The organism is Neobacillus sp. GCM10023253, from assembly GCF_042653105.1.
GTDB lineage: Bacteria > Bacillota > Bacilli > Bacillales > Cytobacillaceae > Neobacillus > Neobacillus citreus.
Genome location: NZ_JBHSHV010000028.1, coordinates 342,609 through 400,279, shown reverse-complemented (window position 1 = coordinate 400,279; position 57,671 = coordinate 342,609). Strand labels below are relative to the sequence as shown.

Below are 57,671 nucleotides of genomic sequence, written 5' to 3'. Positions count from 1 at the left end.
TGTAAGCGTTCGCTGCCTATTGCAAACGTGATGAATTTATAAAATAGAACTGATATAGGGGGAAATTATGATGAAAAGAATGTTTAGTGTATTTGTTCTTTTAATGGTTATGATGCTGGCAGCCTGTGGTGTTCCAAACCCTTCTTCTAAAGAAACAAGCAAAGAAAGTGGTTCGAAGGCAGAGCCTCAAACAGAGACGAAAGAAATTACGATTGCAGCCAATGGTGGAAAAATTGAAAAGTTAATCCGTGATGATTTGGCGCCAAAGTTTAAAGAAAAGTATGGCATTACGATTAATTTTGTAGCCGGATCTTCCAATGAAATTTTAACAAAAGTCCAGCTGCAAAAGGATAACCCGCAAATCGATATCGCCATGTATGATTCCCCTGTAGCGGTTCGTGCTGAGGAAGAAGGCTTGACTGAGGCCATTGCGAAGGAAAATATTAAAGATTTAGACAGTATCGATGAACGTTATTTAATTGATGAAAATAGTGTACCAGTCTTAGGTTACTCCGTTGCAGTCGGGTACAACACGGATATTTTTAAAGAAAAAGGATGGAAGGCAATCAGTTCCTGGAATGACCTAATCAGCTCTGATTATAAAGGGATGACAGCTTTCCCTGATGTCTCCAGCAACTCAGGGTTTACGATGTTTTTGAGTTTGGCAAAAGCAAATGGCGGCGGCATTGACAATATGCAGCCTGGAATGGATAAAGGGAAGGAATTAGCTGCCTATTCCGATACGTTCTATAAAAACTCAACACAGATTCAACCGGCTATGCAGCAGGGCGCGGCCGTGACGGTACAAGCCAGCTATACGATCGCAGGCTTACATGATGCCGGTGTTCCGGTCAAAATGGTGATCCCGAAAGAAGGGGCTCCATTGCAAGCAATCGTCGCGACGGTTGTAAAGAATTCTAAGAATAAAAAGGCTGCTGAAGATTTTATTAATTTCATGGTAACAGAGGATTCTCAGAAGAAGATTGCTGAAATCGCCTTCTATCCGGTCGTGAAAAATGTAAAACTACCTGATAACTACGATTCTATTATCGGCTTTAAGGATAGTGACCCTGTATATAAACCTGATTTCGCCGGCATCGCAAAAATCCAGCCGGAATGGACCGAAAAGTGGACGAAGGAAGTTACTCCTGAGCTTGGGAAAAAGGTGAAGAAGTAATTAGCATCAACGAACATAGGAGGGATTGAAGATGACTACTAGTGATGTGACGATTCGTGGTGTCAGTAAAAGATTTGGAACAAATGTCGTTTTGCAAAATATTGACTTGGATATCAAGCAAGGTGAGCTTCTTACCTTGCTTGGCCCCTCCGGCTGCGGGAAAACCACGACACTAAATGCCATTGCCGGGTTCCTCGATCCGGACGAGGGAGAACTATATATCAAAGGAAAAAAGATGAATGGCGTCCCTCCCTATAAACGGGACCTTGGGATGGTGTTTCAAACGTATTCTTTGTTTCCGCACATGACCGTGCACGAAAATCTTGTGTTTGGTCTTAAGCTGCGTAAGTTAAAAAAGGATGAAATGGATAGCAGAATTAAAAGAGCACTAGAATTGGTAAAATTGACAGGCTTAGAAAAGCGGTATCCACGGGAGTTATCAGGCGGACAGCGGCAACGGGTGGCGATTGCCCGTGCGTTGGTTGTGGAGCCGGAGTTATTGCTGTTGGATGAGCCGCTCAGTAACCTAGATGCCAAGCTGCGCCACGAGCTTCGGGCGGAAATTAAGCGTTTGCAAAAAGAAGTTGGCGTCACCACGATTTTTGTAACCCATGATCAGGATGAAGCGCTCTCCATGTCAGACCGAATCGTTGTCATGAACCAAGGGAAGATTGAGCAAATCGGCACCCCGACTGAAATCTACCAAAATCCCCAATCTGAATTTGTCTTCCAGTTTATCGGGAAGTCGAATCGGTTTGAAGGATTAGTGGTAGAGGCTGACGCTGACCATACCGATGTCGAAATTGAGGAAGGCTGGGTCATCAAAACGAAAAAAGATAATGTTATCGGCAAAGACCGAATATTCCATGCTCACGATGTCGTCAATCTGTATATTCGGCCCGAATTAATCTCGATAAAGTCGGCTGACCAAGGGTTGGGCGTGGCTGACACTGAACTTGTCCAGCAAAGGGCCATCATCAAGCAAATGAATTATCTCGGTTCGCAATGGGAAATTGAGGTATCCGTTAAGGGGCAGTACCATGTGCAAATTATCGGCCCGACGATTGAGAATTCCTGGTCGGTAGGGACGGAGGTGTTGGTGGAATGGAAAACCTCGGATATTCGCCTGACCAAAAGATGAGCACGGGCCTGCCACTGGCACCGAAAAGAAAAGTAAACGTCTTTCGAAAATACATGGCAGCCATGCTGCTCCTTGCACCACTGCTCTTATTTATCCTTGCATTCTTTGTCGTCCCAATGATTTATGTGTTTTATTTAAGCTTCATTGAAGTGGAGGGGCTCGATGTTTCCAATGCCAGTTACAGCATCGGCAACTATCTGACGTTTTTTACAGATCCCTATTTTTTAAGATCGCTTTGGATGACGATTAAGGTGAGCGTCTATGCGGTTATCATCGCGCTTATCCTTGGCTACCCTATTGCATTGACGATGGCGAAAAGCTCGGCGCGGGTGAGGGGCTACCTCACATTGCTTGTGGCATCGCCCTTATTGATCAGCGTGGTTGTCAGAAACTTCGGCTGGTACTTGCTGCTTGTGCCGAATGGGGTCATTGACCAATTTTTGATGGGGATTGGGATTACGGATTCTCCATTAAAGCTTTTATTTTCCGTTGAAGGGGTCGTCATCGGCTTAGCCAACTCGTTCCTGCCGTTCATGGTTCTGTCGATTGCTACAAGCCTGTATAATATTGACCCATCTTTAGAAAAAGCAAGTAGTATTATTGGCGCAAGTCCGTTAAGAACCTTTTTCACGGTGACGCTGCCGCTGAGCTTGCCAGGGGTTGTGGCCGGGATTGTCTTGGTTTTCAGCATGTCGATGAGCTCGTACGTAACGCCTGCGCTCATGGGAGGCGCGAACGTGCCGGTTCTTCCGATCGTGATTTATGAGCAAATCAATACGTTATTCCGGTGGACGTTCGGTTCGGCGATCTCTTATATCTTGCTTGGGGTTACGTTAATCTCTGTTACGATTTTTTCAAGGATTTTTGAAAGGAAGTTCAAGGAGGTGTTCCGATAATGAAGGGTGTTAGGATTACTGTTACTATAATTGGTTTGATTTTTCTACTGATTCCTCTCATTGTGACCATTGGAGCATCGTTTACCACAGCAGGTTATCCAACGTTTCCGCCAAAAGGATTTTCCCTACAATGGTATGAAAAAATATTAGACCGACCTGAGTACATGGATGCCTTTTTCAATAGTGTGAAATTTGCTTTCTTGGCAGCGTTCTTTTCGGTCCTGCTCGGTACCATTGCAGGTCTGGCATTAGCCAAGTATGATGTTCCGGGTAAAACCTTTATCGTTTCGCTGTTGACATCGCCTTTAACCATCCCGCATTTGGTGCTGGGGGCAGCATTGTTGATTTATTTCACGCCGATGCTGCTGGCAGGTAAGCCGACGGGCTTCCTGATCGCCCATATTGTCATTTGTGTGCCCTATGCGATACGCTTCGTCTTGACGGGGCTGAGCGGCTTTGATTATACGCTGGAGAGGGCGGGGGCTATGCTTGGCGCAAATCCGTTCGTGGTATTTTGGAAAATCACGCTGCCGATTATCCGGCCGGCGATTTTGTCCGGTGCGATGTTTGCCTTCCTGATTTCGTTTGACAACGTCACCGTCTCGCTGTTCATGGTATCAACCGATATGAGAACCCTGCCACTCGAATTGTTCTTCCATATGCAGGATTCCTATGATCCAATGGTCGCCTCCGTATCAAGTATCGTTATCTTCATATCTGTGATATTTATAGTAATATTTGAAAAAATCTATGGAGTCGGAAAACTGTTTGGCGGGTCGCATTAACTTCTTAGCAGAACCCTGGGCTGAAGCGCCTAGGGTTCTTTTTGTTCGGAGGGGCAGGGGCGATGCATGGGAACGTTCGAGACTACCTGAATAACAAACCCTACTCGGTTTTATAAAGACAAAAAAGAGCGGCTGAGTCGGGGTTGAAATATCTTTAATCCCCCATCATAAGGTCAATGAAGAGCAAAACGACCCAAGCCAGGGCGGAAAATGGCCTTCATAAAGTCTATGAAGACCAAAACGACTTGTCCAGGAGGCAAAATTTCCTTTCATCCGCCTTCTTAGGAAGTTTTTTCAATAGTCTCGGACGGTTCTTATCATCATTTTTGGGATTCCGGAAATATCCACGGAATCATGCACCGGATCTGGGCCGTGCACCAGGGCCCAGGAATGACACACGAGAACCGTCCCCATGCCTCACCACATGTCTCAAGCTTTTTAACGAAAATAGGCTATTCTTAACTGGACAATAAGATTATGGTTAAGTAGACTATTAAATAATCTATTTGGAGTCTGCTGGAAGTTTTTTTACTAGTTTTTACTCTCTGATTTCTTTTTTTCTTGAGGATGCTAGAAAACTGCGGCAATATCAGCCTCCTAATCTATTACCTATAAACAAAATAAAGTATGATCTGACAATTACATAGGTGCCTTTGGGCAGCCATGATTCGTATGAAACAAGGAAAATTGGATGAATGAGGAGGAATAAAAATGTTTAACTTTGAACCAAGCTTGGACCAATTTGCTAGGATTAAAGTCATCGGTGTCGGCGGCGGAGGGAACAATGCTGTGAACCGAATGATTGAGGATGGCGTTGGCGGTGTAGAATTTATTGCTGTCAATACGGATGCACAAGCACTCCACCAATCAAGAGCAGAGATTACGATGCAAATTGGATCATCCTTAACAAGAGGCTTAGGAGCGGGGGCCAATCCGGAAATCGGCAAAAGAGCAGTGGAAGAAAGCAAACAGCAGCTTGAAGAGGTGCTGGAAGGCGCAGACATGGTCTTCGTTACAGCCGGAATGGGCGGCGGGACAGGCACTGGGGCAGCGCCTGAAATTGCCAAGATCGCTCGAAAAATTGGTGCCCTGACTGTTGGAGTTGTCACGCGACCCTTCAAGTTCGAAGGACACAAGCGCTCTGTAAATGCTCTGAATGGAATTAACGCCATGAGAAATGCGGTGGACACGTTAATTATTATCCCAAACGACCGCTTGTTGGAAATCGTTGATAAAAGAACACCGATGATCGAAGCATTCCGTGAAGCGGATAACGTGCTTAGGCAGGGTGTTCAAGGGATTTCCGACTTAATCGCTGTTCCGGGTTTAATCAATCTTGATTTTGCCGACGTGAAAACGGTCATGTCCCATAAAGGCACTGCCCTCATGGGAATTGGTGTAGCTAAAGGGGATAATCGCGCTGCAGAAGCTGCCAAGAAGGCCTTAAATAGTCCGCTCTTGGAAACGTCTATCAATGGTGCACAAGGTGTGATCATGAACATTACCGGAGGAACCAATTTAAGTCTTTTTGAAGTTCAGGAGGCTGCCGATTTAGTTGCTTCTGCTTCTCATGAGGAATTAAATATGATTTTTGGATCGGTTATTAACGAAAGCCTGAAGGATGAAATAATCGTAACGGTCATTGCGACAGGATTCGATGAGCAAGCGCCTGAAGTTCAACAGCCTGCCCCTCAGCCAACAAGGACCTTTCAGCGGGAAGAGAGTTTTCACCGCACGCCAATAATACGAGAAGAGAGTTTTGGGCGCACTCCAATAAAACGCGAGGAGCCGGTTTACGAACAACAACAACAACCAGAACCAGAACGATACTATGAACAGCCAGAAGAGGAATCTCTGGATATTCCATCGTTCCTGCGCAGACGGAGAAATCGATAAATAGAGGATAAACAGGGGGACAGTTCTAGCGGCCGTAATGGCCAAAAGAACCGTCCCCTTTTTTTATTATTCGATTTTGAATTTTTCGATAATTTTCTTCTAAAATTTTATTATTCAAATTTAAGTAATTTATGGAAAACACCCGCTTTTTCCTTATGTTTTTCCTTGTGAAAGCACTATCATTCCCATAAAATATGCAAGTTTCTGAAATATTAAAATAATATACTAGACGAAAATAAAAAATTGTTTTAATATACTAATTGTTAACACATTTCTAACTATCATTTCCCGATACTAATATTCGGTTAATAATGTCAGAAAAATCAAAAAAGAGAAAAACAACAGAGGGGGAACCTAGAGATGAAAAAGAAATTTAGTAAGGTATTTATGGTATCAGCATTAGCTGCCGGAATCCTTGCCGGCTGTGGGACAGGAAACCAAAGCGCCAGTGGCGGCGGAGGCAATTCAGATGTCTTCAAGCTTGGCGTAAACATGGAGCTTTCCGGTAACGTTGCATCATACGGTGAATCCATGGCAAAAGGTGTTGAAATGGCCGTAGCGGAAATTAACAAAGCTGGCGGTGTTGAGGGCAAGAAAATCGAAGTGATTAAAAATGACAATAAATCAGAAGCGGCTGAAGCAACAAACGGAATTATTAAGCTGACAAGCCAAGATAAAGTAAATGCGGTAATCGGTGCAGCAACAAGCGGAAATACAGTGGCCCAAGCACAAATTGCCAATGATACGAAAACTGTTCTAATCGCACCAGGCGGAACCAGCCCGACTGTTACTGTAGATGAAAAAGGAAAAGTAAGAGAATTCGTTTTCCGTACATCTTTTATTGATCCATTCCAAGGCACAGTTGCTGCGAACTTTGCCGCAAATAATTTAAAAGTAAAAGATGCAGCCATTTTCTCAGATAGCTCAAGTGACTATGCAAAAGGATTATCCGATGCTTTCAAGAAAACATTTGAAAAAGCTGGCGGCAAAATCGTAGCAGAAGAGTCTTATGTAGGTAAGGATACTGACTTCCGTGCCACATTAACTCGTATTAAGGCGAAAAATCCATCCTTTATCTTTATCCCTGGATATTATGAAGAAGTTGGCTTAATTGTTAAGCAAGCACGCGAGCTTGGCATCACTGCTCCTTTAATGGGTGCTGACGGATGGGATTCACCAAAGTTAGTTGATTTAGCAGGTGCTGAAGCATTAAATAACACTTACCTAATCAACCACTATTCAACTGAAGATCCAGATCAAAAGGTTCAAGACTTTGTTAAAGCATTCAAAGACAAGAACAATGGCGATGCGCCTAACGCTTTCAATGCCCTTGGTTATGACACTGTTTATTTCTTAGCAGATGCCATTAAACGTGCAGGTAGCACAGACTCTGTCAAGATTCAAAAGGAATTAGCAAAAACGAAAGATTTATCACTTGTAACTGGAGTATTATCGATTGATAAAAATCATCACCCAATTAAATCTGCAACAGTGCTAGAATACAAAGATGGTAAACAAGTATTTAACTCGAAAATTAATCCTTAATATTTAGACCAGTAAAATGGAAGGATTATCCTTCCATTTTACTTTTGTAAAAAAAGGCTATGCTAAAAATAATTGTTAGTTTGTGAACTATTGATAAATAGAACAGACAAGTTTAACACAGCCTTAGAAAAAAGGAGAAAAAACGTATGGATTGGTTACAACAGCTGATAAATGGAATTTCACTCGGCAGCATCTATGCCTTAATCGCATTAGGATACACCATGGTGTATGGGATCATTAAATTAATTAACTTTGCACATGGCGATGTATTTATGGTTGGTGCCTTTATTGGATTCTATGCGATTAAGGGATGGCGATTAAGCTTCTTGCCTGCACTCATCATTTCGATGGTATTCTGTGCGGTATTTGGGGTATTAATTGAACGGATTGCCTATAAACGGCTTCGGAATGCTACGAGAATCGCTGCCTTGATTACAGCGATCGGAATGTCTTTGTTGATTGAATACGGAATGATCTATATCCGCGGCGCTCAGCCGGAAGCGTATCCTGCTGACGTATTGCCAAATAAGGCCATCAATTTCTTTGGTGTCCATATTAACAGCCAGTCTTTATTTATCCTATTAACATCGATTATTTTAATGATTATTTTACAATTTATTGTTCAACGCACGAAAATGGGAAAAGCGATGCGCGCTGTTTCTCTTGATATGGACGCCGCCCGCTTAATGGGAATAAGCGTTGACAAAACGATTTCCTTCACGTTTGCCATTGGTTCGGCATTAGCGGGAGCAGCAGGGGTCGTGTTTGGTGTTTATTATACAAAAATTGAACCGCTGATGGGTGTCATTCCTGGGTTAAAAGCGTTCGTTGCCGCCGTATTAGGGGGCATAGGCAGTATACCGGGAGCGATGGTTGGCGGGATTTTCCTCGGTGTCATTGAATCGATTGTCAGTGCAGCAGGATTTTCTTTATGGAGAGATGCAGCCGCCTTTGTCATTTTGATTCTCATCCTTATTTTCAGACCATCCGGCATCTTTGGGAAAAATACAAGAGAGAAAGTATAGGTGAAAAATAATGAAGAAATCAAAATCATTTTGGGCATTTCTGATTCTAGCGGCGGTTGTGTACGTAGTCGTCCAATTTTTCATCGGCTCAGGGTTCATAAATATTTATTATAGTAATTTGTTGATTACCATTGCCATTAATATTATTCTGGCAGTCAGTCTCCATTTGGTCATTGGCATCACTGGCCAGTTCTCCATCGGCCACGCTGGTTTCCTGGCAGTCGGCGCTTATGTTTCAGCGATTGTCACGATGAAATTAGAGCTGCCATTTATTCTTGCCGTTGTGCTTGGCGGGGTTATTGCCGCTTTGGCCGGTCTGATTGTCGGCATCCCGACTCTAAGGCTCCGTGGTGATTATTTGGCGATTGCCACTCTTGGTTTTGCAGAAATCATTCGAATTGCCTTATTTAATATTGACTATGTTGGCGGGGCCGCTGGTATGCAGGTATCGCATCTGACGACTTGGACCGTCACCTTTGTCTGTCTGGTCATTACGATTCTGGTGATTACGAACTTTACGAATTCTAGGCACGGACGGGCGTGTATTGCGGTTCGGGAAAATGAAATTGCTGCTGATGCGATGGGAATCAACACCACGTATTATAAAGTTCTTGCTTTTGCGATTGGATCATTTTTTGCAGGAATTGCCGGCGGGCTATTTTCACATAATTTCTATATCATCCAGCCGGGAAATTTCGGTTTCTTAAAATCATTTGATATCCTCATCTTCGTTGTCTTGGGCGGCCTCGGCAGCCTTACCGGGTCAGTGATTTCGGCTATTTTATTAACCGTTATATCAGCATTCTTGGCACAATATCCGGAAACACGGATGATTATCTATAGCTTAGTTTTGGTCATCGTGATGCTTTACCGTCCTCAAGGCTTGATGGGCACACGTGAAGTCACTGATTTATTCAAGTGGAAACCGGCTAAAGGAGGCAATTAAGATGGCGTTACTTGAAGTGAAAAATGCCGGCATTCAGTTTGGCGGATTAAAAGCCGTTTCTGGCTTTAATATGAGACTTAACCAAGGCGAACTGGTCGGATTAATTGGACCGAACGGAGCCGGAAAAACCACTAGCTTTAACTTGTTAACAGGTGTTTACGTTCCAACAGAAGGCGAGATTGTATTTAACGGAAAGCGGCTGAACGGACTGCCTCCCTACAAGGTGACGCAAAGCGGGATCAGCCGTACCTTCCAAAATATTCGCCTGTTTAGTGAATTATCCGTGTTAGACAATGTAAAGGTTGCCTATCATTCGTTAGCGAAAAACTCCATCTTGAGCTCCATTTTTCGTTTTCCCTCCCATTTTTCTGAGGAGAAAAACATGGAAGATAAAGCGCTCGAGTTTTTAAAAATTTTCAACTTGGAAAGATTTAAAGATGAAAAGGCGAAAAATTTACCGTATGGCCAGCAGCGGAGATTGGAAATCGCCCGGGCGTTAGCGGCCGGTCCGAAACTGTTGCTGCTGGATGAACCGGCAGCGGGGATGAACCCGCAGGAGACCCACGAATTAATGGAACTGATTGCCTTTATTCGTGAACAATTTGACCTGACGATTTTATTAATTGAACATGACATGCAGCTTGTCATGGGAATCTGTGAACGGATTTATGTCCTCGACCATGGCCAACTGATTGCAGAAGGTACTCCAGAAGTAATCCGGAGCCATCCGAAGGTCATCGAGGCTTATTTGGGAGAGGAGGTTTCTGACGAACATGCTTAAGGTCAATGATATTAATGTATTTTATGGAAACATTCAGGCGCTCAAAGGCATTTCATTAGAAGTGAAGGAAGGCGAAATTGTCACCTTAATTGGGGCTAACGGAGCGGGAAAAAGTACGCTTCTGAAAACCTTATCCGGACTGCAAAGGCCAAAATCAGGGACGATTGAATATTTAGGCGAGACGATCTCCACCAAAGCACCGCAAGCAATAGTTAAGTCTGGCATTTCCCACGTCCCAGAAGGACGGCGCGTGTTCTCCAATATGTCAGTAGAGGAAAATTTGGAGCTTGGCGCCTATACCAGAAAGGACGCAAGCGGGATTCGCAAGGATATGGAAAAAGTTTATGAATTGTTCCCGCGGCTGCTCGAACGCCGCAAGCAGCTATCCGGAACACTTTCCGGCGGGGAACAGCAAATGCTGGCAATGGGACGGGCCATCATGGCCAAGCCAAAGTTGCTGCTGCTGGACGAGCCTTCAATGGGCTTGGCGCCGCTGATCGTGAAACAAATATTTAACATTATTGAGCAGATCAACAAGGAAGGAACGACTGTCTTGCTCGTTGAACAAAACGCCAACATGGCCTTATCCGTTGCTGATCGGGCCTACGTCATCGAAACCGGACGCATCCAAATCTCAGGCACCGCCGCCGAACTCCAAGCAAGCGAAGAAATCAAAAAAGCCTACCTTGGCGGGCATTAGTGATTCATAGGGACGGTTCTCATGCATCAGTTGCATGAGGACCGTCCCTATGTTTTATGTTAAAATATTTTTTAACTAAAAATTAATACTGCTTTTTGGTCATTAACGGGTATTATTAAAAGGTAGCATTTAATTAGGAGGAAAATATATTTATGAGTGAGCACGTAATAGCTTTTATAATGGGAATCGTAGAAGGGTTAACAGAATATCTTCCCGTTTCATCAACAGGACATCTCATCTTAGCCGGTCATCTATTAGGGTTCGAGGGAGATCGGGCGAAAACATTTGAAGTTGTCATTCAATTAGGATCGATCCTAGCGATTGTCGTGTTATATTGGAGAAGGTTTTTTTCACTGTTAGACTTTAAGAGTTTAAATATAAAGGACAACAATAGAACGAAACTGAATCTTCTTCACGTATTTTTAGGAGTACTGCCGGCCGTGATTGTAGGCTTCGTCCTACACGATTTTATTAAAAATGTTCTGTTCTCTACAACAGTGGTTTTGGTAGCTTTAGTCGTCGGTGCCTTATTATTAATTTATGCGGACAAAAAGAACACGACGATTACAGCACACTCAATTGACCAATTATCTTATAAGCAAGCTCTATATATTGGACTGTTCCAATGCTTAGCTGTCTGGCCGGGATTTTCACGAGCCGGTTCCACCATTTCCGGAGGATTATTAGTGGGCGCCAGCCAAAAAACAGCTGCCGAATTTTCCTTCATTCTAGCATTGCCTATTATGATTGGCGCAACTGGATTAGATTTATTGAAAAATATGGATGCCGTACTTTCAGGCGACATCACCACCTTCGTCATCGGCTTTGTAACCGCCTTTGTAGTCGCATTGTTATCCTGTATTGCATTCCTAAAACTGCTCGACAAAGTCAGGCTTTCAGCATTCGCCTACTACCGCATCATCCTTGCAATCGTCTTTGCGTTTATCATCCTATAAAGTGAATCATGGGGACGGTTCTCATGCATCAGATGCATGAAGAACCGTCCCCATGTGTCTTTTGTTCTATTGAACAGTATGATTCTTTGTGCGATAGATAACTCGTATGGTACGGAATTAATTAATAAATAAAGAAGGAACGGTAAATCTAAAAAAAACTCCCCTATCATGCAGTAAGTTAAGAATTAATTAAGAATAATGAGCTACTATTAAGACAGTCTTTTTCAAGACCCCCCTTAAATATTATATCTGGAAGCCCTCGAGGATTGTTTTCGAATTGTCTTGAGGGCTACTTTTTTTGAAAAATCGATAGGTTTCCAAACAGTGACTTTTTAAATATGGAAAAAGCGGATGCCTTCTGCTACACGGTCGAGTGTCCGTCTGCGTCGGGCTATCCGCCTTAGTTGTTAACGACTTTTTTCAATAAAGTTTACGACATCTCCGACAGTTTGAAGCGTCGGCGCCACTTTATCACTAATTTCAATCGCAAATTCATCCTCAATTTCCATCGTCAGATCCACCATATCAAGCGAATCAGCTTCAAAGTCATCCTTGAATGATGCATCAAGTCTGACCTCCTCCATTTTAACCCCCAGTTGATCTGCAATAATCGGCTTTAACTTTTCAAATGTGGTCATTGCGGCATCTCCTTCCTCACGTTTCATACCCACCATTATAACAACCTAATTCGGAACGTAAAACATAAAAGTATTTCCAATATTCGGCGAACATTTCACCAAATAGAAGTCGTTTCTACTCTCAGTTAGGGCACTAAACAGTTCGGAGCAAGCTGCATTTATACGGGGGCATCTCATTAGAAGATTTGCTGTGAGTATAGCCCCTATGTAGAGGGATTTTGACTCATCGATTATAAATCCCGCTTAGGTTAAAAGAACCCATTATTGTTAAAACCGACAAAAAATTTAATGATGATGTCGAATGCTGTTAGTGGAAGTGATAAAACTCTGCTTTTGAAAGGGGGTGAAAGAATGTACTTTCGGCATTTTATTCTAATGGGTGTTATTTTAGGGGCGGCCGCTTTCTTGCCAAATAATGCATTGGCAAACGGAGCAGTCGGTCAACCGGAACAGCAAAACGCAGCAGCACAAACTCGCGTTTCAGCGAATGCTGAAAATCCAATAGCTTCGGAAAAAGAAGTGCCAGTTCCAACTGAAAATGTACATAAAAGTCAAGGTGAAGTGGTTCAAAAACCGGAGGCGAATCCTAGTACACAAAAATCCATACCTATCAAATCTGTTTCAGCGTCACCAAACAAGACGAATAGGGCAGTGCCCCCTTTAGATAAGGGTAAGAACGCAAGTAAATCTGCTGAACAGACTGCAAAGGTGAAGGACATAGGACAACCAGGGCCGGCCAAACCAAATGTCGACACGAACCAGGTTCAGGAGGTCCCTGAGTCAACGCACTCAAACCAAACAGCTCCTAAAGCCGAAATGGACAGCCAGCCTTCAGGTTTGATTGCTAAGTCAGAAACCATTACGGAAGAAAATGATTCCTCAGTATCAATAAAGACTAGCATTTCGCAGGAACCACTTATAGTTGAAGAAAGCAAGGCTCCATCTAACGATAGGAAGATTCCTTTTGAGGTCATAAATATCCTTCCGCAGCTTACGTCATCCCCAGGAGGGCAGTCTGATGTTCAGTTCAGTCCTGGGACAGGTGCGGTAGGTTATATAGCAAATTGGTTAGACTGGGATGAACATTTATCGCTGACCCTTGGCCTGAACTACACTTCTCGCCAAGCTAAGTACAGTCACCAATGGATTAATGCTCCACCTTCACCACCACCAGAAATAGCTCCTTTTTTTAAAACGTTAACTGCTAATTAAGCCACGGGTAACGAAAAATAAAGGAGCAAAATTAGAAAATGAAACATTACCTTAAAACATATAAACTCATAAAATCTTTCGTAGTAACTGGAGTATTGTCGTTTGGACTTATGTCAGGAGGCCAATTTACTGCAGCGGCAGGACTCGATAAAGCAAAAGTGGAGCCTGTTAAAGCTGTTCAAGCAGTTGGCTCCCAAAATGGACATGCCAATGAAAAAAAGGTTGAAACCCCTATAGTTCCTGCTGAGACGGAGATAGCTGTTCAGCCAGCAGAAGAAGTCGAAGCTGATGCTCAGCCAATAGAGAAAGTCAAAACTGAAGTAGAACATAAAGAAGAAGGAAGCATCGGAAAATCACAGGCAAGCATACATGCCAGTGAAACGGCAAAAATGCATGCTTCTGAAAACTCAGCAATCTATCAAACTACTTCCGAAAGCCAATTAGAAGAATCGACTACAACTGCTGAAACTGCAGGATATCTATTCGGATCGGATTCAGCTTCATCAGCGAATCCTGCAGGGGAAGATTTTTATATTGGGAAGTTAGGTTATGGGAGCACGGTGCAATTTGATGCAAACACGGGCGGTGCCATTTATTTCAGCAGTGCAAGAGCACAGAGTGCCAGCTATGTGTACGGTTATTGGTTTTTATCCGGTATGCAAACAGCGCCAGAAGGAATCTCCGCAAGCGATTGGGGTGCGCAGCAGGCAAAATTAGCTCTAGAAAGCTACGAAGCTATGAAGAGTGTATATGGCTCAAAGGTTAGACCCGTTATTTTTATTGATGTAGAATCGGCTTATACCGGTTTAAGTGACTATGACTATGCCAATAATCATGAGATTTATAACGCATTCGTCAATTATTTAAATCAATATGGACAAGGTGTAAAACCAGGAACCTATTCATCTCCAGGCAACTGGGACCGTACCATGGGGGACTTTTCGCCAAATACCCCAGGTGCTTATTGGGTTGCCTATTACCCAGGTGACATCCCATCCGATTTGACAACCAGCAATTCATACTGGGTCAACTTCCCAGGAACAACCGAAAAGGCCGAAATCTGGCAATACTATGGCGGCTATGATGACTATAATGTAGCTTGGAAATTGCCATAACGAAATATTCGGTTTCTATTTTCCATAGTAACCAAATAAAGAGTCTGTCCCAAAAAAGTATAACTTTTAGGGGCAGTCTTTTTTTGTGAGATGGCAATGTTCCTCTTTTTTTTTAAATACCCAAAGCATCGAGCATAAACAACATATCCCAATTTAATGTTCGCTCCTCCTAACACCTTCTGGATTTCCTCAAAGGTAATAGGGGGTTCCTTTGCGGAAGCCCCTCCAATTAGTGTTCTTTTTTCTTCTTTGAAAGAAGATTAAAGTCATTATTATTCTTCTGAATAAGACGGTTGGGTTTGCATCTGGGACTGCACTTGACTTATCAATGTTTGAATTTGTGCAACTTCACTTGATGCTTGTTTCAATGCTTCTAAGCAAAGAGTGGTGTTAGCAGCTGATTGTTCAATGGCTGAAGTGATCATATCTTTCACAATAGAAGAAGCCGCCTCTGCTTGTTTCAATTTATTAGTGTCGACTTGATTTGTCATTTGTATTTCCTCCTTTTATTTGTTTACAACACAAAATATAGAATGCTTCTAAAAAAATTATTTAATCCTTGTCCAAAACAAAATTAAATTACATATTTTACAGTAAACATTATAAGAGCATTGCTTAGGGGCGGTTTAGTTGAATAGTGATTATAAGGAAAAAAATGGTGAAATAATTTCATAATGGGGTGATGAAAATATAGTATTAAAAATTCAACATTTTCCATTGTGAAAATTCCCCCTAGGATAAATTTATTATCCTCCCCGTATCTTTTTATAAAAAATAATCGTTATATAAAGTAAAAGAGATTTATAAATGGAATGGGGGAGAAGGATGAAGGTTTTACTATTAGGAGGGACTCGTTTTTTAGGAAGAGCATTGGTAGAAGAGGGATTGAAAAGAGGCCATGAAATGACCTTATTTAATCGTGGGACCAATAAAGGTGCTTTTCCTGAAGTGGAGCAGCTCATCGGGGATCGGGACGGAGATGTGTCCCTTCTGAAAAACCGTAAGTGGGATGTTGTAATGGACACATGCGGGTTTGTTCCCCAGCAGATTCAAGAAATCGCAGCTGTACTTGGGGATAATATCGAACATTATACGTATATTTCAAGCATCTCTGTTTATAAAGATTGGATCCCGTTTAATCTTACCGAAGATTACCATCTGCAAACTTTGTCGCAGGATCAATTAAGAGCTGTTGAGGAGGGGAGCGCTTCTCCTTATGATCACTATGGCGCATTGAAGGTCCTATGTGAGGCGGAAGCGGAGAAGCATTGGCCGGGACGTGTGTTGCATATACGAGCTGGGCAGCTTGTCGGGCCGTTTGATTACACGGACCGGTTTCCGTACTGGATTCAGCGCGTGGCACAAGGCGGAAAAGTATTGGTACCGGGGCGTCCAGACCGTCTTGTTCAGTTAATTGATATAAAAGATATCGCCAAATGGGTGTTTGATATGGCGGAAAACAGAAAAGCTGGAACCTTTAATGTGACAGGCCCGAACGATAAATTGACGATGGAAGAGTTGCTGGAGACCTGTAAAGCTGTCGCCAACAATGAGTGCGAATGGGTATGGGCAGATGAGCAATTTTTGCTGGAGCGTAATGTGCAGCCATGGACGGAAATGCCGCTATGGGTTCCCGAGCACTTCCCATTAGAGGGAGAAACAGAACCGTGGAAAGGCTCTTTTTCCATTAGCGTCGACAAGGCGGTAAATGCTGGACTTACCTTTCGGTCATTAGAAGAGACGATTGTTGAGGTTTATAACTGGATGAAGGGACGACCAGATAACAAGCTTAAAGCCGGGATTTCGTGGGAAAGGGAAAAAGAACTTTTAGGGACTTGGTTTCAAAAAAGATAAATCAATCATGGGGAGGGGCTCCATACTTGAAGTATGAGAACCCTCCCCATTAGTTATCCTACGGCTTCCGACTTAGCGGTTTTAATGGAAAAGATTCCATTCCTCTTTGCCGTTTTGCTTTTATTTGCGATGTCATTTTTGAAATAGCTAATTACTTTGGCTGTTACCGCAATCGAAAGGATGGAGCATAGCCCTCTTACCAGCCCAACAGCGTAAATACTCGAAAGCACAACAACCGCATCAAATAGGAAATTTACTTTGCCAGGATTAAATTGAAATCTCTTTTGCAGATACAGTGCGAGGATATTAGCCCCTCCGAGGGAAGCTCCATTCATAAATAGGATGGTTAAACCAATTCCAATCATAAATCCGCCCAAGATTGAGCCTATCCAAATCGGAAGTGAAAAGTGTGGCAGCCATTGGTCCATTTCAGTCAATAACGTCAGGATGGAAACAGAAACAACGGTATTTAAGGTAAACTTCCATCCCATTCTAAAAACTGAAAAAATATAAAAAGGGATATTTACTAAAAAGAAAATCACAGCGAATGGAAGATTAAAAAGATACGCTACACTTAGCGAGAGTCCGGCTGTGCCTCCTGTGACAATATTGGCATGTTTTAAAAGGATAACCCCAATACTTGTTACCAAGCATCCTAGGAAAATATCTATTGGCTTCCTCATTTTTAAATCACCTAATCTCTTATCAATATTAATACGATTAATAACTATTTTAATAATAAAAGATAAAAGGACAATTTTACATATCAATAAGAAGGCGTTATTATTAAGTTACGTTCAATTTGAATTAAAATCTATTGTTTTATATTCATAATGAAAGGAGTGTTTTTGGTGGATCAAATAGACATTAAGTTATTGGAGCTTTTGCAAAAAAATTCCCGCATGACAATCAGCGACTTATCACTGGAGTTAGCGTTAAGTAGGCCGAGTATTTCGGAACGTCTTCACCGGATGCAAGAGAAAGGGGTTATCGAAGAATACAGTGCTAGAATCTCCCTTCCTGCAATTGGAAGAGACATACTGTTAATTATTCAAGTGGGCGGCGTTAAAGTATCCTTACAAGAATTTGAAGAATTCGTAAAAAAAGAAGAGGGAATTATCGAGTGCCATCGTGTGACCGGGGAAGTAAGCTATATTTTAAAAGCTGCTGTTTCAAACATGAATGGCATGAGGCAATTAATCGATAAATTAATTCCATTTGGAAACATCAATACTTCTACCGTATTGTCATCACCAGTTCCATATCGATACATTCTGCCAATCGAAGAATCTTCCTAGGCTTCCTTCCTACAGGGGAAGTTTGGGTGAAGAGAGTGTACTGTTTCTTCCAGTGGAGTAATTCATGGGGACGGCCCTTATGCATGTAAAAACCATGAGAGCCGTCCACGTATGTGGAAATTTATATTAACCATTCACCCTGAGCAATCTTTTCAACCTTTCCGCCAACAGAAACATTGATTACTCCGTTTTCCTCATCTGCTTTTAAAAACAATAAAGAGGGTCTGCCAATTTCATATCCTTGTTCGACTCTTATATCAATTTCGCTTGTTTGGAAAAATCGGTATTCAACCAGGTAGGCAGCCAGGCATCCATTTGCGCTGCCAGTGGCGGCATCCTCTGGCATCCCATAATAATCTCCAAAGTCACGAACATTTACCTGATTCTCTGGATGATACGTTTCAGAAGTAAATACCATAATCGCTTTTGCGTTCGTATTCTCAATCAGCTCATAGTACTTTTCTAAATTGACCCTTACTCTTTTGACAGCGTCCAGAGTTTTTAAAGGGACAAGAATGACAGGAAGCCCAGTGGAAACCTCTTGGATGGGGAATCGCTCATTAATGGCATCCTTCTCAATCTGTAAGACACCAGAAACCTGGTCGGGCTCCAATATTTTTCCGAAGGCAGGTTTATTTTGTTTCATCCAAATAAGACCTTCCTTTGCATCAAACGAGACGGGAATCTTGCCAGCCTTATAATTTAGCGTAAGTGTCTCTGCCGGTTCCTTTAATAGCTCATGCTGAATCACATAAGCAGTTCCCAGAGTCGGATGGCCAGCAAAAGGCACCTCTTCATTAGGGGTAAAGATGCGGACATCATAGCCTCCATCATTTACTTGGTCGGATAGAATAAAAGTAGACTCCGAATAATTCATTTCCTTCGCGATTTGCTGCATTTCCCGGCCAGATAGATTACCCGCATTTTTGAAAACAGCAAGCTGGTTCCCGGTATATTTCCCTTGCGAAAAAACATCAACAATCGAAAAATTAATTTTTCCCATTATAAATCTCCTATTCTTTGAATCATGGGGACGGTTCTCATGCATCATCCGCGAAATTTTTCCATAAACCTTTCCGGATGGTCAATCGATTTGAAACCGAATTGGCTATACAGGGTGTGGGCATCGTTTGTGACTAACATAAACCTGCGGACATTTTGCAAGTCTGGGTGGTTGGTGATAACCTCCATTAACCATTTGGACAAGCCTAATTTACGGTATTCAGGCACAATGAACACATCTGCAAGATACGCAAATATCGTTAAGTCTGAGACGACCCTTGCAAAACCAACCTGCTCCGCATCGCCTTTGCTGACATCCCCTTTATAAACACCAAAACATAATGCAGTATTGTCAATGGACTTTTTTATGATTTCTTTTGGCCGGCCCAATGCCCAGTATGATTCTTCGCTTAAAAACTTGTGGATAGTATCAAGGTCTAAATACTCTTTGTTCGTAGATATGGAAAAACCATTCTTTAGCCATGTATTCATTGGTAAACCTCCTTCATTTGTCAAAAAAGTAGAAACACATTGGAAAAAGATGCCTCTTTGATAGATTTTAACATAGGATGTCTATTTCAGTGAGATTACTGATTTGGGCAAATAACGAGGGCGTAAATAACATTTTATAGGTAATGCCTATTTTTGAGAGAACAAGTTTATAGGTCAATGACTAAAGAATATGATGATGTAGGTTTAAAAAGAAAGGAGTGCGCGTTATGTATCCTAATCCTATATCTATGTATAATACCAATCCATATAATCAGGAAATTCATGTGTATTCAACTCCATTTCCAGAGGATTATTATTACCAGATGAACCCTTATGAAAGACAATTTGGCCAATTTTTCCCACCAATGGGACCACCATCAGGAGCACCTGGCTTTTCACCACCATTTGCCCCGCCGGGTCAAGGCCCAGGAGCGGGACCACCGTTTGCCCCACCAGGTCAAGGTCCAGGAGCAGGACCTCCAACAGCCCCACCGGGTCAAGTCCCGCAAGTTGGACCGCCATCGTCACCACCGCCATCCTTTGTTCCCACACAGACACAACAGCAAGCTGAAGCATTTGCAGTTGATCCAGGGGGTATTAGAAGATGTTTATTCAGATACACCTATATATGGCTAAGAGGTTTTGAGCAATTTTGGTTCTATCCAATATTTGTCGGACGTAACTCAGTCGCAGGGTACCGCTGGACCGGGTTTAGATGGATGTATTCTGGAATAAGCCTCCGGCAAATTCAATCGTTTACTTGTGTTTAAACACATGGGGAAGGTTCTCATGCTTGTGAATTATGAGAACCTTCCCCGAGTGTGTTACATTACTCTTCTGTTAATGACGGTGCAACGTCTTGCACCCCTGTTGATTAAGCTGCGTGCCTGTGCTAATGTGATTGGGACAAAAACTGCTCGGTCCACGTTGTCTTCTACATCAAACAAGGCAAATGCTTCTCCGTCAACAATGAATACACAAATGAATTCCACCTCTAGATCATCAGATCTTGGACGGCTGGATACAATTTCACAAAGCTCAACGCCTGCATTCAATAATACTCTTGCTTCTCGGCGGGAAATTCGAATAAACACGAATTCTTCGAATTCAACACCATTTGCCTCCACTTCAATCTCCACTACAAGAAAAAAGCCATTTCTCCTGGTTTGTAGTATACAATTGGCACCAATTGAAACAACATCCCCCATACTCATATTCCTCCACCCCCTTTGTACTATTAAATTCCATAGCGAACGGAAGGTGTGGACAAAGTAAAATTAATTTTTTGTTTGTTATGCCAAATTTTCACCTTAAAAATGGCTTAGTGAAATGACTCCTAGCAAGTAAAGAATGACTGCAATATATGCAGGTAGTAAGTGGACAAAATCGGTATAGCTCCAAATACCCGTACCCGATAAATAGGAAAATTCCAAGGAAACCAATAATCCCCGCGATATTCACTGATTTCTTGCCCAATGCAGGCCAAGCCTTATGCCATGCCTCGCCGACTGCATATAAATGAATATGATAATTTAGCTTTTGGGGGAAAAGAAAAACAAATGCCCCAGTCTACTGAGCCATTTGCTTGTACAAAAAAAGAATGTAAAGTTTGAGGACCAATTTCATTTAAGGATAGCTTTTTCTACGGTTCATCTTGGAAGACAGGAACAATAAAGTATCGGCTCCTCCTACGCCAAATACCGTGATGGCCACGCATGCCATCCCCTCTACTACATACTATAACGTTCCGATGTTAATAAACAGTGTTATAGATGTTATCAAATTGTTAAACCTGCATTAAAAAAATATGAATAGATGTTGAACAGTTTAAGTTAAGTATAGGTGATGCGGATCAGGAAAATAATATGAAAAACTCAATAATGGAGGGCGGAAAATGGATCCCCAAGAAAACTTTAATAAAAAGAACCAGACTTCAGATAAAAGCGGTACCGAGCAGCCATTAATGTCAACGGGCACGACGGAGCCAGGCTTTGAGTGGGAAACAGGTAAACATGATTTTGCAGCTAAACCTAGAATCGGAAATGAGCCGATTGGTGAACAAGTTGACAATAATGGGGAGTAGTGAAGGACAAAATTGAGCTGCTGTAAGGTCAAAATGTCCTTTATACGCCGAACACGTAACCCCTTGATTCAATCTAAGGGGTTTTGTCTTTTTTTTATAAGAGGAGTAAGAACCATCGGAATAAAGTCCGAATAGCTATCAATATGAAAATCAGCCTCGATGTTACGATTTTGAAAAGAACAGGTTTTAATCTTCAATTCTCTTGCAGGAATTAAATCCAGTTCCCGGTCCCCAACCACCAAATCAATGTGATGGCTTTTAAGGACATATTCATATGACGAGCGATGAGGCTTTCTGGTAAAGCCTTGTTCTTCCACGGAAACAATGTCCTTAAAGTATTTTAATAAATCAAATTTCTCAAGCAGATAAAGGGTGGATTTCTTATCGCGATGCGTGACAATGACATTGCTCTCAACCGCTGCTAGAGCTTCCTCAACGTAATCAAAAGGCCTGCTGATCCTTTTGGAGAAATAATTAAAAGACTCTTGGTACTCACCCCTGCGACTCTCATCAATTCCATAATGTTTAAAGGCCGTTTTCGAATCCTTTTTCAGCCATTTTAAAACCTCACCACGGTCCAACTCTTGCCCAGACAACTGAACAAATCCTTCGACCAGTGCTGGATAGGTGTCAAAAAGCGTTCCGTCGAAGTCCCATAAAATGTTAATAAAGATCCCTCTTTCTAATCACTTTTCTCTACAGAGAGTACCATATGACCTTTTAAAGTGGACAAAAAGGGACACTACAATACTCTATTAACGTTTTTTCATTATTCTCCTCTTTATGGTGTTGGAATATTCCAAGTTCATAGTAAAGGCAGTATTAAACTTCCAGGTATAATTATTTTGATATATTCGAATTTTTCTAATAGAATAATAGTATATGTTTGCGCTTACAATCCTAAGTTTTGTAATTAGCGGGCAAATAATAGGCAAGTCGCAATTTCCTTTTTTAATGAAATGTTCACTTTATTATCAAACAGGATGTGATGGCATGAGCGTTAGAATTTCAGCAGAAAATTATAGCCAAGAGGCCGTTATAGAAGACCGCAAGATTATCACATCTGCGTCCGTTTTCGGGATTCTAAGGCAGCAGCTTGCAAAAAATATTGGCATTAAACGGATTAAGGGATTCTTGTTTCATTATGGCTGGGAAATGGGTGTCAAAGTGGCGAAAGAAGCCCTCGAATCCGGATCATCGTTGGAATATCTCATTAAACATGGACCGATTATTCATATCCAAAATGGCCATATTAGCGGGATTAAACATGATTGCACCTATGAATTAGATAAAAATAAGAGAATCAAGAATTTTTATTCCTATGGAACTTGGTACGATTCCTATGAGGCTGTCGAGCATCTAAAAGGAATCGGAAAGTCAAATGGTCCCGTGTGTCATACACTGATTGGTTTTGCGAGCGGTTTTATGTCAACGATATTTGGGGAGACACTTTTGGCGAGAGAGACCACATGTGTAGGTAAGGGAGATTCAGAGTGCCGCTGGGTGATAAAGCCAAAGAAAGAATGGGAACAGGAACTTCAGGAAGAGGATGCACTCGATTTTTACAATGAAACCCCAATTGTAAAAGAACTTGAGTTGACCTATGATCAATTGCTTGACCAGAAAAATGTCGTCACCCGTTTAGCCCATTTCCAAAATCAGTTAACTGAAGAAATTATCAACGGCACTGACTTGCAAACCATTGCCGACATGGTCTATGAGACGGTAAGAATCCCGATTATTGTTGAAGATGCGGTCCATAGCACGATTACCTATTCAGGCTTGGAACAAGAACAATATTTACTTTTAAAAACTGATATGGAAAATTACCTTCAAAAAACACAATTTCACACAAACCCGCTATTGCCTTTTAGAAAAAAAATCATCAAAACATCCATTCAACAACGTCTGATTACGCCGATTCTATTACAAAAAGAAGTCATCGGTTATTGTTCCTTTCTCTATGAAGATATCAACAATCATTATCATGAAGAAGATTATTTGTTTTTAGACCGGTTTGCCAATGCAGCCTCACTGATTCTCTTAAATGAAAAAACGAAGTTTGAGACATTTGAAAGAATGAAAGGGAGTTTCCTGGAACAAATCCTGGAGGGGCGACTTCCTGCCAGTGAGATCATTAAGCGGGGGAAATATACGGGCGTAAACCTCGAGCAAAACTATTATATAGCCGTAATGGAATATCGGAAATCCCAAGGCTCGATTGAAGATGACTTTCTTTTAGAGGAACAAATTTTTGAATCGACATTCCGTTATTTTAAAAATAAAAAGCATAATATCTTGGCTGGCCACCGGGAGGGCAGTATGGTTTTATTAATCACAACGGAGACTATCCAAAACAAGCCAATCGATGATGTCATGCAACAATACTTCGATTATATAAATCATAAATTTCCCCAAGGTCATTTTAAACTGGGCATTAGCCGCCTAGGCGAGGATATCGGCCAAGCGTACAGATGTTATGAGGAAGCGGCCATTGCGATAAGATTAGCAGTCAAGAAGAAGATTGTGCCGTTCCAATCATTAGGAATTGTCGGGGTGCTGATTAACTCGAAGAATATCAGCGGAATCAAAATGATTGCCGAACAGGAGCTTGGTCCGCTTTATCGCTTTGAGGACCCTAAAATGCTGGAACTACTGAAAACATTGTATAGCTTTTTGTTGAACGGAGGTAAGCTCGAGCAAACCATGCAGGACCTGACCTTGTCAATGAGCGGTCTCCGCCATCGCATCGGCCGAATTGAAAACTTGCTAGAAAAGGATATTAGAGAACCCCATGAAATGCATCAACTGCTTCTAATCATAAAGTCATTAATCGCAATAGGGGAAATTACATTTGACTAAATGCCATCCGGCTTCAATGCCGGATGGTTTTTTTGCGTTCTAATTTAAGGCTTTTCCTATTAGATTGTTGCTTTGTCACTTATACACTGCTTTAAGAAAGAGCGAATAGATTATTGCTTTGTATGGGTGCCCATAGTCATGAGAAATCAGGCGGTACGGTAACCAATAAGGGGAATGGATGCCCGAAGCCGGGAAAAACCCATCGGTACGGTAACCAATAAGGGGGATGAATGCCCGAAGCGAAGAAAACCCCGCCGGTACAGTTACCAATAAAGGGAATGGATGCCCGAATCCAAGAAAAACCCGTCGATACTGTAACCAATAAGGGGGATGGGTGCCCGAAGCGAAGAAAACCCCGCCGGTACGGTAACCAATAAGGGGAATGGATGCCCGAAGCCGAGAAAACCCCGCCGGTACGGTAACCAATAAGGGGAATGGATGCCCGAAGCCGAGAAAACCCCGCAGGTACGGTAACCAATAAAGGGGATGGGTGGCCATAGCAAAGGTCGGTTCGGTAAAAATTCCATGCTCTGTTTTACTCAAATTACTGCCTGATCGCCAATGAACAATTTTTGTCTATTTAATTTAAAAACATGAGCATTTGTTGTTCTAGTTAGAATATTTGAAATTATATTAAACTTTATTTACAAGTTGTTAATAGTAAAAACTTTGTCGAATTGCAAATGTAAGCGATGTCAAACCTTATTTATCAACGGACACGGTCCATAACAAAATTTTAAAAAATTTAAAGGGGTGTAGAAAATGGCAAGTCAATTAGTAAAAGGTGAAACTCTCACCGTAGAAGATTTACTAGCAGGTGCGGAACGAATCGGTCAACTAGCTGAACAGGAAGCAGCCGAAGCGGAAAAAAACGCCACCATTTCGCAAAACGTGGTGGACCTGATGAAAGAAACACAAATTGCACGAATGATGCTTCCAAAAAAATATGGCGGCCCGCAGGCAGATTTGAAAACGTTCGCAAAGGTCGTCCGTAAGGTAGCGAACTATAATATTTCTGCCGCATGGCTGACCTATTTGTACCCGCTTCACAACATGCTTCCAGCATTTCTTCCTGAAAAGGGAGCAGACGAAATCATCAATTCGGGCGGATTAATTGCCGATATCTTTGCTGCGTTAGGAAAAGCGGAACGGGATGGCGATGGCTACCGAATCAGCGGTAAGTGGAGCTTTGTCAGCGGAATCAACTATAGTGACTGGGTGGGAGTCGGGGTCATGATTCAGTTCCCTGACACCGAGAAGCCGGTGTACTGCCTGCCAATGTTAAAAACTTCCGAAGTGGAAATCGTCCATAATTGGGATACGTTTGGCCTGCGAGGTTCAGGAAGCAACCAAATTATTGCAGATAGTGTATATGTGCCGATGGAGCGCATCTTAAGGCTGGATCAAGCGGAGCTGACGAGAAGACCGCCTTTAGATGATTATGATACAGAATATCCTTTCTATCATGTTCCATTTTTCCCATCCTTCTATATTGGCTTTGGCTACATGGCACTTGGCGGGGCAGAGCGGATGCTGAAGGAATTCAAGACTCTTACCGAAAAACGTGTCCGCTTAATGGATGGCGTAAGGGAAAGCGAGTCACCAAGAAGCCAGCGGGTGTTGGCCGAAATGACAACAGATTTCCACGTCGCTGAATGCTTGATGGACAAATATATTGATTTGCTGGTGGACTATGAAAAAGACGGCTGCCAAACACCACCATCTGAATTCTTTGCGATTCGTACGAAAGCCATTAAGCTATGCGTGGATATTGCCGTCAGATCACTGTTGGTCCTGGGAGGAGGCGCATTGTATAAAGGCGGCCCAATGGAATTGTTCTTACGTGATATCATGGCTGTTGCTACACATAAAACTTCTTTATACGAAGATGCGGTCGCTGCATACGGCAAAGAACTGTTTGGCTTTGAGAGCGGCGTCAGGGGATAAATTTTACTAGTACATCATTGTCAGTTTAATAGAGCATTAAAAAGGAGGATTTTTTCAATGGATGATCGTCAATTTCGCACAGCAATGGGGAAGTTTGCAACTGGGGTGACGGTGATTGCAACCCAGGTAGATGGGGACATTCACGGAATGACAGCAAATGCGTTCATGTCAGTATCGCTCGATCCAAAGCTCGTTGTAGTTTCCATCGGTGAAAAAGCTAAAATCTTGAACAAAATCAAAGAAAGCAAGATTTTTACAGTAAATATCCTGGCTGCGGATCAGCAGGAATTATCCATGATTTTCGCTGGTCAGTTAAAAGATAAAGAAGTTACCTTTGACCGCCTTGATGGAAAGCCGGTATTGCCCGGGGCTGTGGCACAGGTTGCCTGCGAGGTATCCGCTGAGCATGTGGAAGGCGACCACACCTTATTTATTGGCAGAGTAACTGATATTCATCTTGAAGACAAGGAGCCGTTGATTTTCTACAGCGGCAAATACCGTTCATTAGTGGCTGAACAGCCGGTTTCAATCTAAAACCTTGAGAGGAGACCATTATGGAAACGATTCATTTAAACGAGCGCAATTTGGCAGAATGGCAGAAAAAGGCGAGTCCGAATGTTATGGCACTTGGCTGTTTCGATGGTCTCCATCAAGGACATTGTGCAGTTATCAAAGCTGCTCATCAAAAGGCGAAAGAAAAACAGGTGCGGCTTGCGGTCATGAGTTTCTTTCCCCATCCGAAAACGGTGATTTCAAAAGGAAAAGTTCACGTCCATTATTTAATGGGGCTTTCGGAAAAACAGGCAATGCTTCAGGAAATGGGCGTCGATACTTTTTATATTGTGGAATTTAGTCAAGAGTTTGCGGGTCTTTCGCCAGAGCAGTTTGTATCGGAATACTTGAATGGTCTTCAGGTTGTCCACGCTGTTGCCGGATTTGATTTTTCCTATGGCTCCCGCGGCGCCGGTCACTTAGACCGTTTGCAGCAGGACTCCGGCGGCCTCATTGATGTCACGAAGGTAGCGAAAGTGGAGCTGCGGGGAGAAAAAATCAGTTCCACTTGCATTCGGGAGCGGCTGTTAAGCGGGAAGGTCGCAGAACTTCCAGAGTTTCTTGGCAGATACTATGAGACGGAGTGCGAATGGAATGGAGAGACCTTCTTGCCGCAAGAACATTACACCCTCCCGTGTCCAGGCCGCTATCAGGTCGTGTTAAAAAATAAGGGCGGTGCAGTTTGTAAGGAAGTGACCGTCATGACGGATGGTACAACAATCATATCTACTGATGAGATTCCTTTATTTTTAAAAGGGAAGCTTTCAATTGTCTGGCAGCAGGAAATCACACAATCTAGGAAATTACGAATTTCTTAAAATTATGAATAGAAAAGGAGCGGAAGCAAATGGCTAAAATTGTTGCAGGTGTCGCGATGTCGCATAGTCCGATGATCATGACGAATGAAGCAGGGGCCGGTGAAAAGGGACAGAGGTTCATTAATACCGCGTCTGAAATGAAAAGGTATTTAGAAGATTCCGGTGCAGATGTGATTGTATTAATATCTGACGACCATTTTAACAGTTATTTCTATGACCATATGCCATCCTTTACGATTGGAATTGGCGAATGTGAAGGCTGGGGGGACTGGCAGATCCCTAAGTACCAAATCCCGGTCCAGCAGGAATTAGCGAAGCACATTCTTCACACCAGCCTGGAAAACGACGTTGATTTCGCGTTTACTTTAAAAATGAAGGTCGACCACGGGCATACGCAAGGAATTTATTTCTTAAATCCGGATTTGCAAATTCCAGTTGTTCCAATAGCGGTCAATACGTCAGCACCGCCGCTGCCAACGATGGACCGTTGTTTCCAAATCGGAGAAGTTGTCCGCAAAGCGATTGAATCTTGGGACCAGGATTTGAAGGTGGCGATTGTCGCATCAGGCGGCTTATCTCACTGGGTGCCGATTCCGAAAATTGAGAGCGAAAAGCCGGAGGACCAATTCTTGGTGAATGTTTTAAAAAATGGCCGCCAGGAAATTGAACAGCTTGACGAATATCTAAAATTGCGGGAAACCAATGTAACCAAACTTAAATCAGGTCCTGTTAATGAGCAGATTGACCGGGAGTTTTTGCGCTTGGTGACTGAGAAGGACTACACCACATTAAGAAACTGGAGTGCGGCATTTATCGAGGAGAACTTGGGTAACGGCGGCCAGGAAATCCACAACTGGCTTGTGCTGCTTGGCGTATTGCAGAACTTTGATGCAAGTGTGGCATGTTATGAGCCGATTCCGGAATGGGTAACGGGTATGGCGATTGTTCAATTCAGCCAGCCGGTTGACCAGAAACAGCCGAACACATCAGCCCAGCAAGAGGTCAGCGTTTAATAGTTGCATGCAAATTTTTACACAAGGGGAGATCGAGATGACAATCTGGACAGAATTAGCTGATTTAGAATATAAACTTTATTATGTAGATGCGAATGGGATCAAAACAAGGGTGCTTGAATCCGGAAATGGGGAGCCGTTGATTCTTCTGCATGGCACAGGTGGTCATATTGAAGCCTATGCACGAAACATCAGAGGCTTAAGAGAAAACTTTCGTGTCATTGTCATCGATATGGTCGGACACGGCTATACAGCAAAGCCGGACCGCCAATATGGCATTGATTTTTACAGCGAGCATTTATTAGGCGTGATTCAAGCATTAGGCTTATCAGAAGTATTTCTTTCAGGTGAATCGTTAGGCGGCTGGGTAGCTGCTTGGTTTGCGGCCGAGCATCCGGAATATGTGAAAGCAATGGTGCTGAACACGCCAGGCAACGTCAATAACAAGCCTGAAGTTATGCAGCGGCTGAAGGATTCCACTTTAAAAGCCGTTCTGGAAGCAAACTACGAAAATGTGAAAACCAGACTTGAGTGGTTAATGTACGATAAGAGCCAGGTAACTGATGAACTGATCGAATCCCGCTACAAAATTTATACACAGCCTAGCTATCAAGAAGCGGTTCATCATATCGTCTGCCTTCAGGATATCGAAGTACGCAAACTCTATAGCTGGGATCCGTCATGGTGCGGCAAAATCAACGTACCAACATTGCTGGCCTGGACGGATCACGACCCAACTTCAACTGTTGAGGAAGCAAAACCAATCCAGGATATGATTCCAAACAGTGAATTGGTTGTTATCAAAGATGCAGGACACTGGCCGCAATGGGAGAAACCAGAAGAGTTTAACGCTGTTTTAACAGACTTTTTATTAAAAAACAACAATGAAGCAGCCAAGCAGGAAGACTCGGCGGTAGCAGCAAAATAATCTGACAACATTTGAGAGCACTATTGAGTTGATTCATAGTTTCACAGGATTTTGAATCTAACAAATAGTGCTCTATTTTTAATTAAAGGAGTTTTTTCAATGAGTAATCAAGTCATTCATCGAGTTCAGCGTGTTTACGAGCTGCTGAAGCAGGCAGAAGAATCCAAGAAATCAATCCCTCCGCTAACTGAAACGTATCCTGATTTGAAAATTGATGAGGCCTATCAGGCCCAGCTGCAAATTATTGGTCAAAAGGTGCAAGCAGGGCAGAAAATCGTCGGGAAGAAGATTGGCTTAACCTCAGTTACCATGCAAAAGCTGCTGGGTGTCGATCAACCGGATTACGGTCATTTGCTGGACACAATGGAAGTAAGCAATCAAGGAACGATCCTGTTAGATGATTTGTTCCAGCCAAAAGTGGAAGGTGAAATTGCCTTTATCCTAAGCAAGGATTTAACTGGACCAAATGTTACGGTAGAGGATGTTTTGGCAGCGACAGCGTACATCGCTCCTGCTTTGGAGATTGTCGACAGCCGGATTACCGATTGGAAGATTACCTTAGCAGACACGGTTGCCGATAACGCGTCAAGCGGAATGTTTGTCATTGGCGAGGAGCGCTATGCTGTATCAGATATTGACCTGCCATCGATTGAAATGAAATTATTCAAAAATGGCGAGCTGGTCAATACAGGTTATGGCTCGGATGTTTTGGGACATCCCGCAACTTGTGTCGCCTGGCTCGCCAATAAATTATCCGAGTACAACGTGGTTTTGAAAGCGGGAGAAGTGATTTTATCCGGTGCACTTTCCGCAGCGGTTGTGGCCGAAAAAGGGGATCGGTTCACGGCTGGATTTTCACATATCGGGAAAGTAGAAGTTTCATTTAAGTAAAAAGGGGAAAGGACCTTTCCATTTAAGGGAGTGGAAGGGTCCTTATTAAAGCACTTTAATATGGGAGAAATGAGAAATTGAAGGAGGTCCGTATATGGAGCAAAAGAAAAGTGGAGTTTCGAAAAAAACATGGGTCATTATTTTTCTATTATTTTTATTAACGGTGATTAGTAATGCGGATAAGGCGATTATTGGGTTTGCTTCAGTTCCGATTATAAAGGAGCTGGGACTAAGCCCAGAGCAATGGGGTGTGGTGGGCAGTGTGTTCTTCCTACTGTATTCTCTGTCAGCTATTTTAGGGGGCAGCCTGGCGGATAAAATCGGCGCCAAAAAAGTCATTGTCGGTATGGTCGCTGTTTGGTCGATTGTTCAATTTTCCACCATCTTTGTCAGCAGTTTTACTTATTTGTTGGTAACAAGGATTATTTTGGGTGCTGGGGAAGGTCCATCCTATTCCTTGGCGATGACAGCAGCTTCAAAGTATTTGCCTAAGGAAAAATTGGGGATCGGTTTAACGCTTGTTTCAGTTGGCGGGCCGCTCGGTGTCGCGATATCAGCACCGATTTTAATGCATCTTATTATGAACTTTGGCTGGCGTTCAGCATTTATCGCGACAGGGGCAGTTGGGTTTCTGTGGATTGTTGCGTGGTTATTTAGCGCTAAAGAGAAAGCGATTACACAGGGGGAACCTGCCCCAGCAAAAGGCACTGTCTCTTCCGTAGCTGTTCAGAACGAATCAAAATTCACCTCTGTGCTATTTTCGAAAAACTTTATCTTTGTTGCTCTATGCGGATTTGCGACTTATTGGTCATTTACGATTGGACTAAACTGGCTGCCAAACTATCTGGAAAATGTCCGCCATCTAAGTAAAGAAACATTAAGTATCGTGGTGGCACTGCCATGGATTATGATTACATTATCGCAAATCACGTTCTCATCCATTTCGGACCGTATTTATCATAAGACGAACAGCATGGTGAAAGGCCGGATTTTTGTCCTTGGACCTGTTATGGCAGCAGGGGCTGTCTGCTACTTCCTGGGGACACTAGTCAGCTCGAATATTTTAGCGATTACCTTATTGTCACTCGGGTTAACATTTGGATGTATTACTCTTGTTATGGGACCAGCCATATTAGTGGACTTGGTTTCACCTAGACACCAAGGGAAAATTCAAGGCTGGTTTATGGCTTTGACCTCTCTGGGCGGCATTGCCGGTCCATATGTAACAGGGTGGCTGATTGGACATTCAGCCAATCCGGCAGCCGGCTTCCATCACGCATTCCAAGTCTGCGGCTTGATTCTCCTTGTGTTCGGCGGTTTAGTGTGGCTGGCAGTTCGTCCGAAACATTATGAAAATCCATCAACATTAAATACAAATCCATCAAAGGTCGTATAAAATGGTTGTTTAATTGAATGAAGGGCACCTTCCGTTTTAGGGAGGTGCCTTTTTTCCATTATATATATTTGTTATTCCTTCAAATTAAGTATTCCTAAATACTTCTGCCAAGGTCCAACGTCCGCCCTATACCTCTTGGCCATTACCCGGACTATTTGAGAAATATGAGTCAAATCATGCACAACCCATGTAGAGAGCAGCTCACGGACCCGCACCCTACCAAATGCAGGGTGGAAACCTGTTAATTCAAGCTGCACTTCTGAGACAACCAGTGATCTCAGCTTAGTTATATTCATAGATCTAATCTCTTGAAAATCCCTAAAAACATTCTTCAGCGATCTTTCAGAATCATTTTTAAGATGCGAAAATCGGTCGAATTCGGGAAATGCTGTATCCTTATTTCCCTCGAGAATAAACTCCAACCTCGGTATCCAATTGGTTTTCTCAGCCTCAATGAGGTGCTCGACAACTTGCCTTGCATTCCAGGTTCCTTCGCCTTCATTGCATTGAAGCCAGCCATTGGATATCCCAGACAAAAAATACTCCAATGTTTTCGGTGTACGCTCCAAGACCTCAATCGCTTCCTCTATGTTAAAATTCATATAACGCCTCCATGGTAGTAAAATCTTGTTTCTAGTATTAATACTTATAAAAAACATAAAAGAGTGATTCCATTGCTTTCTAAAAAAAGAGTAATTTATTCAATAACGATTTTGGTGGTTATTATACTTGGCCTTGCCTCCAGAAAATACAGCCATATGCTGCCGCCATTTCTAGCCGATAACGCCGGGGATGCGTTGTGGGCCATGATGGTATATTTAGGATTCCGCTTTTTGCTGTTCCGGAAAAGAATTCTCACCGCCCTGTTGCTCAGCTTAATTTTTAGTTTCGGGATTGAATTCAGCCAATTATATCAGGCCGGCTGGATTAACCAGATTCGGGGCACCGTGCTCGGGGCGCTGGTATTGGGGCATGGTTTTCTGATGGTGGATTTGCTTCGTTACACAATAGGTATCATGATTGGAAGTTTCATAGATAAGATGGCGCTAAAATTAACACACATCAGGTAAACCAGTACCTTTTGAAACGTATAAATGGTCTCGCCGGCTTTTATAAGGCAGGACCTTTTTTAATTCCGGCTGCACGTGCAAAACAGATGCCTTTATTTTTACCGAGAGCACTGTTTTCTTGCGCTCAAGGTCAAAATAGCCGTCCTATTTTTACCGGTAGTACTCTTTTCTTGGTCTCACGGGTAAAATAGGCGTTCTATTTTTACCGGGAGCACTCTTTTCATGTGCTCATGGGCAAAATAGATGGCCTATTTTTACCGAGAGTACTCTTTTCTTAGGCTCAAGGTCAAAATAGCCGTCTTTATTTTTACCGAGAGCACTGTTTTCATGGGCTCACGGGCAAAATAGAAGGCATTATTTTTACCGTGGCCACAGTTTTCTTGGGTTCACGGTCAAAATAGCCGGCTTATTTTTACCGAGAGCACTCTTTTTTTACGCTCACGGGCAAAATAGACCACCTATTTTTACCGGGACCACACTTTTCCTACGCTCGCGGGTAAAATAAATGCACAAAAGCAGTGCGTTTCTCAAATCCACACTGCTCTGCTTTTATAAGATTCCATTTTTCATAGAACCACTTACGGTTTCATTACCATTGCCGCTTGTTCCCATATCAACCGTTCGGCCCGGTTAGGGTCATTGACAACCGAACTCTCCAGATTAAAAATCATCGTTGGCCGGAAGTTCAAATCATACTTTGGCCACGAAGGAAGGGCGTCGGTATTTGGGTTACCGTTACGTGCAAAATTGATCCAGGCCTGGTGCATTTGATTCGATACCAACTGGCGTTCCGGCGAAGTACCCGTAAAGTTTGTAGTGTTCGGCTTATCCAGTGTGTTCCATACAAATGGAATCTCTAACGCATGTGTTGCTTTGAGGGCGCCGTCAAATACCGGTGTCTCCCAATCAAAGCGATACATCCAAACCGGAGCACCTTGATTACCCTGCAATTCTGCCAGTTTTTGCGCAGGGTATGTAAAAATATGAATGGTCAGCAGTTTATTGAATAGGTCTTGGCTTAGCGGTTCAGGATTAAAGTTTGCAATAAGCGGCACGAGCGGTCCAAAGGTTTTTTCAAAAATCGCCTTGACCTTTGCCTCATCTGCATCCTTCCACTCAGGGTCAAAGACACTGAAAATATTAAATTCATCCTTGTTGGTACCAATCAAAACTGGGATATCCTTTGCTGAACCCTCGGATATCGCCAGTTGTGGATGTTTTGGCAGGGATACACCATCAACAACCGGTCCCAAGCTCATTGACGGGAGAACATCAGCAGCTTGAAGCAGCTGTTCAACTGGTAATTCCTCCAATTTTTCCAGATTAGTAGGTTTTACTTGTAAAGCTGCTAGGATGGCGCCCGCTACTTTTGTTGCGGTTTCAGGAGGATGGACGTTTGCGGCTGCGCCGCTTTGCAGGATTGCTTTTTGGAAAAGACCTTGAGCAGAAGGGAATCCAAGCAATACTCCAACACTCATGGCCCCCGCCGATTCTCCAAAAATGGTTACGTTATTAGGGTCGCCGCCGAAAGCCGCAATATTCTCCTGCACCCAATGCAGTGCGGCAACCTGATCGAGGATGCCGCAGTTCCCGGAAGTGGCATATTCCTCACCGCCAATTTCACCAAGGTGAAGGAAGCCAAAAACCCCCAGCCGGTAATTAATTGTCACGACAACGACATCGCCTTGGGCAGCAAACGAAGCACCGTCATACCAATGGCTGGAACCAGATCCGGAAACATACGCACCACCATGAATCCAAACCATCACGGGCCGTTTTTTATCATCAGCTCCTGGAGACCAAACATTGAGATAAAGACAATCCTCGCTCACATTCGAGACGTCATTTCCGAAAAACTCCATGATTTCTCTTTGTGTCTGAGGGGCAACAGGGGAAAATGTGGTTGCATCCCGAACACCTTCCCAAGCATCCGGCAGCTCTGGAGCCCGGAACCGAAGCGGGCCGACCGGCGGTTTTGCAAAGGGGATCCCTTTCCAAGAATAAACACCATCAATCTGTTCTCCCTGCAATTTACCGTAAACGCTTTCAACAATCGTATTGGACATGAACGTTCTCCTTTCAAACGATAATCATACTTATTAACTTTATTCGAGATGAAGGAGGGGTTTTCCTTTTATTTACATAGTGAAATAAAAATTTTTCACTAACCTGGCGTAAGTTTTCGTGTTAACCTAAGAAAATAAATATTTTGAAGAGTGAAATAAATAATTCCCTAATTCGACTAATTTGCGGGATTAAAAATCGGAGGAAAAATGGAGTTGACCAGCTGATGATTAGCAACACAATTTCGGAGTGGTTTTACTTGTACAACAAAGATATATACCACTTTTTAGTTTATTACATCGGGTCAAGTGATGTAGAAGATCTGGTGCAGGAAGTTTTTATCCGAGCGATTAAAGGCTTTGATACTTATCAGGGAAAATCAAGCCCTAAAACCTGGCTTTTTTCGATTGCGCGCCATGTGGGAATAGATGAAATTAGAAAAAGGAAACGGTTAAGGATGAAGCAAACGATTTGGTTCAAGGAGGAGCAAACGGATAAGGAAACACCGGAGAAAATTCTCCAATTAAATGAAAATAATAGGCTCCTATATCAAGCAATCCAATCTTTAAAAACAAATTATCGAGATGTCATCATCCTTAGAGGGATTAAAGAACTCACTGTATCTGAAACAGCATCCATTTTGAATTGGAATGAAAACAAGGTTCGAATAACCTATCATCGTGCGTTAAAGACACTACAAAAAAGTACTGGAGGATTTTCTCTATGAAAAATGATGAGAAATTTGATGATGTAGAGAGAAAAATTCGCTCATTACCAGAACCTGATTATGATAAACAGTTTACAAAAGATACCCAAGATAAAATCCATGAAAACCTATTACAATTTGCGAGTTCATATAATAACAAGAAAAGGGGAGCTGCAATAATGAAAAAGATGTTAGTAGGTGTAGCTAGTGTTGCTGCCTTCATGTTATTCGCCGTTCTAGCTATTCCGTTTATTGAGGATAAACTATCAAATTCTAATTCAAATACGCCAGGGCAACAAACGAAAGAACCTGTGACAATAGATAAAAACAAAGAGGAAAATGATAATAAGAACCCAGCTGATCCTAAATCAACAGATCTTAGTCTATATGAAAATACAGAATATGGATTTAGCTTTGCGTTACCGAAAAGTTGGGAGGGGTACCAGATTGTAACGGATACTTGGGAAGGTATATCTACTGAACAAAATAAAATAATCGAGAGTGGAAAAATCCTTTTAATTAGACACCCAGGTTGGACGGAGGCGAACCCGAGACAGGATATTCCGATTATGATTTTTACGCTTGATCAATGGTCTTCACTTGAAAAAGGGGAATTTCATATTGGAGCAGCACCTATTGGTCCAACAAAGCTGGGAGAAAATGATAAATATGTTTTCGCGCTGCCGGCTAGATATAACTTTGCATTTCTAGAGGGATATGAAGAAGTAGAAACCATTTTACAAAACCATCCACTTCAAACGAAAAATGTACCCAATAATGATAAATGAACACTAGTACTACTAAAGATTTTGACCAAGTATAACAACATCTGCAGGCGAATAGTGAAAATCACTATTCGCCTGAATTTGGTCCCGCAACCAAAGAGGAATCTGGTCTTTCCCCATTCTGCAGGTCAGCAATCGTTAAACCAAAATTCATCTCCAGGTGAGGGTAATCTTTGAATTTAGCCCAGTCTCCGCCCCATTCAAACCCCAGCTTTTTCGCCATTTGGACGACCTCGGTCCAATCGGATTTCGAGTTTCCATTCCGATCATATTCCCGGTCCCAAACCACATCTCCCGAAGGCGTCTTTAGCGCAAAATCAATCGCCAGTCCGTAATTGTGATAAGATTCGCCGCCCTTTGCATGGGTTACCACCGCTCCCTCTGCGGTACGGCCTTGTTCATAAAGACCGTCTTGCTCCTCGGCACTGCGAAACCCATCCGTAATGACCACGACAATCCCTTTTTTGGCAGCCCGCTGGATTAACTGATTGGTGCGCTCCTTTACGACAGGATGAAGTTCAGTCGGCATTGGAACATCCTTTGCAATCGCCGGTTTCGGAGTATCAGAATTCGTATTATTATAAAAGATTACCACTATGGTAATCACGAGAACTAATAAAGGTAATACTCGTTTTATTCGTATTCTTTTTCTTTTTCGTTTCAAAGCTCGAAGTTCCTTTCTTGTTTTTGAAAAATTATATCACTATAAAAGACGAATTGACGAGTCTAATAGTTTCATATAATCAGCAAATGGAAAAACTGGGTATTTTAACGCTATTTATTCCAAAATGTCGTGAGGACCGGAAATTATGTAGTGAGATCCATGAATTATGTCGTGAGAGGCACAATCTATGTAGTGAAAATTGACCAAATAAAAAGGGAGGGCCAGGTTTTGCCCTCCACACCAATTAATGCAACAACTTTAGCCCACCTTCACCCCCGTCAACTGCCCATACAACTCCAGCGCCTCACCAACCTTCAGTCCCTTATGCACAATCCCGTTAATCGCCTGAATCATCGCTTCCGGATACTCCGATTGCCAGATATTGCGGCCCATATCAACGCCCGCCGCCCCCTGATTCATCGCATTAAACGTAAGCTCCAACGCATCTTTAATCGTCTCCAACTTAGGCCCGCCGGCAATCACAATCGGCACTGGACAGGTCCCGGTGACTTTTTCAAACCCCTCACAATAATAGGTTTTAACAATATCCGCTCCCATTTCAGCAGCAATCCGCGATGCCAAGCCTAGGAACCGTGCGTCCCGCTTCTCTAGTTCATGCCCAACAGCGGTAATCGCCAACACAGGAATCCCGTACTCGTGGGCCTCGGTAACGACATTCGCCAAATTTGCCACCGTCTGCGTTTCATACTTAGAGCCGATAAACATTGAAACCCCGACACCAACCACATTATGGCGAATCGCTTCCTTAATCGGCGTCACAATAGTCTCATTGGAAAGGTCGCTCAGCACACTCGGACCGCCGGACACCCGCAACAGCATTGGCTTATTGACATCGGCGGGGATGCAGGAATCGAGTGTTCCCCTTGTCACAAATAACGAATCCGTATGAGGCAGCAGGCTACGAACGGTTTCGCCCGGTTTTTCCAGACCGTGAATCGGGCCGAGGAAGTAGCCATGGTCAATTGCCAGCATGACCGCCTTGCCACCCGGAAAGATTTGACTCATTCTATTTTGAAATCCCCAATTCATCTTCAAAATCACTCCTTCATCTTTGGATTTTCTACAATGACCGTGTCCCTTTCGCTGATATGCGGTGATTTAATAAACACCGCTTTAAAATCCACAGGGGATGTATTTTTTAAATAATGGGTTTCAAATGGCCGGACCTGCAGCATATCGCCAGGTTTGACATGCACAGGATCGCCGTCTATATAAATATCCATTTCCCCTTCAAGGATATAGAAAATTTCTTCGCAGGTCGTATGATAATGGTTTTCGTGGTCATCGCCCGGTTTTAACAACACCACGCCAATATCTACATTGGGTCCTTTTCGTAAGTACTTCGGCCCGTGGGTGCCATAACGGTATTCCAGGTTTTCTTCGTTCACATGAAACATTGCCGTTTCACCCCCTTTCAAAAATTAAACACTCAACCCGGGTGCCATCCACATGTGGTTGGTTTTTCCCGAATCGGCTAATCGCAGTTGCTCGGCATAAACCTCACGCCAATTTTCATATAGTAATAGATACCGAGCACGGTTATCCATATTAGGATAGTGAACCCGTTCCCACTTCACTAGCCCCGAAATAGCAGTCTCAAGATCTAAAAACAAACCAGCCCCCACCCCAGCCATAATCGCGGTACCGAGGGCGGCCGCTTCTTTTTCGACAGGTATCCTAACAGGAATGCCAAGAACATCCGCCAATGTTTGGCTCCAAAGCTTACCTTTGGAAGCACCTCCGGCAAAAATAGCCTCCGTAGGGTAGTGCCCGGTGACCTCCTCGACAATCTTCAGGTTGCCATAGGTCACAAGGCAGGCGTTTTCCTGGATCGACTTAAACATTTCTTTTTTACCGGTTTTGTTGGGATCAATAGTGAGATTAAGGAAGGAGGGGGCTGCATGCCGCCATGAGATGTAATCCATGACGTCTGAGAATATTGGGATAATGCCGTTTGAACCGACAGGAACGTCCTTGGCCTTTTCTTCTAAAATTTCATATGCATCGCGGCCCGTTTGTGCGGCTTCCATTTTTTCAAGCTCACAAAAAGCATCGCGGAACCATCTCATCACAAGGCCGGGGAAGAAGGCAATAGTTTCTATCTGCCATAAATCCGGCACAGCATGGCAATTCACGCGGATTCGGCTGTCAGGGTCGGTCATCGCTCCCTTGATGTTGATTTCCTGCTGCCAAAAGCTGCCTCCGCATATAAACGTTTGGCCGTCACCAATGGCGCCGACGCCAACGGATGCAAGCTGGGCATCTCCGCCGCCGCTAAAAACGGGCGTGCCTTTTGCTAGTCCAGTAGTATGAGCGATTGATTCGGGAATGGTTCCGAGTAGAATACCTGCTTCGTTTACGGGAGGGAAGATGTTGTTTTTCAGCTGACAGGCTTCGGCAATGGCTGGTGTCCAAGCGCGATTTTTCAAATCAAAAAGTCCGGTGGTACAGCCGTTAGAGGGGTCTACTTGAAGTTTATTGGTGAGTTTAAAGAGAATCCAATCATTGATCATCGTTAGGTAGGCGACTTTTTCATAGGTTTCCGGCTGGTTGTTTTTAATCCAGAGCAGACGGGGGAGGGCTCCTAGGGCAAATGTTTGTCCGGATAATTCATAGAGTCGTTTCTCAAGCAAGGGGTCGCCGTTTTTAAGCTCTTTGGCTTCTGCCATCGCTCTGGCATCGACATTGGCGCACGCCCAAATTTCTTTTCCGTTTTCGTCATAGAGGACAAAGCCCTCGCGCATGCTTGTGGCACTAATCGCTTTAATGCTGCTTGGGGGAACGCCGGACCGCTCCAACACCTGGGAGATGCAGGTTTGGATGATCTCCCAATTTCGGTTTACATCAAAATCCATCGAGCCCGGATAGCGCGGGTCTTCCAAATGCGTCCATTCGTATTGCGAGACTGCCACTTGCTTGCCCGCTTTGTCAAAAAGAACAGCTCTCACACTGCCAGTGCCGGCATCAAAAACCAGGATATACTCCATTTAAAAAGCAGCCTCCTTTTTCAGTAGTGAAGCAGCGGTTTCTTCATCGGTAATCAGGGTATCGATGTAACCTCCTTTCAACGCACCGAAGATGGCCTCCACTTTATGCGGACCGCCGGCCACGCCGATGACATTTTTTAATTTTTTCAATGTATGAAGATGGGTGCCGATTAACCGGTTATGGTGCGGCAATTCCAGAAGCCCGCCTTTTGCATCAAAAAATTGGCCAAGAATGTCGCCGACGGCATTTTGATTTTTAATATAAAGCAGTTCGTTCAGGGTCATCTTTTCTTCTTTGATGATCGTCGAATCGGAGGACAAACCGCCAATCCCGACGACGGCGTGGTGGCACAAACTTGCCAAATCAAGTATATTTTCCACCGAAGGTTCTGATAACATATTTTTCGCCATTCTCTCCGAGGAGGCGAGAAACGGCGCCGGAATAACATGGATTCCGCCTTTAAATTTATCAAGGCCGCCCTCCATGGAGTAATCGCGCTTGTGAAAATAGTAGTTAACACCGCCAGTCAGAGTGACCATAGATACCTCGATGGCAGGGTCGATGGATAAAGCTTCAATGGTTCTCGAGGCGGCTTCGCCCCATCCGAACCCTATCAAATCATTGTTAGAAATGCAGTTTTCTAGATATTGAGCGGCGGCTTTAGATAAGGAACGGCTAAGGTTATTAGTAGGAGTTGGAATGACAAAGGCTTGAGGCAGCTTAAAGACGGAGACGAGGTCACGTTCGATTTCCAGACAATGGACCCCATGACCTTGGATATGAAATTGCACGATATTTTCGGCACGGGCGCGCTCGAGTAAACGAACAACTTTGTTTCTTGATAATTGGAGCCGTTCTGCGATTTCGGTCTGGGTGAGATTATCTTTGTAATAATACCAGGCGACCTTGACGAGGAGGTTTTCAGTGAACGCATCATTGTTCGTCATCTTCCTCAACCTTTCAACAAAAAATCATTCACGTAACAAATGTTCACTCTGATACTGAGTATAGGGGGATGGAAATTAAAAGTCAATTAATTTCAAAAATTATGAAAATTAAAAATAAACGTATTGACTCTGGGTATTTTGTCATTTAATATTTGGGTTGTAAGCGTTTTAGTAAGCTGACACAAAAGTTGCCGTCATAAAAAAATGTTTAGATAACTAGTGTGATAACCGGACAAGGCGGGTGATTGGAATGGATGACCAGCTGCTTCATATCCGGCAAATATACAAGCAATTTGCAGGGAACCCCGTATTAAAGGGTGTCGATTTAACCCTTCATCGAGGGGAGGTCTTTGCAATTGTAGGCGGAAACGGTGCTGGTAAGTCAACGTTAATGAAAATCATCACGGGATTATATCGTCCCGATCAAGGGCAAATGGTAGTGGAGGGCAGCGAAGTATTGTTTCACCAGCCATCCGATGCCCACAAACATGGAATCTATCTAGTCCCACAGGAACCACTAATCTTCCCCAATATGACGATTCGCGAAAACGTGACCATTGGTTTGCATGAGAATAAAGCCGAATGCGAGAGGCGGATTCAGCATTATCTCTCCGTCCTAGGCTGGAATTTGGATTTAAACCGCAGGGGCCTTAGCCTATCGATTGCGGAGCAGCAGCTGGTTGAACTGCTTAGAGGGTTAATCCGAAATGCCAAGATTCTGATCCTAGACGAACCAACCTCCACCCTAACCTTTAGTGAAATCAATTCTCTCTTTTCCACCATCAAAAAATTAACAAGCGAAGGCCTTGGCGTGTTTTATATTACCCACCGTCTTACGGAGATTTTTGAACTGGCTGATACCGTTGCTGTCCTTCGGGACGGCGTCATCTCGGCAAACGGGCCCGTCCGAGATTTTACTTATGAAAAATTGTTGGCAGGATTAATGCCGGAACAAATAGAAGTTTTGGCTCCGCCAGTGGAACGAATGGAGGCGCAACCTTCAGCCGGGCAGCATCGCCAACCAATTCTTTCCGTGAAAGATTTATCGGGCCACCGGTTTCAAAACATCAGTTTTGACCTATACCCCGGCGAAATTTTGGGAATCGCCGGCGTCGTCGGTGCAGGCCGGACGGAACTTGCCACTTCAATCTTTGGCCTTGAGCCATCGGATTCCGGAGATATTTTTTTAGAAAAGGAAAGTATTAAGAAGTATTCTTTGCGAGAACGGATTAACCGGGGTTTGGTGTATGTCCCTGAGGACCGCCACCAGCACGGCCTATTCTCCATTGCCTGCTTAAAAATGAACATCACATCAACAATCCTGCCAACATTCCGCAGCCTATTCCTCCCTTTTAAAAAAGAAAAAGCCATCGCCGCTCAAGCTATCAACAGCTTAAAAGTTGTCACTACAGGCCCCAGCCAAATAATCAGCAATCTATCTGGAGGCAATCAGCAAAAAATTGTTCTCTCGAAATACATGGAAACTGGTCCGAAAGTTATTATTTTGGATGAACCAACGCGCGGCATCGATGCCGGAGCACGCGGTGATATTTACAAGATGATCGACGACTTGAAGCACAAGGGGCTGGCGGTGATTCTCATCTCCTCCGATACCGAAGAAATCGTCCAACTCAGTGACCGGGTGCTTGTCATGCATGAAGGAAGGATGACGACAACGATAGCCAAAGATGACTTAACCATCGATTCCATCACTTCGGCCGCATTCGGGATCCAGAAGGAGTTGAAGGTACTATGAATCTCCTTTCAAAAATGATGAAGCAGCGGGAAATCTCGATTGTGGTTCTGATTGTTGTGTTTATAGCAATTGTAGGGATGGTGAATAGCAAGTTTGTAACAGGGAAAAGTTTGCTTTTGTTAGTGGAGAGCGCGATTATTTTGCTCATCCTGGCGGTCGGCCAGTCATTTGTTCTGTTAACGAGAGAAATAGATGTTTCGGTCGGGTCGACGATGGGGTTATCGGCAGCGGTTTGTGGCCTGCTGTTGACCAGCGGAGTTTCGGGCTGGGTTTCGGCTCTTGCGGTGCTCGCCGTTGGTGTGCTTGCCGGCCTGTTTAATGGTCTCGGAGTTGCCTATTTACGGATTCCCGCCATTATTATGACATTAGGAACATTAGGTATTTTAAGAGGTTTGATGATTATTTTAACAGGCGGAAAGTGGATTGAAGACATTCCGAATTATTTTAAAAAGCTGTCAGGAACGGATTTTATCGGGTTGCCGCTGCCTGTTTGGATTGGACTAGTGATTCTTGTTGCAGCCTATTTGGTTTTGCGTCTGACCAAGTTTGGCCGTTATTTCTATGCAGTCGGTGATAACGCTGATGGGGCAAGGCTGATTGGAATTCCTGTTTCCAAGGTGAGGGTTCTCGCCTTCGTGCTATCAGGTCTATCTGCTTCGGTTGCCGGGCTGATTTTTGTGATGAATATCGGTTTTGTTCCGAACCAAACCGGAAGCGGGATGGAGCTACAGGTCATTGCGGCGGCGGTATTAGGTGGTGTCAGCTTAAACGGCGGTCTCGGAACGGTGCTGGGAGCAGGGCTTGGGGCAATCTTTTTAACAGCCATTAACAGTTCATTAATTTATTTAAAAATTCCTGCCTACTGGAATAACGCCATTTCCGGGTTTTTATTGCTCGTCATTGTCATCAGTGACTCTAGGTTCCAAAGCTTTTTAACAAATAGCCAATTTAAAAAGAAGGAAACGGCTGAAGCGGAAGGAGGGGGTCAGGGCGATGAAGCTACTCTTTAGATGGGAGGGAGCACTTTTCATTTTTCTCATCCTTGAACTTATTTTCTTCGGCGTGATGAACCCCGACTTTTTAAATTTAACCAACTTGATTTTCAGCATGAATGATTATGTCTACATTGGACTAGCCGCGATTCCGATGACGTACGTGATTATTACGGGAGGCATTGATGTCTCCGTCGGGTCGACGATTGGCCTGACATCCATTATTATCGGGGTTCTTTGGATGAATGGGCTCAACATTTGGCTGGCCGTGCTGGTTGCCCTGTTGATTAGCGCCTGTGCAGGGGCCGTTAATGGCACCATTGTGGCGACGACGAATGTTCAGCCGTTAGTTGTGACGCTGGGAACGATGTTTCTTTTTTCCGGAATTGCTTTGGTCATATCCGGCGGCAGCAGTGCTTCCGGATATGAAGGAATCAGCGGGTTTCCAGATGGGTTTGTGACGCTGGCCAATGGAGAAACTTTCGGGCTACCCAATCCGATCCTTTTTTTTATAGGCTTTATGGTTTTCTTTGCGGTTATTTTGAATCTTACCCGGTTTGGCCGACAGGTTTTTCTGGTGGGGATTAATAGCAAGTCCGCCCGCTACAGCGGGATTCGGGTAAAATCGATATTAATTTGGTCTTATATCATAGCCGGTTTGGGAGGTGGTGTGAGTGGGCTAATCTTGACATCCTACTTCAGTTCCGCCAGGTCAGACCTCGGAACAGAAGCCGTGCTGCCTGTCATTACGGCAGTTGTTTTGGGAGGAACAAGTATTACAGGGGGCAAAGGTACAGTAGTCGGTACAGGAATTGCCAGTATTGTGATTGGTATGATGCAGTATGGCTTACAGATGATGAGTATGACCAGCCAAGAAACAAGTGTGGTTATTGGATTTTTGTTAATCATTGCCGTGTTACTCCGTTTAACCAATTGGGGGCTTTTTAAAAAGTTTCATATTAAAAAGGCAGAAGTGAAGGGGCCTTAAAAGGAGTGTAGCGTAATGAGAAAATCTGGTTATCTGAAACTGCTCACTATTATTTTATCGGCACTGCTGGTACTGGCCGCTTGCAGCAGCAAAGGAGAAAAGTCGGCCGGCGAGGGCAGCGGCGGGAAAACTGATAAAAAGAATGTAAAACTGGCCTTTATCCCTAAATTGACCGGTGTCGGCTTTTTTACCTCCGGCGGTGAAGGGGCAAAGGAAATGGCTAAAGAGCTTGGCGTGGAGTTGACCTATGACGGGCCGAGTGAAGCGTCTGTTGCCGGGCAAGTTAAGTACATTAACAATTTTGTTAACCAGGGCTATAAAGCGTTGATGGTTTCTTCCACATCTGTAGACGGCTTGAACCAAGCCTTGGATCGTGCAAAAAAACGCGGCGTTAAGATTCTGACTTGGGACTCGGATGTAAACCCTGAGCACCGTTCTTTCTATATTAACCAAGGGACTCCGGATCAATTGGGCGGTATGCTGATTGATATGACGGCTGAGCAGGTCGGCGACAAGGCCAAGGTTGCATTCTTCTACTCTAGCCCGACGGTAACGGACCAGAACCAATGGGTTGAAGCTGCCAAGGCAAAAATTAAAGCTGAGCACCCAGGATGGGAGATTGTAACGACCCAATTTGGCGAAAATGATGCCCAGAAATCTCTGACTGTCGGTCAAAACATTATTAATACGTATCCTGATATCGATGCTGTCATTTGTCCGGATGCTACTGCGCTGCCGGCCATGGCTCAAGCGGCTGAAAACCTTGGCGTAGCAGGAAAAATTGCGATTACTGGATTCTCGACTCCGAACGTCATGCGCGACTTTGTCAAGCGCGGCACGGTTAAGCAATTCGGGCTGTGGGATGTGAAAAAGCAGGGGGCACTGGCTGCTTATGTTGCCTATCTGATGACAGTTGAGGGCAAGGATTTGAAGGTCGGCGACGAGTTTGATGTACCGAATATCGGCCATGTGAAGATTGAGCCAAATACCATTCAGGGCTATGACTATACCGATGATCGCAGCGGTATTATCCTCTTGCCAGAGCGGGTGGTGTTTACGAAGGATAATATTGATAAATACGATTTTTAATGTGGGATTGGGTTGGAAAACTACCCAAATAAAATACCACACAAAAACAGCTTAGAGTGAAAAACTCGAAGCTGTTTTTTTATGGGAATATCCCTCCAAACCACCGTCTCCATGCCAGTTATCCAACAAAAAAACTAAAATATTCAAAAAAGTAATTGAACTTTCCAATAATTTGGTTTATGATTTTCGCATACAGGTTAAATACATGTTCTTAACAAAAGAGGGGAAGGTTGGTGAGATGGATATGCAAATGGCCAGAATTGGTCTGTTTTTCGATGGGCAGGCAGAATTGCAGCGATGGTCCCATCAGGAAAGTATATTTGAACGATTTATAATCGAGGTGTTAGAACATGCTCGAGTACCCTATCAAATGATAGATGATATATCAAAATTTAATACAGTAGATTTATTGATTGTCGGACTTGCAAGTGAAAACCATCTCATAAAAGAGGCATTATTGGAATACGCCGCTTCGGGAGGAATTGTCATCAGTTACGGAGGATTGGAGCTCCTCAGCCAGGAGCTTGGGTGTAAAATCCTGCCGCCATTGGAAGCTGGTTATCTTGTTTTGCCAGCGGAATTCGGTCAGGAAGACCCGCTTCGCTATCTGAAGGCAAATCCTTGGCAATATATTGACTCAGAATCGGTAAAACAAACGGGTGAATTAAGCGGCGATGACCAGAAATCAGCAGCTCTTCTGCAAATACCAGTTGGAAAAGGATATGTTGACCGCTGGGCAATCAATATTCCGGAAACGATTGTCGGGCTCCAACAGGGAACGTCGCCTGTAACAGAGGATGGAATCCCGGCTCCTGATGGAACGGCAAATCTGGATGAAGGAATTCTCAAGGCAGATGACGGGTTCGAATTAGACTGGGAAAAGGACCGGAAAACAACGGAAACGGGGATGCCTTATTTTTTTACACCATATGCCGATCTATGGAGGGAAGTCCTCCTTGGGCACTTAACCCGGCGCGCTTTGGATAAAGGGTTGACCCTGCCCGTACTCGAGTACTGGCCTGCAGGGGTTCAGCATATGGCGATGATTTCGTTTGACAGCGATATGAACATCAACGAAGCCGCCGAAGCCACATTACAAGTATTGAAACAGGAGGATGTCCAGACCACTTGGTGTATCATCGCTCCTGGATTCAGCAAGGAAATCTATGAAAAAGCAAAAGTCGATGGCCACGAGTTAGCCCTTCATTATAATGCATTAGAGGCGGAAGACGGCGTCTGGTCGGAAGAAGCCTTTTTGGAGCAGCTTGAATGGTTAAAGGGAGCAGCCGATGAAACCAATTTCACCTCCAATAAAAACCACTACACAAGGTTTGAGGGCTGGGGGGAGCTGTTCCAATGGTGTGAGAAGAATGGCATACAGGCGGATCAAACAAGAGGACCAAGTAAAAAAGGGAATGTCGGGTTTCTGTTTGGAACGTGCCAGCCATACTTCCCAATTTCGTTGGCAGATGAACAAAACCGCTTCTACGACGTAATGGAGATTGGCTTTTTGACGCAGGATATGAATCACCCTTCGCTTGCGGATACCACCATTATTCAGCCGTTTTTGGAAAAAGCAAAACGAGTAGACGGCGTAGCGCATTTCTTGTTCCATCAGCATCACATCTACCATTTGCCAAAGGTCAAAGAGGCGCTGATTGAAGTAGTCAGGAAAGCAAGGGCAGCCGGGTTTACATTCTGGACCTCCAAGCAAATTAATGATTGGGAAAGGGCCCGCAGGACGCTGACGGTCTCTGCAAATGGCAGATTGGAAGTCCTAGGAGCTGCGGAACTGCCGGATGTGAAGGTTTGGATTCCTCTGGCTGATGCGGATGCCGAGGAACGCGGACTTACCTATAAATATGGTCTGCCAGGCAAAACTCAAGTATTGCAGGTTCAGCTAAATAAAGTGGAATTGTGAGGAGTGGGTGAAGATGCTAACCAATCAGCTTGCGATTCATGGAGGACCGAAAACGAAAACCACGCCATTTGGAACGGGAAACCGTTTCGGCGAGGAAGAAGTAAAGGAACTCATTGAAGCCCTTAATCAGAATACTCTTTTCTATCACTTTGGAAAAAAGGTCAATCAGTTTTTAGAAGATTTCAATAACATGCATGGTGTAAAATACAGTGTAGCGACATCGTCAGGAACAGCAGCAATCCATGTGGCACTTGGAGCTGCAGGGGTTACCGTAGGAGATGAGGTTATCACAAGTCCCATCACGGATCAGGGAACTGTCATCGGGATACTTTATCAAAATGCCATTCCCGTTTTTGCTGACCTCCATCCCTATTCGTTTAATTTAGATCCAAAATCGATAGAAGAAAAAATCACGGAAAAAACGAAGGCGATTCTCGTTGTGCACTTGGCCGGGAATCCCTGTGATATGGATCCGATTATGGAAATTGCCAAGAAGCATAATCTGAAGGTAATCGAGGATTGCGCTCAAAGCTATTTAACTAGATATAAAGGTAGATTAGTAGGTACCATCGGAGATTATGGATGCTTTAGTACCAATGATTTTAAACATATTTCCACAGGCGATGGCGGGATTGTCTCTGTCAATTCCGGCAATGAACAGGATTACCACCGCACCCATGCCTTTGCCGATAAAAATTATCAGCGCCTCGACGACAAGGTATCGCGCGACATTCACTATTTGGCGCCGAATTACCGAATGACGGAGCTCCAAGGTGCGGTGGGAATTGCCCAATTGCGAAAGCTGAACTGGATTTGTGAGACGCGGCATCAGTATGGCGAAATGCTGAATAGTGCAGTTGGAGAGGTAGATGGCCTCTATCCGATGGATATTTCGGAGCAGGATTATTGTACGTACTGGTTCTATATGTTCAGGCTAAACTTAGAAGTTCTCTCCTGTACAAACGAAGAATTCTCAGCCGCTCTTGCCGCTGAAGGCATTCCGAATCAGGCCGGGTACATCCCAAAGGTGCTTTACGAGCAGCCAATGTTTCAGCAAAAGCAAGCATATCTAAACAGCCAATTTCCGTTCAGCTTGTCAGCACAGGATTATCCAAAAGGGCTCTGTCCAGTCGCGGAGGAAATATTGAATACGGCCATCCGTATTAATCTAAGCGAGTTTTACGAGCAGCAGGATATCGAAGAAATCATTGCGGCGGTCACGAAAGTAGCAAATTTTTATTCTATGGAAAAATCACCTGCCGAGAGTAAATAAAAGACCAAAAAACATGAACGGGAAACCTCCCCAACGAAAGTCCATGAAAAAGAGGGATTCTTAATGATGACAAATAGACGGGCCGTAGACCACGGCATTCAGGTAAACGCCGAGGAATCCCGAACGGCGGCCATCTGCATCAATCGTGCTGGCGAAGAACGATTGGTGATTGCGGCGAAGGGGTTTGTATTAATAATTGACCCGGAAACAGAAGAAACCAGGCAGTTATTCTTTCCGGAACAGCATATAGACTATCCCTTTGCTTCCTACAGCAGTGAAGACGGCCTGTTTTACACCGGGGCAGGAAACATGCTGATGGTCATTGATCCGTTCAAAGGAGAATTCTTTGATTATCAATGGATAGAAAATGGCGAAGAAATTGTTGGTTTCAGCTTTGCGGAGGACTGCTCCGGCCAGATTTATTTTTCTTCGTACCCAAGCTGTCATCTTCTGCAATATTGCCCAAAAACAAAAAACATTCACGACCACGGGCAGATGGATAAAACGGAAAAGTATCCTGCCAGTACTGCGGTTGACAGGTATGGCTGGGTGTATCTTGGGATTGGCACGGAGCGGAAAAATATCGTTGCCTTTCATCCGGATACAAAGGAGCGGAAAACGCTCGTCCCGCCAACCGAACGAACAAGAGGCGCGGGGTATGTCTATCAAGGCAAAGACGGAAACGTCTATGGGCATTGGGAAGCAAGCGATTTAAAGGATGTCAATAAATCGTTGATTTGGTATGAATTTTTCGCGGGCGGCTGCAGTCTTACCTCCCACGCTGCATACTCCCGTTATTCCGGAGAGGGCTTTAACCGAATCCACCGGAATGGGGAGGGCTGCTGGAGGGGGCTGGAGCATCGTTTGGCAGAAGGGTTTCTTTTTATAAAAAAACAGCAGGATTCCGCCAAGAAAATTACATTGCAGTACCAATCGGAGGGGGCTGCACTTTCAACTCTCATTTCCGCTGACAATCGCTATATTTATGGAACTTCAATGCATCCAATGCAGCTTTTTCGCTATGACGTAACCGCCCAGCAAGCCACGAATTTTGGCGGAGCGGTGCTCGAAAAAGGCGGCGGCGGGAATATTCCTGCCTATGCCGTTCAAGGCACGAAGTTGATTGGGTTTGCCTATGCCGGCGGAAAAATATATGAAATCAATCTGGAGAAGCCCATTCAACACTTGGAAAACAGCAGGAATCCGAGGCTGATCAGCGAGCATTTAGACATTCACCGGCCAAGATGTGCAGCCGCCCATCCTGACGGCAGCCATATTGTTTGGGGCGGATTTCCGGGCTATGGAATGACCGGCGGCGGTCTTGGAATTTATCATGTTGATTCACGGACGAATACGGTCCTCCCGCATACTTCTGTTGTCCCGAATCAGAGTACCGTCTGCCTTGGTGTCCTGCGTTCTGGTGATATTGTCGGAGGAACCAGTATCGAAACCCCCGGCGGTGCCAGCACGAAGGAACAGGAAGGGAAACTCTTTTTATTCGATTGGACCAAGCAGGAGGTTAGTTTTCGCATCAGCCCGATTCCCGGTTCCAAAGAAATTGCCCAGTTGTTTGTGGATGGACGGGATCTCGTGCACGGGTTGACGATCGAAGGCATTTATTTTGTGTTTGATCTTCAGAGCCGCAAAGTTCTGTTTCAAAAAGATTTTTCAGGCTACGGTGCACCTGTTCGAACGGGCTTTGTCGGCAGTACGGAACAGCCAGCACTTTATGGCTTATTAAATCAGGCGATTATCAAAATTGAGATCACGGGGCCGGAGCCAAGAGAGCCTGAGGTTCATGCTCTGTTGGCGAACCGTGCCACAAGCGGGATGGTCTATCATGACGGATGGATCTATTATGGCTCAGGAAGCCATCTCATGAGTATAAAAGTGGAATCGTAAATTGACAAAGAGTGGTGACGCTAGGATGGCCTATACCTTGAAACAGCTGCAGGAAGAAGGAATTCCCCGCTTATTGACGGGCATTCAGACGATTAAAGAGTGGGAAGCCAAGCGAAACGATATTTTAGAGCGATGGCTGAATGTGATTGGTCCGGTTCCGAACCCCGGCCAGCCCAAAATAGAATTTCAATCTATTGTTAGAGAGCCGGACCATTTTCGAATTCATTTAACCTATGAATCTGCCAATCACGATTGGGTTCCGGCGAATTTGCTGATTCCTGATGATGGCGGGACCGAACTGACCCCTGTTAATGTTGAAGCCGAATTGTTTACAAAAAAGACGAAGAAACGGCCGGCTGTTCTGGCCCTGCACCCAACCTCCAATGAGGGGAAGGATGATGTGACACTTGCAAGCGGAAGAGTGAACCGTACCTACGGGTTGGAGCTTGTAAAACGGGGCTATATTGTCCTCGCACCTGACACGATTACAGCTGGCGAGCGAGTTCAGCCGAACGAGGAGCCATTTCATACTGCTTCCTTTTATGAAAAATATCCAGAGTGGTCTGCGGTGGGGAAAATGCTTGTGGATCATATGTACGGCGTTTCACTGCTGGAGAGATTAGCCAGTGTACATAAAATCGGAGCGATTGGTCATTCGCTTGGCGGCTATAATGCCTACTTTTTGGCTGGAATCGATAAACGCGTGAAGGCTGTTGTCACAAGCTGCGGCTTTGCTGTGTTTGCAGGTGACCCTGAACGCGAACGTTGGGGCAGGCGCAGTTGGTTCTCCCATATTCCCAAGGTCAGCGATTTCCTGGCTAAAGAAGAAGTGCCGTTTGAGTTTAATGAAATTGCCGCACTTGTGGCGCCAACGCCGTTTTTTCTGTGGATGGGCCAAAAGGATAGGATCTTCCCTCATTGGGAACCGGCCGCACAAGCTGTAGCTGATATAGACAAGTTATATACCATTTTAGATGTTGAACATCAGTTTAAAGCCCTGATTGGGAATGAGGGCCATGATTTTCCAAGCGAAATCCGCCAGTCAGCCTATACGTTTTTAGATGAAAAGCTAAATCCAGAAAACTGAGAGAGTCATAAAAATAGTATTTTGCAAAACCGATTCACCTCATTTAATATTAAATCATCAAGTTGTATAGGAGCGGTATGCGGTGTTGAAGAGACGAAGTGAATTCGAAGTTAAATATTATAAATTCTTATCTGAATTAAAGGATGAAATCATTTCAGGCAGGCTCAAGCCCGGGGAATTTATCCTGCCGGAAAACACTTTAAGTAAAGAATATGATTTAAGTAGAGTCTCCATCAGGAAAGCACTTGCAGAGCTAGTAGATGAAGGATTAATTGAAAAAATTCCTGGAAAAGGCAACCGTGTTTCCCTTCCTGAAGAAACCTCCAAGCAGACCATCACGCTTGGCTGGTACTCAGATTCTTACGAAATTGAAATTATTGAAGAAATTATTGCGCGTTTTGAACAGTTAAACCCGTTCGTCAAAGTCGATTTGCAGCTTTTCCCAGGGACGGATTATGTGTATACCTTAACGCAATTGATTGAACGCGGGCAGGGACCGGATGTATTTATGGTGTCCGATTTACATTTCCGGCAGCTTGCGGCCATTAATAAGTTAGATGTGATCGAACCGTATGTGCCAGAGCACCTGCAGCCAGATAAAGATAGTTATCCAAAGCTATTTGAAATGTTCACGGTCAATCATGAGACGATTCTGACACCATTCTTATTTTCTCCGGTGATTATTTGTTATAACAAAAAAATGTTTTCGGATGCTAAAATCCCGCAGCCATACAAATTGGAGAGCTGGCAGGATTTACTGGATTCTGCGAAAAAATGCACGAAGGATGAAGGCGGAAATGAGCTCGTTCAACAGTACGGCTTTTGTTTCTCGGCTTCCTCTAACCGTTTTCCTGTCTTTATGCTGCAAAATGGCGGGAAGTTTTTCGATGAAACCCGCAGTAAATCATTGTTAAATAGTAAGGAAAATATTGAAGCATTATCCTTTTGTGTGGATCTAATGTATGAAAATAAGGTTTCGCCTATCTTTTCCCATGGCAGCAATCATATGGCGGAGAATTTATTTATGCGCGAGCGGGCGTCAATGATCCTGACCACCTATTTCTTTATGAATGAGTTCCGTGACCATAAAATCAAATGGGATGTTATGCCAGCCCCTAAGAACAAAAAAAATGCAACCATATTGCTCGGCGGTTCTTTGGGAATCAATAATCAGAGCGAAATGAAGGAATCAGCCAAAGCCCTGATTAATTACATGGTGAGCACGGAGGCACAGACAACGCTAAAACGAAACGGGTGCACGATCCCGATGCTCCGGGTGGTGGCAGAGGATAATTATTTGCTGCAGCCGGGCATTCATCCGGAGAATTATAACGCTTTTAAAGAGGTTATCCCCTATGCTTATACGACCAGGGATTTGCATTTAACCCATTCCGATATTGAACTGCTCGAAAATGAATTGCAATTCCTGTGGTCTAATATGGAAAAGCCGGCAGATGCCTGCAAACGGATTGAAAAACTGTTAAATGAAAAGCTGAACGGTGTAGTCCAATGACATCTAGTGGGAAAGGGGCTTTTCGATGAATCATCCAAACAGCTGGAATGTAAGAAATCATCCGCGGATATTATTCTCTGAAACAGAACTCAAACAGGTAAGAGACTCACAAATTGCGCAAGAATTTTTTGAACAGGCGAATCAATTTTTAACAGAAACGGACTTTCAGGTGAACTATCCGTCCATTCAGTTTCAAATCACGGTAACCCTTCCGCTCGTTCAGTTGGCACCGCTTCCGGAGGCGCCGGGATATATGGATTTTCCCTATTGGACGATGTACTCGCGGGCAATTGAGGAGCGCATTACCGTTTTGTCCACAGCTTATGCGCTTACTGAAGATCGGAAATACGGGGATAAGGTGAAAGAATACCTTTTGGCCCTCGCCAAGTTTACGAGATGGTACGAGTTTTCTAACCGGGGAGCGGAGGGAAACCTCAGCAATGCCCACTTTACGTTAGCTGCCGCAATTGGCTATGATTCTATCTATTCTTTGTTGAATGAGCAGGAACGGAACATCCTGCAGCAGGCAATCCTGGCTAATGGGCTGCAGCCGTTTGAAATCGATTTTGAAAATCAGGATAGTCATAATATTATTGCCTCCAAACGGGTAGCCATGCTGATTGGCGCCTTATCGATTGCAGATGAACAGGATGTCGGCCAGTATTTAACCAATGCATATGAGTATTTGTTTGCCTACCTGGAAGACCGGTTGACGAGTCCGGAAATTGAAGGCCTCCTTTATACAAGTGTGGCGATTCGCCATATATTAATGGCGGCAGATGCACTAAACCGGGCAACAGGCGATGCCTCATTGATTGGTCATGATTATTTTCAAACGTTTTTGCCAGAGCTATTCCTTTATATGCTCGGCAACGCCAAGAAGCAGAGCTTTGTGAACTTCTCAGACTCCTTCTACACTTTGGATATTAGCTATTTGATGGGGATGCTGGCACAGCGGAATCTGCATCCGGCTGCAAGCTGGTATTTTCAACAGGCAAAAACCAATCATTCACATGTTCTGTTACATCCTAAAAGGATGCCAGACCCGATTGCACCAGGTGAATTTTTCAATAAGCAACAATCAAAGGTTATACCTTCAATCGGCTGGGCCGCGTTCAGGAACGGCTGGGACAAGGAAAGCCATCTGCTGGCCTTTGCTTCAAGCGGGTCCGCTAAAGGTCATAATCATTATGACCAAAATAATTTTGTCCTCCATGTACATGATGAGTGGTTAATGACAAATCCGGGGTATCAGGATTATGTTCCCGGACCGCGAAACACGTTTACAACCGGGACGGTCGGCCATAATGCCATGCTAATTAATGGCGGCGGGCAGACGGAGCTTGGGCGGAGCCGGATTGCTGATTGGTATTTATCGCCTTCCTATGATTTCTGTACGGGTGATGCCACTGATGCCTACAATGGTGCGGTAAAGCAGTGGAAGCGGGCCATTCTGCACATCGATCAGGGATATTTTCTGATTGTGGATCGTGTAGGGAAAATTAATCCCGAGGACCGTGTGTCATTTTTATTTCATACAACCTCCAGCGTCATTGCAGCAGGCAGGCAGCTCGAGCTGAACGAGTCTATTGACTCCAATCACGTTATCATTGCCGGTGGACAGGCGGGGGCTTCACTTTATTATTGTTATCCTGAACAAACGAAGAAAACGTTGGAGCAGTTTCCGGGGGCAGAAGAATACGGAACCTACATAGCTGTCGAACCGGATGGGAATCTTCAGGAAGAATTCCTCGTGACGCTCATTGTTCCCCATGCCGACAAGAGATTGGCAGATAAACCATTAGATTATCAGGTTGATAGAAACTACGGGACAATTAGTATAAAGGTTGATAGGGAGGACTTTGGGGTGACCGATTACCTCTTATTTGCCGACAGCCAAGAATCCAAGCAGATGACGTCTGAACACACCGATTTTCAGGTGAATGGGGAACAGGCATGGGTTTGTTTCAATCACAGCTTTCAACAGCCTAAAAAGTGGGTGCTCATCAATGGTACGCGGCTGGATTTTGATGGCAAAGGGTATCTTACGGCCGATAAGAATCTTACTGCAAGAATGGAAAGGGACAGGCAGGAACGAAAGTATTGGCTGGAGCTGATGGAGGAGACTGCCATTGTGATTCCGTGCAGGGAATCGGATGTGGTATTGCTAAACAATCAAAGATATGAAAATAGCAAAACTGGGATTCTAGAACTGGTTTTACCTAAAGGAGAGACCGTGGTTCAAGTTATTCAGCAGGATTAACGTTAGCTGGCTTAAAGGAGATGGACATACATGATGCTGACAGGTTGGAAAGGGAAATTGAATGATTTTTTGGAATGGGCGATGAGACTTGCCTATGTAAACCTTCTATGGATTGGCGGGAGTCTGCTTGGACTTTTGGCTGCAGGCTTTTTCCCGGCGACCATTGCGATGTTTGCCGTGGTCAGGAAGTGGCTGCAAAAGGACGAGGAGATCAAAACAGCCTCCTATTTCTGGAAAATTTATAAAAGCGAAATGTTGAAGGGGAATGCGTTTGGCTATTGCTGGGTGATTCTGGGCCTGATCTTATATTTTGATTTAAGCTTTTTTCGCAGTTTTTCCAACCTGGTCAGCTTGATTTTTACCTATGTTACCTTTTTGATTGGCGCTGTCTATATCTGTTCTCTATTATTTGCCTTTCCTGTCTATGTGCATTATGATGAGCGCGTTTTCCAGACAGTAAAGAATTCAGTGCTGCTTACCTTATCGCGGCCGTTATTTGCGATTGTGCTGGCCATCGCGTTCTACCTTCCCTATTATCTGGTCTTTAGAGTGCCGGGGATGCTGCCATTTTACAGCGGCAGCTTGATTGCATACTGTTTATTGTTCGTATCTCTAAAGATATTCGATAATTTGGAACAGTTAGAAAAAGATTAAAAATTTATTGAAAACCCAGTAGGAATGTATTATTCTTATTATAAATACATGTTATATACATGTAGTTTGATGAGAGTGATGCAGAAAGGAGACGAGGGGATGGAGTTGAAATCAGTGAATGTCGATATAGATGAGCCTTTCCCGACCGCCGAAAAGACAAGTAAGTTCAGCCGGATCGGCAAAAAAATAATGAAAGACAAGTATTTGCTCCTATTGCTTCTCCCAGGCATATTGTACTTTCTCATTTACCGAATCGTACCGATGTTTGGAATTATCATCGCTTTTAAGGATTATAGTGCGTTTCGGGGACTAATGGATAGCCCATGGGTAGGACTAAAATACTTTAAATTGATTTTTGAAGATCCAGAGGTTATTAGAGTCATTTGGAATACACTGCAAATTTCGTTTTTGCAAATCTTTTTCGCCTTTCCGATTTCCATCATTTTAGCCTTGATGCTGAATGAATTAAGAAACCAAGTGTTTAAGCGGGTGGTTCAGTCGATTGTTTATTTACCACACTTCCTGTCTTGGGTTGTGGTAATCGGAATCACGGTTATTTTCCTCCGCAGCGAAGGAATCCTGAATGCGTTTCTGGTCGGCACGATGGGGATGAAACCGATTGAATTTTTAACAGACCCGACCCTTTTTAAACCGATTGTCATTCTGCAGGTCATCTGGAAGGAATCAGGCTGGGGGACAATCATTTTCCTGGCAGCCCTTGCAGGGGTTGACCCGTCACTATATGAAGCAGCCGCAATCGATGGAGCCAACCGCTGGAGACAAATCTGGCACATCACCCTGCCAGCGATTAAAAGCACCATCATTATCCTGCTGATCCTCCGCCTTGGAAACGTGATGGACTCCGGGTTTGAACAGATCTTCCTAATGCTTAATCCGTTTAATATGGATGCTGGGAATGTCTTAGATACATTTGTTTATTTTAAAGGGATTCAACAGGCAAACTACAGCTTTGCCACAGCCGTCGGATTATTTAAAGGTATAGTTGGGCTTTGTCTGGTTGTAGCAGCCAATCGTTTAG

Annotated in this window: 55 protein-coding genes (1 of these 55 only partly in view); 39 read left to right on the top strand and 16 right to left on the bottom strand. The window is 43.9% G+C overall.

Translation table 11 applies throughout. From position 1 onward, the window contains the following. The first annotated feature begins 67 nt into the window (after window positions 1-67). The 11 genes from ACFPA1_RS27210 to bacA all read left to right on the top strand — a co-directional run bounded on the left by ACFPA1_RS27210 (window position 68) and on the right by bacA (window position 11,848). Window positions 68-1,177, top strand: a complete 1,110-nt coding sequence (locus tag ACFPA1_RS27210; protein WP_378587812.1) for an extracellular solute-binding protein — start codon at window positions 68-70, stop codon at window positions 1,175-1,177. A gap of 31 nt (window positions 1,178-1,208) precedes the next feature. Beyond that, window positions 1,209-2,318, top strand: coding sequence for an ABC transporter ATP-binding protein (locus ACFPA1_RS27205; RefSeq protein WP_378587808.1), 1,110 nt, complete (start codon window positions 1,209-1,211; stop codon window positions 2,316-2,318). Further along, the gene (locus ACFPA1_RS27200; RefSeq protein ID WP_378587805.1) at window positions 2,282-3,214 is read left to right on the top strand and encodes an ABC transporter permease; all 933 of its coding nucleotides are present in this window, start codon (window positions 2,282-2,284) and stop codon (window positions 3,212-3,214) included. Before ACFPA1_RS27205 ends, ACFPA1_RS27200 begins: the two co-directional genes overlap by 37 nt. Beyond that, the gene (locus ACFPA1_RS27195; protein ID WP_378587802.1) at window positions 3,214-3,999 is read left to right on the top strand and encodes an ABC transporter permease; all 786 of its coding nucleotides are present in this window, start codon (window positions 3,214-3,216) and stop codon (window positions 3,997-3,999) included. The genes ACFPA1_RS27200 and ACFPA1_RS27195 overlap by 1 nt, the downstream gene beginning before the upstream one ends. Before the next feature lie 711 nt (window positions 4,000-4,710). Next, a complete protein-coding gene (ftsZ, locus tag ACFPA1_RS27190; protein ID WP_378587799.1) occupies window positions 4,711-5,895 on the top strand; it encodes a cell division protein FtsZ in 1,185 nt (394 codons plus the stop codon). Between the two features lie 360 nt (window positions 5,896-6,255). Continuing rightward, on the top strand, window positions 6,256-7,440 hold the full coding sequence (locus ACFPA1_RS27185) for an ABC transporter substrate-binding protein (protein WP_213146288.1): 1,185 nt from the start codon (window positions 6,256-6,258) through the stop codon (window positions 7,438-7,440). Between the two features lie 146 nt (window positions 7,441-7,586). Next, window positions 7,587-8,465, top strand: a complete 879-nt coding sequence (locus tag ACFPA1_RS27180; RefSeq protein WP_378587794.1) for a branched-chain amino acid ABC transporter permease — start codon at window positions 7,587-7,589, stop codon at window positions 8,463-8,465. Between the two features lie 10 nt (window positions 8,466-8,475). Continuing rightward, window positions 8,476-9,411, top strand: a complete 936-nt coding sequence (locus tag ACFPA1_RS27175) for a branched-chain amino acid ABC transporter permease (RefSeq protein ID WP_213146290.1) — start codon at window positions 8,476-8,478, stop codon at window positions 9,409-9,411. A gap of 1 nt (window position 9,412) precedes the next feature. Then, window positions 9,413-10,192, top strand: coding sequence for an ABC transporter ATP-binding protein (locus tag ACFPA1_RS27170; protein ID WP_378587791.1), 780 nt, complete (start codon window positions 9,413-9,415; stop codon window positions 10,190-10,192). Beyond that, on the top strand, window positions 10,185-10,892 hold the full coding sequence (locus tag ACFPA1_RS27165) for an ABC transporter ATP-binding protein (protein ID WP_378587788.1): 708 nt from the start codon (window positions 10,185-10,187) through the stop codon (window positions 10,890-10,892). Before ACFPA1_RS27170 ends, ACFPA1_RS27165 begins: the two co-directional genes overlap by 8 nt. A gap of 152 nt (window positions 10,893-11,044) precedes the next feature. Beyond that, window positions 11,045-11,848 carry an undecaprenyl-diphosphate phosphatase gene (gene bacA, locus ACFPA1_RS27160; RefSeq protein WP_213146293.1) on the top strand — a complete coding sequence of 268 codons (804 nt, stop codon included), beginning with the start codon at window positions 11,045-11,047 and terminating at the stop codon, window positions 11,846-11,848. Window positions 11,849-12,255: 407 nt separating this feature from the next. On the opposite strand, the gene acpP is transcribed toward bacA, so the two are convergent. After that, window positions 12,256-12,486 (bottom strand): acyl carrier protein, encoded by a 231-nt coding sequence (gene acpP / locus ACFPA1_RS27155; RefSeq protein ID WP_213146294.1) that lies wholly within the window; start codon window positions 12,484-12,486, stop codon window positions 12,256-12,258. 351 nt (window positions 12,487-12,837) lie between these two features. Between acpP and ACFPA1_RS27150 the strand changes: the two genes are divergently transcribed. Both ACFPA1_RS27150 and ACFPA1_RS27145 read left to right on the top strand, forming a co-directional pair. Beyond that, window positions 12,838-13,698 carry a hypothetical protein gene (locus ACFPA1_RS27150; RefSeq protein WP_378587784.1) on the top strand — a complete coding sequence of 287 codons (861 nt, stop codon included), beginning with the start codon at window positions 12,838-12,840 and terminating at the stop codon, window positions 13,696-13,698. A 38-nt stretch (window positions 13,699-13,736) separates the two neighbouring features. Further along, on the top strand, window positions 13,737-14,813 hold the full coding sequence (locus tag ACFPA1_RS27145) for a hypothetical protein (protein ID WP_378587781.1): 1,077 nt from the start codon (window positions 13,737-13,739) through the stop codon (window positions 14,811-14,813). 272 nt (window positions 14,814-15,085) lie between these two features. On the opposite strand, the gene ACFPA1_RS27140 is transcribed toward ACFPA1_RS27145, so the two are convergent. Continuing rightward, entirely contained in the window at window positions 15,086-15,304 is a 219-nt protein-coding gene (locus ACFPA1_RS27140; RefSeq protein ID WP_213146297.1) for a hypothetical protein, read from the bottom strand. Between the two features lie 334 nt (window positions 15,305-15,638). Between ACFPA1_RS27140 and ACFPA1_RS27135 the strand changes: the two genes are divergently transcribed. Next, complete coding sequence (locus ACFPA1_RS27135) at window positions 15,639-16,667, top strand: SDR family oxidoreductase (RefSeq protein WP_378587777.1); 1,029 nt, start codon at window positions 15,639-15,641, stop codon at window positions 16,665-16,667. Window positions 16,668-16,720: 53 nt separating this feature from the next. On the opposite strand, the gene ACFPA1_RS27130 is transcribed toward ACFPA1_RS27135, so the two are convergent. Beyond that, the gene (locus ACFPA1_RS27130) at window positions 16,721-17,350 is read right to left on the bottom strand and encodes a YitT family protein (protein WP_378587774.1); all 630 of its coding nucleotides are present in this window, start codon (window positions 17,348-17,350) and stop codon (window positions 16,721-16,723) included. Window positions 17,351-17,518: 168 nt separating this feature from the next. On the opposite strand from ACFPA1_RS27130, the gene ACFPA1_RS27125 reads away from it, so the two are divergent. Further along, window positions 17,519-17,965 carry an Lrp/AsnC family transcriptional regulator gene (locus ACFPA1_RS27125; RefSeq protein ID WP_378587771.1) on the top strand — a complete coding sequence of 149 codons (447 nt, stop codon included), beginning with the start codon at window positions 17,519-17,521 and terminating at the stop codon, window positions 17,963-17,965. Window positions 17,966-18,086: 121 nt separating this feature from the next. On the opposite strand, the gene ACFPA1_RS27120 is transcribed toward ACFPA1_RS27125, so the two are convergent. The 4 genes from ACFPA1_RS27120 to ACFPA1_RS27105 form a co-directional block, all read right to left on the bottom strand. Beyond that, window positions 18,087-18,968 carry a PhzF family phenazine biosynthesis protein gene (locus ACFPA1_RS27120; protein ID WP_378587768.1) on the bottom strand — a complete coding sequence of 294 codons (882 nt, stop codon included), beginning with the start codon at window positions 18,966-18,968 and terminating at the stop codon, window positions 18,087-18,089. A gap of 44 nt (window positions 18,969-19,012) precedes the next feature. After that, entirely contained in the window at window positions 19,013-19,459 is a 447-nt protein-coding gene (locus tag ACFPA1_RS27115) for a GNAT family N-acetyltransferase (protein WP_378587765.1), read from the bottom strand. A 246-nt stretch (window positions 19,460-19,705) separates the two neighbouring features. Further along, window positions 19,706-20,035 carry a hypothetical protein gene (locus tag ACFPA1_RS27110; RefSeq protein WP_378587762.1) on the bottom strand — a complete coding sequence of 110 codons (330 nt, stop codon included), beginning with the start codon at window positions 20,033-20,035 and terminating at the stop codon, window positions 19,706-19,708. Window positions 20,036-20,283: 248 nt separating this feature from the next. Next, the gene (locus ACFPA1_RS27105) at window positions 20,284-20,673 is read right to left on the bottom strand and encodes a hypothetical protein (protein WP_378587759.1); all 390 of its coding nucleotides are present in this window, start codon (window positions 20,671-20,673) and stop codon (window positions 20,284-20,286) included. Window positions 20,674-21,353: 680 nt separating this feature from the next. Between ACFPA1_RS27105 and ACFPA1_RS27100 the strand changes: the two genes are divergently transcribed. Beyond that, window positions 21,354-21,542 carry a hypothetical protein gene (locus ACFPA1_RS27100; protein ID WP_378587756.1) on the top strand — a complete coding sequence of 63 codons (189 nt, stop codon included), beginning with the start codon at window positions 21,354-21,356 and terminating at the stop codon, window positions 21,540-21,542. A 68-nt stretch (window positions 21,543-21,610) separates the two neighbouring features. Here the strand turns inward: ACFPA1_RS27100 and ACFPA1_RS27095 are convergent, their stop codons facing one another. Next, the gene (locus ACFPA1_RS27095; RefSeq protein WP_378587888.1) at window positions 21,611-22,204 is read right to left on the bottom strand and encodes an HAD hydrolase-like protein; all 594 of its coding nucleotides are present in this window, start codon (window positions 22,202-22,204) and stop codon (window positions 21,611-21,613) included. Between the two features lie 331 nt (window positions 22,205-22,535). Here ACFPA1_RS27095 and ACFPA1_RS27090 point away from each other — a divergent pair, with 331 nt between their 5' ends. Next, entirely contained in the window at window positions 22,536-24,404 is a 1,869-nt protein-coding gene (locus tag ACFPA1_RS27090) for a V4R domain-containing protein (protein ID WP_378587753.1), read from the top strand. Window positions 24,405-24,479: 75 nt separating this feature from the next. Here the strand turns inward: ACFPA1_RS27090 and ACFPA1_RS27085 are convergent, their stop codons facing one another. Then, on the bottom strand, window positions 24,480-24,947 hold the full coding sequence (locus tag ACFPA1_RS27085; RefSeq protein WP_378587750.1) for a hypothetical protein: 468 nt from the start codon (window positions 24,945-24,947) through the stop codon (window positions 24,480-24,482). A gap of 219 nt (window positions 24,948-25,166) precedes the next feature. Here ACFPA1_RS27085 and ACFPA1_RS27080 point away from each other — a divergent pair, with 219 nt between their 5' ends. The 7 genes from ACFPA1_RS27080 (at window position 25,167) to ACFPA1_RS27050 (ending at window position 31,949) form a co-directional block, all read left to right on the top strand. After that, window positions 25,167-26,351, top strand: coding sequence for an acyl-CoA dehydrogenase family protein (locus ACFPA1_RS27080; protein WP_378587747.1), 1,185 nt, complete (start codon window positions 25,167-25,169; stop codon window positions 26,349-26,351). Between the two features lie 57 nt (window positions 26,352-26,408). After that, window positions 26,409-26,885 (top strand): flavin reductase family protein, encoded by a 477-nt coding sequence (locus ACFPA1_RS27075; RefSeq protein WP_378587744.1) that lies wholly within the window; start codon window positions 26,409-26,411, stop codon window positions 26,883-26,885. 20 nt (window positions 26,886-26,905) lie between these two features. Then, the gene (locus ACFPA1_RS27070) at window positions 26,906-27,721 is read left to right on the top strand and encodes an adenylyltransferase/cytidyltransferase family protein (protein WP_378587742.1); all 816 of its coding nucleotides are present in this window, start codon (window positions 26,906-26,908) and stop codon (window positions 27,719-27,721) included. A 29-nt stretch (window positions 27,722-27,750) separates the two neighbouring features. Continuing rightward, a complete protein-coding gene (locus tag ACFPA1_RS27065) occupies window positions 27,751-28,734 on the top strand; it encodes a hypothetical protein (protein WP_378587740.1) in 984 nt (327 codons plus the stop codon). Window positions 28,735-28,771: 37 nt separating this feature from the next. After that, window positions 28,772-29,662: an alpha/beta fold hydrolase gene (locus ACFPA1_RS27060; RefSeq protein WP_378587737.1), complete on the top strand. Its 891-nt coding sequence runs from the start codon at window positions 28,772-28,774 to the stop codon at window positions 29,660-29,662. A gap of 99 nt (window positions 29,663-29,761) precedes the next feature. Next, the gene (locus ACFPA1_RS27055) at window positions 29,762-30,553 is read left to right on the top strand and encodes a 2-keto-4-pentenoate hydratase (protein WP_378587735.1); all 792 of its coding nucleotides are present in this window, start codon (window positions 29,762-29,764) and stop codon (window positions 30,551-30,553) included. A gap of 94 nt (window positions 30,554-30,647) precedes the next feature. After that, window positions 30,648-31,949 carry an MFS transporter gene (locus ACFPA1_RS27050; protein WP_213146309.1) on the top strand — a complete coding sequence of 434 codons (1,302 nt, stop codon included), beginning with the start codon at window positions 30,648-30,650 and terminating at the stop codon, window positions 31,947-31,949. Window positions 31,950-32,020: 71 nt separating this feature from the next. Here ACFPA1_RS27050 and ACFPA1_RS27045 read toward each other — a convergent pair whose 3' ends face one another. Beyond that, on the bottom strand, window positions 32,021-32,551 hold the full coding sequence (locus tag ACFPA1_RS27045) for a DinB family protein (RefSeq protein ID WP_213146310.1): 531 nt from the start codon (window positions 32,549-32,551) through the stop codon (window positions 32,021-32,023). 63 nt (window positions 32,552-32,614) lie between these two features. Here ACFPA1_RS27045 and ACFPA1_RS27040 point away from each other — a divergent pair, with 63 nt between their 5' ends. Continuing rightward, window positions 32,615-33,019 (top strand): DUF2809 domain-containing protein, encoded by a 405-nt coding sequence (locus ACFPA1_RS27040; protein ID WP_338088334.1) that lies wholly within the window; start codon window positions 32,615-32,617, stop codon window positions 33,017-33,019. Window positions 33,020-33,597: 578 nt separating this feature from the next. On the opposite strand, the gene ACFPA1_RS27035 is transcribed toward ACFPA1_RS27040, so the two are convergent. Further along, window positions 33,598-35,085: a carboxylesterase/lipase family protein gene (locus ACFPA1_RS27035; protein ID WP_378587731.1), complete on the bottom strand. Its 1,488-nt coding sequence runs from the start codon at window positions 35,083-35,085 to the stop codon at window positions 33,598-33,600. A gap of 224 nt (window positions 35,086-35,309) precedes the next feature. Between ACFPA1_RS27035 and ACFPA1_RS27030 the strand changes: the two genes are divergently transcribed. Together ACFPA1_RS27030 and ACFPA1_RS27025 are read left to right on the top strand one after the other, a co-directional pair. Then, window positions 35,310-35,810, top strand: a complete 501-nt coding sequence (locus ACFPA1_RS27030; RefSeq protein WP_378587729.1) for an RNA polymerase sigma factor — start codon at window positions 35,310-35,312, stop codon at window positions 35,808-35,810. Then, window positions 35,807-36,577, top strand: coding sequence for a hypothetical protein (locus ACFPA1_RS27025; protein ID WP_378587727.1), 771 nt, complete (start codon window positions 35,807-35,809; stop codon window positions 36,575-36,577). Before ACFPA1_RS27030 ends, ACFPA1_RS27025 begins: the two co-directional genes overlap by 4 nt. Window positions 36,578-36,641: 64 nt before the next feature. Here ACFPA1_RS27025 and ACFPA1_RS27020 read toward each other — a convergent pair whose 3' ends face one another. The 5 genes from ACFPA1_RS27020 to ACFPA1_RS27000 form a co-directional block, all read right to left on the bottom strand. Continuing rightward, window positions 36,642-37,238, bottom strand: a complete 597-nt coding sequence (locus ACFPA1_RS27020; RefSeq protein ID WP_378587725.1) for a M15 family metallopeptidase — start codon at window positions 37,236-37,238, stop codon at window positions 36,642-36,644. A 258-nt stretch (window positions 37,239-37,496) separates the two neighbouring features. Continuing rightward, on the bottom strand, window positions 37,497-38,288 hold the full coding sequence (lsrF, locus tag ACFPA1_RS27015) for a 3-hydroxy-5-phosphonooxypentane-2,4-dione thiolase (RefSeq protein WP_378587885.1): 792 nt from the start codon (window positions 38,286-38,288) through the stop codon (window positions 37,497-37,499). A gap of 8 nt (window positions 38,289-38,296) precedes the next feature. Continuing rightward, the gene (locus ACFPA1_RS27010) at window positions 38,297-38,656 is read right to left on the bottom strand and encodes a cupin domain-containing protein (RefSeq protein WP_378587722.1); all 360 of its coding nucleotides are present in this window, start codon (window positions 38,654-38,656) and stop codon (window positions 38,297-38,299) included. Window positions 38,657-38,680: 24 nt separating this feature from the next. Next, entirely contained in the window at window positions 38,681-40,246 is a 1,566-nt protein-coding gene (gene lsrK, locus ACFPA1_RS27005; RefSeq protein WP_378587719.1) for an autoinducer-2 kinase, read from the bottom strand. Continuing rightward, window positions 40,247-41,194 (bottom strand): sugar-binding transcriptional regulator, encoded by a 948-nt coding sequence (locus ACFPA1_RS27000; RefSeq protein WP_378587717.1) that lies wholly within the window; start codon window positions 41,192-41,194, stop codon window positions 40,247-40,249. It lies immediately after the preceding gene. Window positions 41,195-41,444: 250 nt separating this feature from the next. Between ACFPA1_RS27000 and ACFPA1_RS26995 the strand changes: the two genes are divergently transcribed. The 12 genes from ACFPA1_RS26995 to ACFPA1_RS26940 form a co-directional block, all read left to right on the top strand. After that, complete coding sequence (locus tag ACFPA1_RS26995) at window positions 41,445-42,950, top strand: sugar ABC transporter ATP-binding protein (RefSeq protein ID WP_378587714.1); 1,506 nt, start codon at window positions 41,445-41,447, stop codon at window positions 42,948-42,950. Next, on the top strand, window positions 42,947-43,960 hold the full coding sequence (locus tag ACFPA1_RS26990; protein ID WP_378587712.1) for an ABC transporter permease subunit: 1,014 nt from the start codon (window positions 42,947-42,949) through the stop codon (window positions 43,958-43,960). The genes ACFPA1_RS26995 and ACFPA1_RS26990 overlap by 4 nt, the downstream gene beginning before the upstream one ends. Beyond that, complete coding sequence (locus ACFPA1_RS26985) at window positions 43,944-44,930, top strand: ABC transporter permease (protein ID WP_378587709.1); 987 nt, start codon at window positions 43,944-43,946, stop codon at window positions 44,928-44,930. Before ACFPA1_RS26990 ends, ACFPA1_RS26985 begins: the two co-directional genes overlap by 17 nt. A 15-nt stretch (window positions 44,931-44,945) precedes the next feature. Next, a complete protein-coding gene (gene lsrB, locus ACFPA1_RS26980; RefSeq protein ID WP_378587707.1) occupies window positions 44,946-46,019 on the top strand; it encodes an autoinducer 2 ABC transporter substrate-binding protein LsrB in 1,074 nt (357 codons plus the stop codon). A 238-nt stretch (window positions 46,020-46,257) separates the two neighbouring features. Then, on the top strand, window positions 46,258-47,940 hold the full coding sequence (locus tag ACFPA1_RS26975) for a hypothetical protein (RefSeq protein ID WP_378587704.1): 1,683 nt from the start codon (window positions 46,258-46,260) through the stop codon (window positions 47,938-47,940). A 13-nt stretch (window positions 47,941-47,953) separates the two neighbouring features. Next, complete coding sequence (locus ACFPA1_RS26970) at window positions 47,954-49,213, top strand: DegT/DnrJ/EryC1/StrS family aminotransferase (RefSeq protein ID WP_378587702.1); 1,260 nt, start codon at window positions 47,954-47,956, stop codon at window positions 49,211-49,213. A 63-nt stretch (window positions 49,214-49,276) separates the two neighbouring features. After that, on the top strand, window positions 49,277-51,115 hold the full coding sequence (locus ACFPA1_RS26965; RefSeq protein ID WP_378587700.1) for a hypothetical protein: 1,839 nt from the start codon (window positions 49,277-49,279) through the stop codon (window positions 51,113-51,115). Between the two features lie 25 nt (window positions 51,116-51,140). Continuing rightward, window positions 51,141-52,202: an alpha/beta hydrolase family protein gene (locus tag ACFPA1_RS26960; RefSeq protein WP_378587698.1), complete on the top strand. Its 1,062-nt coding sequence runs from the start codon at window positions 51,141-51,143 to the stop codon at window positions 52,200-52,202. An 82-nt stretch (window positions 52,203-52,284) separates the two neighbouring features. Further along, window positions 52,285-53,715, top strand: coding sequence for an extracellular solute-binding protein (locus ACFPA1_RS26955; protein ID WP_378587696.1), 1,431 nt, complete (start codon window positions 52,285-52,287; stop codon window positions 53,713-53,715). 25 nt (window positions 53,716-53,740) lie between these two features. Further along, window positions 53,741-55,978 (top strand): heparinase II/III domain-containing protein, encoded by a 2,238-nt coding sequence (locus tag ACFPA1_RS26950; protein ID WP_378587693.1) that lies wholly within the window; start codon window positions 53,741-53,743, stop codon window positions 55,976-55,978. Between the two features lie 30 nt (window positions 55,979-56,008). Continuing rightward, the gene (locus ACFPA1_RS26945; RefSeq protein WP_213146326.1) at window positions 56,009-56,632 is read left to right on the top strand and encodes a YesL family protein; all 624 of its coding nucleotides are present in this window, start codon (window positions 56,009-56,011) and stop codon (window positions 56,630-56,632) included. Between the two features lie 99 nt (window positions 56,633-56,731). Beyond that, window positions 56,732-57,671, top strand: partial view of an ABC transporter permease gene (locus ACFPA1_RS26940; protein ID WP_378587690.1) — the 5' portion only. Its footprint extends 32 nt past the window's final position; 940 of the gene's 972 nt are visible here — the first part of the coding sequence; the start codon lies at window positions 56,732-56,734; its stop codon lies beyond the right edge, outside the window.

Bases quoted from the DNA above. Each gene is read 5' to 3' on its own strand.
- ACFPA1_RS27210 (WP_378587812.1), top strand. From the start codon at position 68: ATGATGAAAAGAATGTTTAGTGTATTTGTTCTTTTAATGGTTATGATG.
- ACFPA1_RS27205 (WP_378587808.1), top strand. From the start codon at position 1,209: ATGACTACTAGTGATGTGACGATTCGTGGTGTCAGTAAAAGATTTGGA.
- ACFPA1_RS27200 (WP_378587805.1), top strand. From the start codon at position 2,282: ATGGAAAACCTCGGATATTCGCCTGACCAAAAGATGAGCACGGGCCTG.
- ACFPA1_RS27195 (WP_378587802.1), top strand. From the start codon at position 3,214: ATGAAGGGTGTTAGGATTACTGTTACTATAATTGGTTTGATTTTTCTA.
- ftsZ (WP_378587799.1), top strand. From the start codon at position 4,711: ATGTTTAACTTTGAACCAAGCTTGGACCAATTTGCTAGGATTAAAGTC.
- ACFPA1_RS27185 (WP_213146288.1), top strand. From the start codon at position 6,256: ATGAAAAAGAAATTTAGTAAGGTATTTATGGTATCAGCATTAGCTGCC.
- ACFPA1_RS27180 (WP_378587794.1), top strand. From the start codon at position 7,587: ATGGATTGGTTACAACAGCTGATAAATGGAATTTCACTCGGCAGCATC.
- ACFPA1_RS27175 (WP_213146290.1), top strand. From the start codon at position 8,476: ATGAAGAAATCAAAATCATTTTGGGCATTTCTGATTCTAGCGGCGGTT.
- ACFPA1_RS27170 (WP_378587791.1), top strand. From the start codon at position 9,413: ATGGCGTTACTTGAAGTGAAAAATGCCGGCATTCAGTTTGGCGGATTA.
- ACFPA1_RS27165 (WP_378587788.1), top strand. From the start codon at position 10,185: ATGCTTAAGGTCAATGATATTAATGTATTTTATGGAAACATTCAGGCG.
- bacA (WP_213146293.1), top strand. From the start codon at position 11,045: ATGAGTGAGCACGTAATAGCTTTTATAATGGGAATCGTAGAAGGGTTA.
- acpP (WP_213146294.1), bottom strand. From the start codon at position 12,486: ATGACCACATTTGAAAAGTTAAAGCCGATTATTGCAGATCAACTGGGG.
- ACFPA1_RS27150 (WP_378587784.1), top strand. From the start codon at position 12,838: ATGTACTTTCGGCATTTTATTCTAATGGGTGTTATTTTAGGGGCGGCC.
- ACFPA1_RS27145 (WP_378587781.1), top strand. From the start codon at position 13,737: ATGAAACATTACCTTAAAACATATAAACTCATAAAATCTTTCGTAGTA.
- ACFPA1_RS27140 (WP_213146297.1), bottom strand. From the start codon at position 15,304: ATGACAAATCAAGTCGACACTAATAAATTGAAACAAGCAGAGGCGGCT.
- ACFPA1_RS27135 (WP_378587777.1), top strand. From the start codon at position 15,639: ATGAAGGTTTTACTATTAGGAGGGACTCGTTTTTTAGGAAGAGCATTG.
- ACFPA1_RS27130 (WP_378587774.1), bottom strand. From the start codon at position 17,350: ATGAGGAAGCCAATAGATATTTTCCTAGGATGCTTGGTAACAAGTATT.
- ACFPA1_RS27120 (WP_378587768.1), bottom strand. From the start codon at position 18,968: ATGGGAAAAATTAATTTTTCGATTGTTGATGTTTTTTCGCAAGGGAAA.
- ACFPA1_RS27115 (WP_378587765.1), bottom strand. From the start codon at position 19,459: ATGAATACATGGCTAAAGAATGGTTTTTCCATATCTACGAACAAAGAG.
- ACFPA1_RS27110 (WP_378587762.1), bottom strand. From the start codon at position 20,035: ATGCTTCAGCTTGCTGTTGTGTCTGTGTGGGAACAAAGGATGGCGGTG.
- ACFPA1_RS27105 (WP_378587759.1), bottom strand. From the start codon at position 20,673: ATGAGTATGGGGGATGTTGTTTCAATTGGTGCCAATTGTATACTACAA.
- ACFPA1_RS27100 (WP_378587756.1), top strand. From the start codon at position 21,354: ATGGATCCCCAAGAAAACTTTAATAAAAAGAACCAGACTTCAGATAAA.
- ACFPA1_RS27090 (WP_378587753.1), top strand. From the start codon at position 22,536: ATGAGCGTTAGAATTTCAGCAGAAAATTATAGCCAAGAGGCCGTTATA.
- ACFPA1_RS27080 (WP_378587747.1), top strand. From the start codon at position 25,167: ATGGCAAGTCAATTAGTAAAAGGTGAAACTCTCACCGTAGAAGATTTA.
- ACFPA1_RS27075 (WP_378587744.1), top strand. From the start codon at position 26,409: ATGGATGATCGTCAATTTCGCACAGCAATGGGGAAGTTTGCAACTGGG.
- ACFPA1_RS27070 (WP_378587742.1), top strand. From the start codon at position 26,906: ATGGAAACGATTCATTTAAACGAGCGCAATTTGGCAGAATGGCAGAAA.
- ACFPA1_RS27065 (WP_378587740.1), top strand. From the start codon at position 27,751: ATGGCTAAAATTGTTGCAGGTGTCGCGATGTCGCATAGTCCGATGATC.
- ACFPA1_RS27060 (WP_378587737.1), top strand. From the start codon at position 28,772: ATGACAATCTGGACAGAATTAGCTGATTTAGAATATAAACTTTATTAT.
- ACFPA1_RS27055 (WP_378587735.1), top strand. From the start codon at position 29,762: ATGAGTAATCAAGTCATTCATCGAGTTCAGCGTGTTTACGAGCTGCTG.
- ACFPA1_RS27050 (WP_213146309.1), top strand. From the start codon at position 30,648: ATGGAGCAAAAGAAAAGTGGAGTTTCGAAAAAAACATGGGTCATTATT.
- ACFPA1_RS27045 (WP_213146310.1), bottom strand. From the start codon at position 32,551: ATGAATTTTAACATAGAGGAAGCGATTGAGGTCTTGGAGCGTACACCG.
- ACFPA1_RS27035 (WP_378587731.1), bottom strand. From the start codon at position 35,085: ATGTCCAATACGATTGTTGAAAGCGTTTACGGTAAATTGCAGGGAGAA.
- ACFPA1_RS27030 (WP_378587729.1), top strand. From the start codon at position 35,310: ATGATTAGCAACACAATTTCGGAGTGGTTTTACTTGTACAACAAAGAT.
- ACFPA1_RS27025 (WP_378587727.1), top strand. From the start codon at position 35,807: ATGAAAAATGATGAGAAATTTGATGATGTAGAGAGAAAAATTCGCTCA.
- lsrF (WP_378587885.1), bottom strand. From the start codon at position 38,288: ATGAATTGGGGATTTCAAAATAGAATGAGTCAAATCTTTCCGGGTGGC.
- ACFPA1_RS27010 (WP_378587722.1), bottom strand. From the start codon at position 38,656: ATGTTTCATGTGAACGAAGAAAACCTGGAATACCGTTATGGCACCCAC.
- lsrK (WP_378587719.1), bottom strand. From the start codon at position 40,246: ATGGAGTATATCCTGGTTTTTGATGCCGGCACTGGCAGTGTGAGAGCT.
- ACFPA1_RS27000 (WP_378587717.1), bottom strand. From the start codon at position 41,194: ATGACGAACAATGATGCGTTCACTGAAAACCTCCTCGTCAAGGTCGCC.
- ACFPA1_RS26995 (WP_378587714.1), top strand. From the start codon at position 41,445: ATGGATGACCAGCTGCTTCATATCCGGCAAATATACAAGCAATTTGCA.
- ACFPA1_RS26990 (WP_378587712.1), top strand. From the start codon at position 42,947: ATGAATCTCCTTTCAAAAATGATGAAGCAGCGGGAAATCTCGATTGTG.
- ACFPA1_RS26985 (WP_378587709.1), top strand. From the start codon at position 43,944: ATGAAGCTACTCTTTAGATGGGAGGGAGCACTTTTCATTTTTCTCATC.
- lsrB (WP_378587707.1), top strand. From the start codon at position 44,946: ATGAGAAAATCTGGTTATCTGAAACTGCTCACTATTATTTTATCGGCA.
- ACFPA1_RS26975 (WP_378587704.1), top strand. From the start codon at position 46,258: ATGGATATGCAAATGGCCAGAATTGGTCTGTTTTTCGATGGGCAGGCA.
- ACFPA1_RS26970 (WP_378587702.1), top strand. From the start codon at position 47,954: ATGCTAACCAATCAGCTTGCGATTCATGGAGGACCGAAAACGAAAACC.
- ACFPA1_RS26965 (WP_378587700.1), top strand. From the start codon at position 49,277: ATGATGACAAATAGACGGGCCGTAGACCACGGCATTCAGGTAAACGCC.
- ACFPA1_RS26960 (WP_378587698.1), top strand. From the start codon at position 51,141: ATGGCCTATACCTTGAAACAGCTGCAGGAAGAAGGAATTCCCCGCTTA.
- ACFPA1_RS26950 (WP_378587693.1), top strand. From the start codon at position 53,741: ATGAATCATCCAAACAGCTGGAATGTAAGAAATCATCCGCGGATATTA.
- ACFPA1_RS26945 (WP_213146326.1), top strand. From the start codon at position 56,009: ATGATGCTGACAGGTTGGAAAGGGAAATTGAATGATTTTTTGGAATGG.